General features: G+C 59.3%; 61 protein-coding genes and 1 pseudogene (2 of these 62 only partly in view). 54 read left to right on the top strand and 8 right to left on the bottom strand.

Going from position 1 to position 53,710, the window contains the following annotated elements; genetic code table 11:
- A protein-coding gene (locus tag AC3ISI_RS18040; protein ID WP_489333162.1) for a LexA family transcriptional regulator crosses the window boundary here: on the bottom strand, nt 1-815 show its 5' portion. It extends 70 nt beyond the left edge of the window; only the first 815 of its 885 coding nucleotides appear in the window; it begins with the start codon at nt 813-815; its stop codon lies beyond the left edge, outside the window.
- A gap of 65 nt (nt 816-880) precedes the next feature.
- Between AC3ISI_RS18040 and AC3ISI_RS18035 the strand changes: the two genes are divergently transcribed.
- From AC3ISI_RS18035 to AC3ISI_RS17975, 13 genes are all read left to right on the top strand, one after another.
- A complete protein-coding gene (locus AC3ISI_RS18035) occupies nt 881-1,114 on the top strand; it encodes a Cro/CI family transcriptional regulator (RefSeq protein ID WP_489333161.1) in 234 nt (77 codons plus the stop codon).
- Between the two features lie 94 nt (nt 1,115-1,208).
- Nucleotides 1,209-1,811, top strand: a complete 603-nt coding sequence (locus AC3ISI_RS18030; RefSeq protein WP_489333160.1) for a hypothetical protein — start codon at nt 1,209-1,211, stop codon at nt 1,809-1,811.
- 70 nt (nt 1,812-1,881) lie between these two features.
- Nucleotides 1,882-2,064 (top strand): hypothetical protein, encoded by a 183-nt coding sequence (locus AC3ISI_RS18025; protein ID WP_489333159.1) that lies wholly within the window; start codon nt 1,882-1,884, stop codon nt 2,062-2,064.
- 11 nt (nt 2,065-2,075) lie between these two features.
- Nucleotides 2,076-2,858, top strand: coding sequence for a helix-turn-helix domain-containing protein (locus AC3ISI_RS18020; RefSeq protein ID WP_489337746.1), 783 nt, complete (start codon nt 2,076-2,078; stop codon nt 2,856-2,858).
- The gene (locus AC3ISI_RS18015; protein ID WP_489333158.1) at nt 2,855-3,550 is read left to right on the top strand and encodes a replication protein P; all 696 of its coding nucleotides are present in this window, start codon (nt 2,855-2,857) and stop codon (nt 3,548-3,550) included. The genes AC3ISI_RS18020 and AC3ISI_RS18015 overlap by 4 nt, the downstream gene beginning before the upstream one ends.
- Nucleotides 3,547-3,765, top strand: coding sequence for a DUF3310 domain-containing protein (locus tag AC3ISI_RS18010; protein WP_489333157.1), 219 nt, complete (start codon nt 3,547-3,549; stop codon nt 3,763-3,765). The genes AC3ISI_RS18015 and AC3ISI_RS18010 overlap by 4 nt, the downstream gene beginning before the upstream one ends.
- Complete coding sequence (locus tag AC3ISI_RS18005; protein WP_489333156.1) at nt 3,762-4,133, top strand: Ref family recombination enhancement nuclease; 372 nt, start codon at nt 3,762-3,764, stop codon at nt 4,131-4,133. Before AC3ISI_RS18010 ends, AC3ISI_RS18005 begins: the two co-directional genes overlap by 4 nt.
- The gene (locus AC3ISI_RS18000) at nt 4,133-5,461 is read left to right on the top strand and encodes a tyrosine-type recombinase/integrase (RefSeq protein WP_489333155.1); all 1,329 of its coding nucleotides are present in this window, start codon (nt 4,133-4,135) and stop codon (nt 5,459-5,461) included. The genes AC3ISI_RS18005 and AC3ISI_RS18000 overlap by 1 nt, the downstream gene beginning before the upstream one ends.
- Entirely contained in the window at nt 5,454-5,774 is a 321-nt protein-coding gene (locus AC3ISI_RS17995) for a hypothetical protein (RefSeq protein WP_489333154.1), read from the top strand. Before AC3ISI_RS18000 ends, AC3ISI_RS17995 begins: the two co-directional genes overlap by 8 nt.
- A 3-nt stretch (nt 5,775-5,777) precedes the next feature.
- A complete protein-coding gene (locus tag AC3ISI_RS17990; RefSeq protein ID WP_489333153.1) occupies nt 5,778-6,131 on the top strand; it encodes an antiterminator Q family protein in 354 nt (117 codons plus the stop codon).
- An 81-nt stretch (nt 6,132-6,212) separates the two neighbouring features.
- The gene (locus AC3ISI_RS17985; protein ID WP_489333152.1) at nt 6,213-6,773 is read left to right on the top strand and encodes an OB-fold protein; all 561 of its coding nucleotides are present in this window, start codon (nt 6,213-6,215) and stop codon (nt 6,771-6,773) included.
- Nucleotides 6,774-7,006: 233 nt separating this feature from the next.
- Nucleotides 7,007-7,342, top strand: coding sequence for a phage holin, lambda family (locus tag AC3ISI_RS17980; RefSeq protein ID WP_123431805.1), 336 nt, complete (start codon nt 7,007-7,009; stop codon nt 7,340-7,342).
- Nucleotides 7,343-7,470: 128 nt separating this feature from the next.
- On the top strand, nt 7,471-7,917 hold the full coding sequence (locus tag AC3ISI_RS17975; protein WP_489333151.1) for a DUF1737 domain-containing protein: 447 nt from the start codon (nt 7,471-7,473) through the stop codon (nt 7,915-7,917).
- A gap of 52 nt (nt 7,918-7,969) precedes the next feature.
- Here AC3ISI_RS17975 and AC3ISI_RS17970 read toward each other — a convergent pair whose 3' ends face one another.
- Nucleotides 7,970-8,230: a hypothetical protein gene (locus tag AC3ISI_RS17970; protein ID WP_489333150.1), complete on the bottom strand. Its 261-nt coding sequence runs from the start codon at nt 8,228-8,230 to the stop codon at nt 7,970-7,972.
- 244 nt (nt 8,231-8,474) lie between these two features.
- Between AC3ISI_RS17970 and AC3ISI_RS17965 the strand changes: the two genes are divergently transcribed.
- The 28 genes from AC3ISI_RS17965 to AC3ISI_RS17830 all read left to right on the top strand — a co-directional run bounded on the left by AC3ISI_RS17965 (nt 8,475) and on the right by AC3ISI_RS17830 (nt 31,956).
- Nucleotides 8,475-8,813, top strand: coding sequence for a hypothetical protein (locus tag AC3ISI_RS17965; protein WP_489333149.1), 339 nt, complete (start codon nt 8,475-8,477; stop codon nt 8,811-8,813).
- A gap of 410 nt (nt 8,814-9,223) precedes the next feature.
- Nucleotides 9,224-9,823, top strand: a complete 600-nt coding sequence (locus AC3ISI_RS17960; protein WP_489333148.1) for a terminase small subunit — start codon at nt 9,224-9,226, stop codon at nt 9,821-9,823.
- A 3-nt stretch (nt 9,824-9,826) separates the two neighbouring features.
- Nucleotides 9,827-11,833: a phage terminase large subunit family protein gene (locus AC3ISI_RS17955; RefSeq protein WP_489333147.1), complete on the top strand. Its 2,007-nt coding sequence runs from the start codon at nt 9,827-9,829 to the stop codon at nt 11,831-11,833.
- Nucleotides 11,834-11,886: 53 nt separating this feature from the next.
- Nucleotides 11,887-12,093 (top strand): phage head-tail joining protein, encoded by a 207-nt coding sequence (locus AC3ISI_RS17950; RefSeq protein WP_027923826.1) that lies wholly within the window; start codon nt 11,887-11,889, stop codon nt 12,091-12,093.
- On the top strand, nt 12,093-13,577 hold the full coding sequence (locus AC3ISI_RS17945; RefSeq protein ID WP_489333146.1) for a phage portal protein: 1,485 nt from the start codon (nt 12,093-12,095) through the stop codon (nt 13,575-13,577). The genes AC3ISI_RS17950 and AC3ISI_RS17945 overlap by 1 nt, the downstream gene beginning before the upstream one ends.
- Nucleotides 13,574-14,716 carry a head maturation protease, ClpP-related gene (locus tag AC3ISI_RS17940; protein WP_489333145.1) on the top strand — a complete coding sequence of 381 codons (1,143 nt, stop codon included), beginning with the start codon at nt 13,574-13,576 and terminating at the stop codon, nt 14,714-14,716. The genes AC3ISI_RS17945 and AC3ISI_RS17940 overlap by 4 nt, the downstream gene beginning before the upstream one ends.
- Complete coding sequence (locus AC3ISI_RS17935) at nt 14,713-15,057, top strand: head decoration protein (RefSeq protein WP_489333144.1); 345 nt, start codon at nt 14,713-14,715, stop codon at nt 15,055-15,057. The genes AC3ISI_RS17940 and AC3ISI_RS17935 overlap by 4 nt, the downstream gene beginning before the upstream one ends.
- Before the next feature lie 73 nt (nt 15,058-15,130).
- Nucleotides 15,131-16,126: a major capsid protein gene (locus AC3ISI_RS17930; protein ID WP_489333143.1), complete on the top strand. Its 996-nt coding sequence runs from the start codon at nt 15,131-15,133 to the stop codon at nt 16,124-16,126.
- Between the two features lie 2 nt (nt 16,127-16,128).
- On the top strand, nt 16,129-16,443 hold the full coding sequence (locus AC3ISI_RS17925; protein ID WP_489333142.1) for a head-tail joining protein: 315 nt from the start codon (nt 16,129-16,131) through the stop codon (nt 16,441-16,443).
- Nucleotides 16,440-17,072, top strand: coding sequence for a phage tail protein (locus tag AC3ISI_RS17920; RefSeq protein ID WP_489333141.1), 633 nt, complete (start codon nt 16,440-16,442; stop codon nt 17,070-17,072). Before AC3ISI_RS17925 ends, AC3ISI_RS17920 begins: the two co-directional genes overlap by 4 nt.
- On the top strand, nt 17,065-17,628 hold the full coding sequence (locus AC3ISI_RS17915) for a hypothetical protein (RefSeq protein ID WP_489333140.1): 564 nt from the start codon (nt 17,065-17,067) through the stop codon (nt 17,626-17,628). Before AC3ISI_RS17920 ends, AC3ISI_RS17915 begins: the two co-directional genes overlap by 8 nt.
- A complete protein-coding gene (locus AC3ISI_RS17910; protein ID WP_489333139.1) occupies nt 17,595-18,155 on the top strand; it encodes a phage baseplate assembly protein V in 561 nt (186 codons plus the stop codon). Before AC3ISI_RS17915 ends, AC3ISI_RS17910 begins: the two co-directional genes overlap by 34 nt.
- An 8-nt stretch (nt 18,156-18,163) precedes the next feature.
- Nucleotides 18,164-18,469: a hypothetical protein gene (locus AC3ISI_RS17905; RefSeq protein WP_489333138.1), complete on the top strand. Its 306-nt coding sequence runs from the start codon at nt 18,164-18,166 to the stop codon at nt 18,467-18,469.
- Nucleotides 18,470-18,532: 63 nt separating this feature from the next.
- Complete coding sequence (locus AC3ISI_RS17900) at nt 18,533-18,754, top strand: hypothetical protein (protein WP_489333137.1); 222 nt, start codon at nt 18,533-18,535, stop codon at nt 18,752-18,754.
- Between the two features lie 13 nt (nt 18,755-18,767).
- On the top strand, nt 18,768-19,094 hold the full coding sequence (locus AC3ISI_RS17895) for a GPW/gp25 family protein (RefSeq protein WP_489337745.1): 327 nt from the start codon (nt 18,768-18,770) through the stop codon (nt 19,092-19,094).
- A complete protein-coding gene (locus tag AC3ISI_RS17890) occupies nt 19,091-19,969 on the top strand; it encodes a baseplate assembly protein (protein ID WP_489333136.1) in 879 nt (292 codons plus the stop codon). The genes AC3ISI_RS17895 and AC3ISI_RS17890 overlap by 4 nt, the downstream gene beginning before the upstream one ends.
- 1 nt (nt 19,970) lies before the next feature.
- Complete coding sequence (locus tag AC3ISI_RS17885) at nt 19,971-20,582, top strand: phage tail protein I (RefSeq protein WP_489333135.1); 612 nt, start codon at nt 19,971-19,973, stop codon at nt 20,580-20,582.
- On the top strand, nt 20,575-23,136 hold the full coding sequence (locus AC3ISI_RS17880) for a phage tail-collar fiber domain-containing protein (RefSeq protein ID WP_489333134.1): 2,562 nt from the start codon (nt 20,575-20,577) through the stop codon (nt 23,134-23,136). The genes AC3ISI_RS17885 and AC3ISI_RS17880 overlap by 8 nt, the downstream gene beginning before the upstream one ends.
- A complete protein-coding gene (locus AC3ISI_RS17875) occupies nt 23,136-23,558 on the top strand; it encodes a tail fiber assembly protein (protein ID WP_489333133.1) in 423 nt (140 codons plus the stop codon). Before AC3ISI_RS17880 ends, AC3ISI_RS17875 begins: the two co-directional genes overlap by 1 nt.
- Before the next feature lie 406 nt (nt 23,559-23,964).
- Nucleotides 23,965-25,128, top strand: a complete 1,164-nt coding sequence (locus AC3ISI_RS17870; protein WP_489333132.1) for a phage tail sheath subtilisin-like domain-containing protein — start codon at nt 23,965-23,967, stop codon at nt 25,126-25,128.
- A 12-nt stretch (nt 25,129-25,140) separates the two neighbouring features.
- Nucleotides 25,141-25,506, top strand: a complete 366-nt coding sequence (locus AC3ISI_RS17865) for a hypothetical protein (RefSeq protein ID WP_489333131.1) — start codon at nt 25,141-25,143, stop codon at nt 25,504-25,506.
- Nucleotides 25,503-26,006: a phage major tail tube protein gene (locus AC3ISI_RS17860; protein ID WP_223512645.1), complete on the top strand. Its 504-nt coding sequence runs from the start codon at nt 25,503-25,505 to the stop codon at nt 26,004-26,006. Before AC3ISI_RS17865 ends, AC3ISI_RS17860 begins: the two co-directional genes overlap by 4 nt.
- Before the next feature lie 11 nt (nt 26,007-26,017).
- On the top strand, nt 26,018-26,326 hold the full coding sequence (locus AC3ISI_RS17855) for a phage tail assembly protein (protein WP_489333129.1): 309 nt from the start codon (nt 26,018-26,020) through the stop codon (nt 26,324-26,326).
- Nucleotides 26,327-26,468: 142 nt separating this feature from the next.
- Nucleotides 26,469-28,823 (top strand): phage tail tape measure protein, encoded by a 2,355-nt coding sequence (locus AC3ISI_RS17850; RefSeq protein WP_489333128.1) that lies wholly within the window; start codon nt 26,469-26,471, stop codon nt 28,821-28,823.
- Between the two features lie 9 nt (nt 28,824-28,832).
- Nucleotides 28,833-29,690 (top strand): phage tail protein, encoded by an 858-nt coding sequence (locus tag AC3ISI_RS17845; protein ID WP_489333127.1) that lies wholly within the window; start codon nt 28,833-28,835, stop codon nt 29,688-29,690.
- Nucleotides 29,665-29,871 carry a tail protein X gene (locus tag AC3ISI_RS17840; protein WP_489333126.1) on the top strand — a complete coding sequence of 69 codons (207 nt, stop codon included), beginning with the start codon at nt 29,665-29,667 and terminating at the stop codon, nt 29,869-29,871. Before AC3ISI_RS17845 ends, AC3ISI_RS17840 begins: the two co-directional genes overlap by 26 nt.
- 52 nt (nt 29,872-29,923) lie before the next feature.
- Nucleotides 29,924-30,958: a phage late control D family protein gene (locus AC3ISI_RS17835; RefSeq protein WP_489333125.1), complete on the top strand. Its 1,035-nt coding sequence runs from the start codon at nt 29,924-29,926 to the stop codon at nt 30,956-30,958.
- Between the two features lie 203 nt (nt 30,959-31,161).
- Nucleotides 31,162-31,956 carry a DNA adenine methylase gene (locus AC3ISI_RS17830; protein WP_489333124.1) on the top strand — a complete coding sequence of 265 codons (795 nt, stop codon included), beginning with the start codon at nt 31,162-31,164 and terminating at the stop codon, nt 31,954-31,956.
- 63 nt (nt 31,957-32,019) lie between these two features.
- Here AC3ISI_RS17830 and AC3ISI_RS17825 read toward each other — a convergent pair whose 3' ends face one another.
- Nucleotides 32,020-33,057: an AraC family transcriptional regulator gene (locus AC3ISI_RS17825; protein WP_489333123.1), complete on the bottom strand. Its 1,038-nt coding sequence runs from the start codon at nt 33,055-33,057 to the stop codon at nt 32,020-32,022.
- Nucleotides 33,058-33,224: 167 nt separating this feature from the next.
- On the opposite strand from AC3ISI_RS17825, the gene AC3ISI_RS17820 reads away from it, so the two are divergent.
- Genes AC3ISI_RS17820 through AC3ISI_RS17810 form a run of 3 tightly spaced genes read left to right on the top strand, consistent with a single transcriptional unit; the run spans nt 33,225 to nt 35,703 of the window.
- Nucleotides 33,225-34,553 (top strand): MFS transporter, encoded by a 1,329-nt coding sequence (locus AC3ISI_RS17820; protein WP_489333122.1) that lies wholly within the window; start codon nt 33,225-33,227, stop codon nt 34,551-34,553.
- Entirely contained in the window at nt 34,550-34,696 is a 147-nt protein-coding gene (locus AC3ISI_RS17815; RefSeq protein ID WP_477796457.1) for a hypothetical protein, read from the top strand. The genes AC3ISI_RS17820 and AC3ISI_RS17815 overlap by 4 nt, the downstream gene beginning before the upstream one ends.
- Complete coding sequence (locus AC3ISI_RS17810; protein WP_489333121.1) at nt 34,693-35,703, top strand: YeiH family protein; 1,011 nt, start codon at nt 34,693-34,695, stop codon at nt 35,701-35,703. The genes AC3ISI_RS17815 and AC3ISI_RS17810 overlap by 4 nt, the downstream gene beginning before the upstream one ends.
- Nucleotides 35,704-35,866: 163 nt before the next feature.
- Here the strand turns inward: AC3ISI_RS17810 and AC3ISI_RS17805 are convergent, their stop codons facing one another.
- The gene (locus AC3ISI_RS17805; protein ID WP_489333120.1) at nt 35,867-36,880 is read right to left on the bottom strand and encodes an AraC family transcriptional regulator; all 1,014 of its coding nucleotides are present in this window, start codon (nt 36,878-36,880) and stop codon (nt 35,867-35,869) included.
- A 360-nt stretch (nt 36,881-37,240) separates the two neighbouring features.
- Here AC3ISI_RS17805 and AC3ISI_RS17800 point away from each other — a divergent pair, with 360 nt between their 5' ends.
- Nucleotides 37,241-38,314 carry an alpha/beta hydrolase gene (locus tag AC3ISI_RS17800; protein ID WP_489333119.1) on the top strand — a complete coding sequence of 358 codons (1,074 nt, stop codon included), beginning with the start codon at nt 37,241-37,243 and terminating at the stop codon, nt 38,312-38,314.
- Nucleotides 38,315-38,420: 106 nt separating this feature from the next.
- Here AC3ISI_RS17800 and AC3ISI_RS17795 read toward each other — a convergent pair whose 3' ends face one another.
- The 4 genes from AC3ISI_RS17795 to AC3ISI_RS17780 all read right to left on the bottom strand — a co-directional run bounded on the left by AC3ISI_RS17795 (nt 38,421) and on the right by AC3ISI_RS17780 (nt 42,528).
- Nucleotides 38,421-40,070, bottom strand: a complete 1,650-nt coding sequence (locus AC3ISI_RS17795) for a 3-(methylthio)propionyl-CoA ligase (RefSeq protein ID WP_489333118.1) — start codon at nt 40,068-40,070, stop codon at nt 38,421-38,423.
- Between the two features lie 184 nt (nt 40,071-40,254).
- Nucleotides 40,255-40,734: a 2,4'-dihydroxyacetophenone dioxygenase family protein gene (locus AC3ISI_RS17790; RefSeq protein WP_477794600.1), complete on the bottom strand. Its 480-nt coding sequence runs from the start codon at nt 40,732-40,734 to the stop codon at nt 40,255-40,257.
- Nucleotides 40,735-40,840: 106 nt separating this feature from the next.
- Nucleotides 40,841-41,713, bottom strand: coding sequence for a TauD/TfdA dioxygenase family protein (locus tag AC3ISI_RS17785; RefSeq protein WP_489337744.1), 873 nt, complete (start codon nt 41,711-41,713; stop codon nt 40,841-40,843).
- A gap of 605 nt (nt 41,714-42,318) precedes the next feature.
- On the bottom strand, nt 42,319-42,528 hold the full coding sequence (locus tag AC3ISI_RS17780; protein WP_489333117.1) for a hypothetical protein: 210 nt from the start codon (nt 42,526-42,528) through the stop codon (nt 42,319-42,321).
- A 1,181-nt stretch (nt 42,529-43,709) separates the two neighbouring features.
- Between AC3ISI_RS17780 and istA the strand changes: the two genes are divergently transcribed.
- The 9 genes and pseudogenes from istA to AC3ISI_RS17735 form a co-directional block, all read left to right on the top strand.
- Entirely contained in the window at nt 43,710-45,224 is a 1,515-nt protein-coding gene (gene istA, locus AC3ISI_RS17775; RefSeq protein ID WP_489333116.1) for an IS21 family transposase, read from the top strand.
- 20 nt (nt 45,225-45,244) lie between these two features.
- On the top strand, nt 45,245-46,000 hold the full coding sequence (gene istB / locus AC3ISI_RS17770) for an IS21-like element ISPre4 family helper ATPase IstB (RefSeq protein WP_489333115.1): 756 nt from the start codon (nt 45,245-45,247) through the stop codon (nt 45,998-46,000).
- A 121-nt stretch (nt 46,001-46,121) separates the two neighbouring features.
- On the top strand, nt 46,122-46,784 hold the full coding sequence (locus AC3ISI_RS17765; RefSeq protein ID WP_489333114.1) for an inovirus Gp2 family protein: 663 nt from the start codon (nt 46,122-46,124) through the stop codon (nt 46,782-46,784).
- Nucleotides 46,785-47,067: 283 nt separating this feature from the next.
- The gene (locus AC3ISI_RS17760; RefSeq protein ID WP_489333113.1) at nt 47,068-47,655 is read left to right on the top strand and encodes a YagK/YfjJ domain-containing protein; all 588 of its coding nucleotides are present in this window, start codon (nt 47,068-47,070) and stop codon (nt 47,653-47,655) included.
- A 702-nt stretch (nt 47,656-48,357) separates the two neighbouring features.
- Nucleotides 48,358-49,575: an MFS transporter gene (locus tag AC3ISI_RS17755; protein WP_489333112.1), complete on the top strand. Its 1,218-nt coding sequence runs from the start codon at nt 48,358-48,360 to the stop codon at nt 49,573-49,575.
- A gap of 52 nt (nt 49,576-49,627) precedes the next feature.
- Nucleotides 49,628-51,097, top strand: coding sequence for a carbohydrate porin (locus AC3ISI_RS17750; protein WP_489333111.1), 1,470 nt, complete (start codon nt 49,628-49,630; stop codon nt 51,095-51,097).
- A 33-nt stretch (nt 51,098-51,130) separates the two neighbouring features.
- The gene (locus AC3ISI_RS17745; RefSeq protein WP_489333110.1) at nt 51,131-52,021 is read left to right on the top strand and encodes an SDR family oxidoreductase; all 891 of its coding nucleotides are present in this window, start codon (nt 51,131-51,133) and stop codon (nt 52,019-52,021) included.
- Between the two features lie 303 nt (nt 52,022-52,324).
- Nucleotides 52,325-53,395: pseudogene (locus tag AC3ISI_RS17740) on the top strand (HAMP domain-containing protein); the annotation flags it as partial.
- Nucleotides 53,390-53,710, top strand: partial view of a methyl-accepting chemotaxis protein gene (locus AC3ISI_RS17735; RefSeq protein WP_489337743.1) — the start only. The gene runs 549 nt beyond the window's last position; only the first 321 of its 870 coding nucleotides appear in the window; it begins with the start codon at nt 53,390-53,392; the stop codon falls past the right edge of the window. The pseudogene AC3ISI_RS17740 and the gene AC3ISI_RS17735, both read left to right, overlap by 6 nt.

Below are 53,710 nucleotides of genomic sequence, written 5' to 3'. Positions count from 1 at the left end.
TGGTTTTCGTAATGCCTGTTGTCCGAGATCATCCGTAAATGATCTTCATCGACCTGCTGCAATCGCTTGATGTAGAGAAGGCTGTGCCAGGTGAGCACGTAAACCCCGTCGCCAATGAATTCGTTAATTCCGCGATCAACGATCACTGGGTCTTTATCATTGATCGTGCCTTCCATGCTCTGACCCCAGCCGGTGATCATAGCCAGCGCAGCAGTAGATGTGTAGGTCACTCCCTTCTCGCGCAGCACATCCTCCCGAACGATCAGGTTACGAATCGCCTCGTTGTAATCGGCTGGAACTTGCCCGTGCCCCATCGCGCCGCGCACGTCGTACTGCGGAATTAAAATCTCATCTGGTCGTGCTCGCAGTCCGGAGAAATCAGCCTCGATTACGTTGCTTGTTTTCACCTCATTCGCGGTTTCCGCAACGGCTCCGGCGATCCTCTGCTGTGCTTCCTCCGGCAAATTCTTCCCGTACTTAGCTAGCATCTGATTAACGATATCTGCGGATGACTTTGACGGCTCATTTGCAGTTTTCGCAACCGGAACCCTAGTCATCGCCGCTATCTCTTCTGCCAATCGAGAGCTGAACGCCTCAACCGGCTCATTGAGCATCCGCGCAAGTACCGAGGCGAACTGCGCATTCAAAGGGTTGATTCCTTTGAAATAAAGGTTCACCGCAGCAGGCGTCATGCCGGCCGCGTCCGCGATTTTCTTTTGGCTCAGCTTCAGCTCGTTCTTCTTCGCGAGGAAGAGGGCGTGCGCGGCTTCGCACTCAGCCATGCGGTCTGGCGGCAGGATTCGTTTTTTAGTCATCGGGCGAATTTATACCAATGGTTAAAAATTAGAAGAAACCATCGGTATTGATTAAAAATTAACAGATGGTTAATATCGACCTCATCAACAGCAGAGGCATGACCATGAATGAGACTCCCCTCGACAAGTTCGTGGCTGACAAAGGGCAGTCCGAAGCCGCAAGGCTTCTTCGGGTTACTGCGCCAGCCATTTACAAAGCCTTAACCGCGAAACGGGATATCCGAGTGCTTGAGCTTCCAGATGGAAGCTTCCAGGCGAAAGAGCAGCGTCCGTTCCCATCCCAAAAATCAGCCGCATAACCAATTTCAACAATCCGGAACACCCGTATGTACATGGACCCCAATTCCCCTGTCACCTGATCCGTTGAATCAAGAATACGAACGAGAGAGCCTCATGGAAACGTCGAATTTGCGACACGAAACACGCGATGCGGTCTTGGTTGCTATGGCGCGAGACATGATCGCTCGTACGAGCTTGAGCCAGGACGGCTTTGCAGAGCAGCTCAACCATCAACTCTTTGATCGTGCTCCAGAGCGTTGTAAAGAGAAGGGCTTTCCTGATCTGCAAGGGATGACCAAGACCGCAGACATACAGGCATATGGCCGCGCCTACAAAGCGTGGAGCAAACGTGTTGAGCGCTGGCTCGACGACAGCGGAGACCGTATCGAAATCCCTTCGTGGATTGAAGAGTCGTGGGTTGCGGCACTCGACCAACCTTGGCGCGACCGTGCACTAATCGAGCTATCGAGTCGTTACGGCCTTCTTGCTGTTAAGCAGATCGGCTCGGGCATCGATGACGCCCTCCAGGTTTTTGCTGGCATCTCGATGAGCTTCGGTCATGTCGCCGGGCTGGGCGGGAAGGTTTTCGCGGACGGCGTGTTTGACCATAAAGACAAGGGCTACGCCGAGTCCTTCGAATCCTTCTGCCGCTCGCTTGCCGCTCATGCCGTTGCCATGGCTGACCGCGCGGCGCTGGTGGGCTCGAAGATTCACTAAATCCCAGGCACAAAAAAGCCGGGCTGCAACCCGGCTTCTTCAACAACATGTAAAACAATGTGGCGTCATTATGAACACGATCGCTAACCCCGGCAATACCTACCATGTCGCGACACTTTTCGAGCAATCGCAAATCTTGTCACGTCACACGATGTCGTCACGCGAGATCGCCGAGCGTGCTGCCTTCGATCCAATGGTCACGCCCAAAGTCCTTGCTCGCTTGGCTGAAATTAATATCGGAGCCTCGCTGTGAGTGTTCAAGCAATGTCCTGGGCGCTCTCTTTGCCCATCCAATCCCTCAAAGACCCCAGCGCCCGGCATGTGCTGTTGTGCTTGGCCAACTACGCCGGCTCCAACGGTGCCGGTGCCTTCCCATCCGCTTCGACCCTGGCTCAAGACACCGGCCTGTCTGAACGCACTGTCCGTTACAAGCTGAACGATCTGGAGAAGTCCGGACTTATCCAGAAGGGCAATCAAGCCATTGCCGCCGTGCACATCGACCGTCATGACCGCCGCCCAGTCGTTTACGACCTTCAATTATTGCGGGGTGCAAATTCTGCACCCCGTACAAAACGGGGTGCAGATGACGCCACGGGGTGCAACTCACAACAGAACGGGGTGCAGCCTACGACCGAACGGGGTGCAGCCACTGCACCCAATACATCAATTAACCATCAAGTAACCGAAGAGCAGCAGCAGCGCGAGATTTCCGAAGTCATCCCCGAGCAGGATCGTCAGGCCCTCGCCGCCGATGATCGCCAACGCTTCGCCATGTTCGCCACCTGGGCACCGAGTGATAAGGCGTTGGCTGATCAACTCGCCATCGCCGGCTTGCCTGACGACTCGGTCACTGACGAACTTCTCGCAGGGTTCAAGGGGTTCTTCGTCGCTAAGCCTTCGACCGTCGACAGCGCTGCGGGCTGGTGCTTCCGTCTGGTCGCCTGGGTCAAGCGTGAGCGCGTCAAGGCGGCAGGATCCGCATCACCTGCCGCTTCGGACGAGTACGACGACGAGAACACCGAATGGATGAATGGAGGTGCGAAATGAGAGCAGTTTCCACGGTAGCGGCACAGGCAGTGACCAAGGTTCGCCACGGCGAATTCATTGACGCGAGCACCGAAGTTTCGGTGAAGGCCCAGCAAGATCAGGCCCATGAAACCGGCAAGGTGATCAACCAGCTGTTCCGCCAGTTGCGCTCGATCCGCACTGCATGGCGTCAGGCTTGGCCGGATGCGAAGGCCTACAAGGAATCGAAAGCCACCTGGTTACAAGCGTTCATCGAAAACGGCATCTGCACCCAGGAGCAGATCGATATCGGTCTGATCCGCTGCCGCGCCGAACCTTCCGACTTCATCCCGAGCGTAGGCAAGTTCATTCAAGGTTGCGTGCCTACGCCGGAAATGCTCAACCCACCGCTGCCGAACGTGGAGACGGCTTACAAGCAGGCCCTGCGTAACTGCCATCCAACGATGCACGGCATCGCGAAGTGGTTTCACCCGGCCGTCTACCACGCGACCGCTGCCGCCGGGTTTAACAGCCTGCCACTGCTCAGCCGCGAGCTTGGTCTGATCAGTTTCGAAAAGCGGTATCTGGAGCAGGTTCGCAAGGTCTGGATGGGGGAGCAGCTCGGCCCAGTGCCGGTTGCTGAATTGGCAGCACCGCAAGCTCAACGAACCCCAGATGTTGGCAATAAGGCCATAGCTGAATTGCGCGCGCGTCGCGCTGGAGCATCCGCATGAGTGCATTGAACACCCAAGTCGCTGGCGGTCATTACAAATCGTTGAAAATCCAGCCCATCGAATACATTCACGCGAACAGCATTCCCTTTGCCGAAGGCAGCGTCATCAAGTACGTGACGCGGTGGCGCGACAAGGGTGGTCTCGCGGACTTGGAGAAGGCCAAGCACTGCATTGAGTTGCTGATCGAGCTTGAACAGGCGAGGGCGCCGGGATGAAGGGTCGCTCGGTCACTGCCCAGCAGAAGCGCTGGCACAACACTCTGGTCACCACTGTCGGTTGCGTGGCTTGCCGCGTCTCGATGGATATTCACAACGACCATTGCAGCATCCACCACGTTGACGGCCGCACCAAGCCGCACGCGCATTGGTACGTATTGCCGTTGTGCGCTGGCCACCACCAGCACGGCTACGGCGGCGACGGGTTTCCCGGTTTCGCCGTGCACGGGCAGAAGGTCGCTTTCGAGCAGGCGTATGGCCGTCAGGCTGATCTGGTTCAGGTGTGCGCCAAGGTTGTCGCCGAGTCGGGCTCCGATGTACCGGCGGCGTTCATGGCTTGGCTCGACGGTTCCGAGGTGGAGGCCTGATGAGCAGCGCCGCCGTTAAGATCACCGACGCCGAAATCAAGCGCCAGGCCGCCGGCGACGTCCGGGATCTGCGCGACATCGAGAATCGTGGCCTGTACCTGCGTTTTAATCAGGATCGATCTCGGGCGTCCTGGTATCTGGTCACCAAGCGTAAGTGGAACCGCATCGGCAGCTTCCCCGGCCTCAGCGCCAAGCAGGTCGTGGCCGCTTTGCCATCCATTCGGCTGCGCCTCGATGCCGGCGCTGGTTCAAGCCTATCGAAGTGGATCACTACCGGCGAATTGCTGAACTGGTACGCCGAGCGCATGGCCCGTGACCGCAACCTGTCGGACAAGCGCAAGGGAACCGGGGCGTCGCTGATCAAGTGCCACTTGGTCCCATGCCTGGGCGACCTGCCGTTGACCTGTATCGACCGGGCGGCTCTCGACGCCATGCTCATGTGGCCGGCGCAAGAAGTAATCACCATTGACTATCTGCGCTCGGCGTTCCAGTTGCTGGCGTTGGCGTTCCGTCAGGCCTTTACGCTGGGTTTGATCACGCTCAACCCCATGGCAGTCATGAAGTTCCGCGACTTCTCCAGCGCGAAGGTCGGTGTCAGGCCGTCCAGGCTTCGGGGTACGGACTTGCCGTTCCTGCTGGACCTGTTCGCCATGTACTTAGATACCTCGCCCACTCTCCGTCAGTTGAGACCAGCAGATCTCGAACCTGCCAACGGCCTACTGGCTCTGCTGATGCTCTGCCATGGCACCCGCATCGGCGAAACCCGTCAGGCGCGCTGGTCGCACATCAGCCTCGCTGAGCGCGAGTGGTTCATTCCGGCTGAACACACCAAGACCGGCGTAGAGCATCTACTGCCGCTGACCGATCAGGTGTGCAAGGTGCTGATCAGCTATCGCGAGACCCAGCGGGCCAAAGGGTATGAAGGTCAGTTCCTGTTTCCGTCCCGTAAAGGCAAGGCGTTGAGTGAGGGGCAGGCGTGCGCCGTGTTCACCGAGTTGGGGCAGGGCGAGTGGACCAGTCACGACCTGCGCAAGGTGGCCCGTACCGGCTGGGCAGACATCGGCATCGACCATCTGATTGGTGAACTGCTGATCAACCACGCGATGGGCCACAACGTGAAGGTGTACATCCAGTCGGACGTGATGGGTCGCAAGCGCAATGCCCTGGAGCAGTGGCACGCCCATCTAGACCAGAAGGGCTTTGCCCTGATTCACGGGTTGACCGGCGTTAGATTGGGAGATTCTGGTAATCAGCTACAGCCCACGGAAGACGTGGCTTTGAGTGCTATTCCAAAAACAATCATAGGCGAGGATTTAAATCATGAATAAAGGGCAGGGGCTTGGCTTTAAGAGAGAGCGGATCGAGCTGGAACCCTGTCCGGTCTGCAAGGGCAAAGCGGTGGTCCGGGGTGTTTCTTATGAGTTGATTTGCACCGTTTGCAACGGCTCAGGTTGGGTCGTTTCGGGTAGCAGGTTAGTGCTTTCTTCGGACGAGTTAGTGACTCAGTTGAGCTTCAAATTGCAGCAGGCTCAGCGCGAAATTGAAGTACTGAAGCGGGGCCTTTCGACATCTGGCCCGGCTGCGTACTACCAACAGAACAACCGTCGCGGTGCCGGCGGATCGAATTTCACCGGGGATTGATTTATGGCCAGAACAAAGAAGTTCACCGAGCGCACCGTGGAAGACCTGCTGGAGCACTGGGGGCGTTGGGTGGTGCTGGGCTCCGGCGTGTCGTGCTGCGCATCTCGCGAAAACACCATCGCTGATCCAATGATCACCGATGACGACGCGCTGATGATCGATGGCTTGATGGGCCGCCTGCTCAAGCGGTACCCGGAGTGTGGAAATGTGCTGATGAAGTACTACACCGCGCGGGACAAGGCGCTGGTCGACGTCGGCAAGAAGCTCGGATTCGGTGAGGAGAAGACCCGGCAGCTCTGGAAGTCCGGTGTCGCCTGGATCGACGGCGCTTTGGATTTTCGTCGCGAGGCTGCGTGATCTAGCAGATATCGAATAGTGACAATTTGGAGGTGGCACATTCAGAATGCCGGCCCCCGCCTGATTGCCACGGAGAGCTCTATGAATGTTGTGACTGCGCCTGTAAAACGCCAAGTTGGATTTCTTCTTGGGGTCGGAATCGTATTTATTCCGATGATCTTTAGTTGGTTCCTCCTGCGCAAAGGACACTCTGTTCTTTCGCGCATTATTGGGTTTACATGGCTCATCTTGAGCGTTTTGGTCTTTCTGGGATCTTCGTCGACTCCAACTACTGCCCGAACTGCTCCTGCTCAGCAGGCATCCTCTACGTCGACAGCTCCGGCTGAGCCGCTGAAAAGCTACACAGCGCAGCAGGTTGCTTCGATGTACGAGGAAAACACTGTCGCGGCAGACATGCAGTTCAAGGATAAAAGAGTCAAGGTGAGCGGTCGCATTACCGACATCAATACGGACTTCAAGGGCAACCCTTATCTGGTGCTTGCTGGCACGAATCAGTTCCTTGGACCTCAATTTGCATTCGACAAGTCCAACATGGCCGCTATGGCTGCCCTTAAGAAGGGCAACACGGTAAACGTGATTTGCACGGGCCGTGGCGACATCGCCAAAATACCTATGTTCAAGGACTGCGAGATGTCTCAATAAACTTTATGGGGTACCGTTGACAACCCCGGTCCTGATCTATAGTTTTCGCATTACTTTGCGGTTTTTCCGCGAGCAAAGCCCAACCTAGAGTTGGGCTTTTTGCTTTCTAGCTTTCTTCAAGCCTCGGCATTTGCCGGGGCTTTTTCGTTTTCGGCTCCACCACACCCATCGCTCCAAGCTGGGAGTGCTGCTGGAGCCGGACCTATTGCGCTCCCCAAAAGGGAGGAATTCGGATGACAAACATGCCCGACAAACCAGACACCTGGCTGCTCGTTCTCGCGTGGTTGGGGCAGCACGCGTCGACGATCTACGCCGGAGCATTGTCATTCGTGGTCGGTGCTTTGCGCATCATTTATGGTGGTGGCACGCGGCGGCAGGCGCTGCTTGAAGCTTCGCTTTGTACGCTGATCACCATTGGCTTGATTCCACTACTGGAGTACTTCGGCTTACCGCAAAACTTCGCCACGGCCGCTGGTGTGTTCATCGGTTTCCTAGGCGTGAAGAAGATCGCCGATCTGGCTGATCGGTTCGCCGACTTCAAATTTCCTAAATCGGATTCGGCGCCATGAAGCGCTGTTCTTGGGTGCTGCCTCTTGTGCTCCTGCTGGCCTATGCCACCACGGGCCACATCCATTGTGGTGAGTCGCCTGCATGTCAGCCGCTCGCCGCTCAATCATTCAATCGTGAGGTTTAGAGCATGGCCTACACCCAATACGAAACCGTCGTCGCCAACACTCCCGAGGAGCTGACGGCCAAGCTGGCAGAGTCCATTGCCGATGGCTGGCAACCGTACGGTAGCCCTGTCTCCATCACTGAAGGCTTTCAAGTGCTTCAGGCTGTAGTGAAGGGGACGAACAACGCAGCCGGCACGCCAGGCAACATCACCTCGGACAGCATCACAGATGCCTCGGAGGTCGGTAAGGCCGTGCTGGTGAGTGTCGACGCTGCGGCTGCGCGTGCCGCAATTGGCAGTGGGACTTCGGATTTCTCGGGTAGCTACAACGACCTGACCGACACACCGGCCATTTCCGTCGAGGGTGATGCTGCGATGCTGGAAGCCGGTACCGACCTTGTCGCGCATACCTGGTCAGCCAAACTGATTCATGACGAGATTGCGCGCCAGATTGCTGCGATATCTGCATAAGATTTGGTTGAGGCATCTCCCGATCTTCCCATCGGGAAATACCTGTTGTGAGTTAGTCAAGAATTTCGATTTCGTGAACGGTCACCTTGAGTCTGGCAGCATAATAACCACGTGCTTCTATTGCTATGAGCACCTCGTATGTGTGAAGGCCTGTAGGTAAGTTTTCGAGGTCGGTATCAATACGACGCCAATGATTCAGATCATTCAGAAACTCAGCATCTGCGGCCGTGATCTTTGTAATGTCTTTATTGTGATTAACGATCAGATATTTTTCATGCGATTGATCACGGTAGATGTCTACTAGCATTTCCATGTCCTCATCGTGAAGGTAGTGGGTTGAGATGCTCTAAACATCCTTGTTATCACGGTTGATTCGTTTTTTATATCCGGTTTATGCGTCTAGGACGGGCGTTCTAGGCATGCCGGCAGATGGGGGCGCTGGTTCAAATACACCAAAGCTCCAGTAGATGAGGTGCCAAACCTCAGTCTCTGGCTTTGCCAAAACTCTCTAGGCTCGCCATTTCGGTGGGCCTTTTTTGTTTCAAAGAGGTGAGTAAATGAGCAAATCCACGTTCGCTGTATACCTACCTGATCGTTATGCCCCAGTTTGCGTTGAAGCTGACAGCTTCGTGCAATACGGGGGCGAATTGGTTTTGCACAAAGACGAGCAAATGGTCGGCCGTAGTTCTGACCGTGGCTTTTTGGTTCGTTCTGATCTGGTGCGGGAGCACACCCTGTGCGATGGTCTGATGCCAGGTCAGCCAGCAGAGTTGGTCGCTCCCGTCGACGCTACAGACTGCAAACTCAACTCAGCTGTCTGGCCCTTCACAGCCGGGCTAGCGCTTGGGCTCCTTGTTGGTGTCGGCGCTGCGGCCGCTATGCTGGCGCGGCTGTGAAGCGACGCTATTCGGCAGAGGCCGGGGACCCTGGCAACTTCCAAGGAACACGGGGCATAAGACTCGCGCAAACGCGTTAGCGGCAGCCCTCCCAACTTAGTTAACTGGTTAACTCAGCCGGTTAACTCGGCTGAAAGCCTTACGGGCTGTGGCTTACAGAGCAGTTAACTAACGAATTAATCTGGTTAACTCGGTTAACCCTAGATTCGCCTGTTGGCCAAGCGGGCCGTGGCTTTCAGACCGGTTAACTAAGGCAGTTAACCCAGAGTTAACTAAGCGGCTGACTGTAAGGCCATGGATTTGGCTGAAAGCCAGACAGGCCGTGGCTTTCAGGTGGTTAACCCAGGAGTTAACCGACTAATTTACTCGGTTAACTCTCGGCTCGGCTGGGTTAACCGTAAGGCATGGACATGACAACGTTAACCAAAGCGGAGTTCGCCACACGTCAAGGCTGGTCGAAACCCTATGTGTCGAAGTTGGCCAAGAGCGGACGCCTGGTTCTGATGGCGGACGGCATGGTGGATGTCGAGGCAACGGACCGGCTCTTGTTCAGCACTGCCGATCCGAGCAAAGCCAACGTGGCAGCGCGGCATGAGCGCGAACGAACTCAGCGCAAGCCGGAAGGGCAAATCCCAGCACCACCCATGGAGCACGAACCTCCACCCACGGTTTCACGTCAGCCGCCATTGCCCATCGAGGGCATCCCAGACTTTCAGGAGTCTCGTGCCTACCGCGAGTTCTATGAGTCACGCATGAGCGAGAGCGAGTTTCACAAAAATCGCGGCGCCCATGTCGAGTTGGAGGCTGTGAAAACGGCGGCGTATACGACGGGGCGGATGCTGCGCGATCTGTTGCTGGGCATGCCGCCACAGTTGGCGCCCGAACTGGCCGCCATGAGTGATCACTGGCAAATCGAGAAGCACCTCACTGCCGCCTTGCGCCGCGTGCTAGACGATGCTGAACGAATGGCCTCGACGGACCTTATTCATTCTTTGACGACAGCGAGTTAACCCATGGCAGCGGAAATGCCCGACGGTGCAGCGGTGTACCGAGAGGCGTATTTCCGTGGATTGCGGCCAGAGCCGGACGTCTGGATTGATCAGTGGGCTGACGAGTTCATGCGCATTCCGCGGGATGCCGGGGCCGCCGAACCTGGGCAGTACCGCACAGCGCGTACACCCTATGCTCGTGAGCCCATGCGTTGCCTGTCACCGGCCCATCCGTGCAAGCGCGTGGTGACCATGGTGGCCTCGCAGTTGATGAAAACCCAGATTGCCTTGAACTGGATTGGCGGCCTGATCCACATGGCACCGTCGAACATTCTCACGCTGTTGCCCAGCTTGGGGTTGGCCAAGCGGGTCTCGTCGCGCATCGGCAAGACCATCAAAGCCACCCCGGTGTTGCGCGAACGGGTGGCAGCAAACCGAGCACGTGATGCGCGCAACACCATGGACACCAAGGAGTTCGAAGGCGGCTCGTTGTACATCACCACCGCCGGCTCGGCGGCAAACCTGTCGGAGCTGTCGGCCCGCTACATCTATGGTGATGAAGTGGATCGCTGGGTGGTGGACGTGGGAGAGGAGGGCGACCCGATTGAGCTGGCTGAAACCCGGGGCAGTACCTTTGGCCGTAACGCCAAGTTCTACTTTTCCAGTTCGCCGACGATCCGGGGCGCCTCGCGCATCGCGGATCTGTTCGAAACCAGCGACCAGCGTTATTACTACGTACCGTGCCCGAATTGCGGGCACATGCAGGTCCTCGAGTGGGAACGCCTGCATTACTCGGCGGATTGCCAACTGGCGCACTATGAGTGCGCCGGGCCTGACTGTGATGTGTTGATCGAAGAGCATCACAAAGGCGAGATGTTGGCTGAGGGTGAGTGGCGCGCGCATGCCCAGGGCGATGGCGAAACCGTCGGCTTCAACCTTAATGCGTTGTACTCGCCGCCCGGCTGGACGGGCTGGGCCTCGCTGGCAAAGCAGTTCGAGAAGGCGAAGACAGCCATGTCCCGCGGCGATCTTGAGCCTATGCAGGTGTTCTACAACACCCGTCTGGCCAAGGTTTGGGACAGCGCCCAAGAGCAAACGAAAGCTGATGTGCTGATGGCGCGGGCACGCCTGGAAACTTATGGTCTGGGCTCGATGCCGTTCGCCGTGTTGATGCTAACGGCCTCGATCGACGTTCAAGCCAACCGGCTGGAGTTCATGGTGGTTGGGTGGGGCGCCGGCATGGAACGCTGGATCATTGACTATCAGGTGATCTGGGGCGACCCCTCCGACGAACGCACCTGGTCGGTGCTCGACGACAAACTCAAGGCGCGTTACCCGCATCCGTGTGGTGCGGAGCTGACGATCCGAGCAGCGGGCATCGACTCCGGCGGCAATCACACCGACGAGGTGTACCAGTTCTGCCGGCTGCGGCGCTGGCGCAACATTTTCGCCGTCAAGGGCGCGAGTAAGCCGGGTCGTCCGGTCATTGCGCAGCGGCCATCGATGATGGATGTCACCTGGAAAGGCCTGACCGAGCGCAAGGGCGTGGAGCTTTGGTTCATCGGCACCGACACCGCCAAGGACTGGATTTACAACCGCTATCCGGTGGAGGACGGTCCCGGTGCGCTGCACTTTGCCAACGACCTGCCGGATGACTTTTTTGCCCAGTGCGTCGCCGAGCGCAAGGTGACCCGCTACGTCAAAGGCTACAAAAAAATCGAGTGGGTCAAGGGCAAGGCGGAGCGCAACGAGGCGCTCGACTTGATGGTGTACAGCCTGGCGATGGCACATTACCTGGGACTGAACCGCTACAAGGAACACGACTGGGAGCGGGTGAAAAATGCTCTGTTTCAGGCGGTGCCACTGGGCGAGAAAGCCGTCACGGTCGAACGTGTCAGCGCTCCGGTAACACCGCGGCAGCAACCGGCTGATCCCGTACCACAAGCGGCGAAGCCGGCAGCGGCACCGCTGCCCGTAGCACGTCCCCCCCAACGTCGAAGCTCCAGCAGCGGCTACCTCAAGCGACGCTGAGGGGACGCGCGCTGTAGCACTTCCCGTTGTCTTTTTACTTTAGAGCGATCTCCATGGCCTTTACCCAACAGCAACTCGATGCGGTCGAGAAGGCAATCGCGCGCGGCGAAAAAATCGTGCGCTACGCGGATCGAAACGTTGAGTACCGCGACATCGACGAACTGCTCAGGGCACGCGACGAAATTCGTAGCTCACTGATCGCGGCGGCCGGTCCTCGGTCGCGCATCGTGCGGCTTTATCATGGAGGCAAGGGACTGTAATGGCTCATCACTTTCCCACCTTGGGCCGCAGTGGTTTCCTGATCCCCTCAAACATCAAGGCCAGTTATGAAGGGGCCGCCGAAGGGCGTCGGTCCGCGAGTTGGGATGCGCCCGACGCCGGCTTCAACAGCATTGCCATTCCGGCGTTACGCAACCTGCGTTCGCGCTCCCGCGCGGCGGTGCGCAACGACCCGTACGCCTTCAACGTCATTGATAAACGGGTCAGCAACCTGATCGGCACGGGCATCACGCCACGGCCGAAAACCCAGGACGATGAACTCCGGCACCTGCTGCAGGAACTCTGGGCCGATTGGGCCGAAGAGTCCGACGCCGATGGTCTGACCGACTTCTATGGGCAGCAGGCACTGATTGCGCGGACGGTGGAAACAGCCGGCGAGTGTTTTGTCCGCCTGCGTCCGCGCAGCCTCGATGAAGGTCTGGTGGTGCCGTTGCAACTTCAGGTGCTGGCCCCGGAATTTGTGCCGCACGACAAGTTCGAGGTCGCGCGCAACGGCAATGTTATCCGCGCCGGGATCGAGTTCACTCCGGACAGCCGTCGGGTGGCGTACTGGATGTACCGCTCGCATCCCGGCGACGCCTCGTCATTGAACAGTGGTTACAACCAACTGGTACGGGTGCCGGCCAGCCAGGTGCTGCACATCTTTGAACCGGTCGAGCCGGGTCAGTTGCGCGGCTTGCCGCGGTTGTCGCCGGTGCTCAAACGCCTGCGCAGCCTGGACAACTACGACGATGCGGTGCTGTTCCGCCAGGAAGTGGCCAACCTGTTTGCCGGCTTTATCAAAAAGCCGTCACCGGATGACATCCAGACCCCGGTAGACCCAGTCACCGGTGCGCCGCTGAATCTCGCCTCGGATGGCTTCACGCCCATGGTGGCGTTGGAGCCCGGGACCATGCAGGAGTTGTTGCCGGGGGAGGAGGTTGAGTTTTCCACGCCGCCGGATGCCGGCAATAACTATTCGGACTTCATGCGTCAGCAATTGATGGCGGCAGCGGCCGGCGCCGGGATGCCGTACGAGATCCTCACTGGCGACATGCGCGACGTGAATGACCGAGCGCTGCGGGTGGTGCTCACCGAGTTCCGACGTCGACTGGAGCAGCTGCAATTTGGTGTGTATGTGCACCAGTTGTGCCGCCCGGTGCGAGCCGCCTGGATGGACATGGCGGTGCTCAGCGGTGCTGTGTTGTTGCCGGATTACGCCCAGCGCCGTCGCGAGTACCTGCGTACGCGCTGGGTGCCACAAGGCTGGGCCTATATCCATCCGGTTCAGGATGTTCAGTCACGCACGATGGAAGTTAACGCAGGATTTGCCTCGCGCAGCGAGATGGTCCTGCGCACCGGTTATGACGCGGAAACGGTGGACGAAGAAAACGCCGCCGATGCCGAACGAGCTCGCGGCAAGGGCCTCAACTACAGCACGCTCGTCGACCTCCTTCAGGCGCTCGACGACAAGGAGCAAACATGAGCAAGAACACGCCTGCGAGCATTTACAACAAGGCCGGCCAGCGGGTGCCGGTGCAGGATAAAACCTGGTACGCCGTGCACGCCAGCGGCGAAGCCGCTGAGCGAGTCATTGAAGTCTTTGTGTATGGCGAGATCGGTACCTGGGGCATTACCGCCAGTCAGTTTATGCAGGATCTGCGCGCCGTGGATGACGGGGTGTCGCCGGTGATCGCGGCGTTTAACAGCATCGGCGGCGACCTGTTTGACGGGTTGGCTATGCACAACACGTTGTCACGGTTGGGCGAGCGTTGCACGGCACGTATCGATGCCTTGGCCGCGAGCGCGGCCAGTGTCGCGGTGTGCGGTGCCCACAAGGTGGTGATCGCGTCCAACGCGATGTTGATGATTCACAACCCGTGGACCTACGCGGCGGGCGATGCCGACAGCTTTCGCAAGGTGGCCGATGTTCTCGACCAAACCATGGAGGCGATCATTGCGGCCTACAAGGCCAAAGCCCCGGACATCGATGAGGTGGAGTTGCGGGGTTTAGTGGCCGCTGAAACCTGGCTGACCGCCAATGAAGCGGTGGCCCTCGGATTGGCCGATGAGGTCGGCGATGGCGTTACGGTCAAGGCCTGCCTCGGGCAGGGCACTGTGCTTCAGCGTTACCAACACACCCCGGCTGAATTGCTGGCCCAACTCGATGAGGCGCCCGAGCCGACTCCGGAGCCACACGATCCACCCGCGCCCGTGTTCGACTCAGCCAAGCTGGCCCTGATGATTACTCAGGGCTGCACTCAAGCCGGGATCATTAACCTGATCGAACCTCTGATTCAATCCTCCGGACTCAAGGACGAAGTCACCGTTCAGGCGGCACTGACCCGGGCCAAGGCGGTGCATGACCTGTGCGTCGCGGCACGGCTGCCTGAGTTCAGCGCCGAATATGTCGCGGCAGGGCTAGATGCCCCCGCCGTACGGGCGCGGCTGTTCGACAAGATTGTCAGCAGCGGCAACGGTTTTGAAATAGACAACAGCTTGCCCCTCAATCACGACCCGGCACCGAAGGTGCTGGCGAAACAACCGGATCCTCCGTCGATCTGGGCAGCCCGTCAGGCGGCCCACGTGGGGCCATCCAAATCTGCAAAAGGAGCACGAGCATGACCGTAAAGTACGAAACGCTGCACGCTGGCGAGTTTCTGCTCTCCGAAGGGGCCGGGAAGATCTCTCGTGAATCCATTTTGGTGGCTGCAGGCGCCGCCTTGAGTGCCGGCCAGGTGCTGGGGCTGGTCACCGCGACCAATGAGTTTGCGCCCTACGATCCCGCCGCCACCGATGGCACTGAAGTGGCGGCCTGCATTCTGTACGGGCCGCTGGGCGAATCGACTGAGGAACGTCGGGCCAGTGCCGTGGTGCGGTTGGCCGAGGTCAGCGAGGTGCACCTGACCGGGCTTGATGCTGATGCCGAGGCTACGTTGGCAGCCCAGTTTGTGATCACCCGCTAAATTCTTTCGCACCTTTACCCCCTTTACCTAACCCCGCCTTGTGCGGGGTTTTGTCTTTCCGGAGAGTCCTTTCATGGCCGATATTGGCATTTTTACCGACGACGTTTTTTCCGTGTCCTCGCTGACTGCGGCGATCAATGAGCAGGAATACCTGCCGGGCCGCATCAGCAGCCTGGGCCTGTTTCGTGAAGAGGGCATCACCACCCTGACCGTGCAGATCGAAAAGGACGGCAACACCCTGGCACTGGTGCCGGCGGGTGAGCGTGGCACCTCGGGGCTGGTCGTGGGCGCCAGCAAGCGTCAGATGATCCCGTTCAATACCGTGCACCTGCCGCAACGCTTCGCCATCAAAGCCGACGAAATTCAGGGCATTCGTGCCTTTGGTACGACGACCGAACTGCAGGCTGTGCAGGGCGTAGTGAATACGCGCCTGAGCAAAGCCAAGCGTCAGCTCGACGCCACCCATGAATTCCAACGCATGGGCGCGCTGAACGGCTTGGTACTGGACGCAGACGGCTCGACGGTCCTGCTGAACATCTATCAGGCGTTTGGTGTGCAGCAACAAAACCTGTCCATGGGCCTGAATGACTCGGCCACCAAGATTCGGGTCAAGTGCGCCGAAGCATTGGACATGCAGGATGACGAACTCGGCAGTGTCACCAGCTCCGGGGCGCGAGCGTTCTGCGGCAAGAACTTCTGGAACAAGCTGATCACGCACAAATCGGTTGAAGAAACCTATCTCAATACGATCCAGGCAGCCGAGTTGCGCGGTGATGCGCGGGACAGCTTCGAGCTCGGCGGCATTGTCTGGGAGCGCTACCGCGGGCGCATCGCCGGCGTGACCTTTATCCATGACGATCAAGCCTTGTTGATTCCTGAAGGCGTGCCGGATCTGTACATCTCCTGCTTTGCTCCGGCGGACTACATGGAGACCGCCAACACCCAAGGCCTGCCGTATTACAGCAAGCTGGAGCCCATGCCGTTCAATAAGGGCATGGCCGGTGAGGCTCAGTCCAACCCGCTGCACCTGTGCACCCGTCCTCGGGCGCAGATCCTGCTGACGCTCTGACCATGGCCTTTCGAGACCTGGTCGCGGAAATCGACAGCGTGGTGTTCGACACCCTGGCCGATGTCGGCTACATCGAGGGTCGCCGCGTGCTGGGCATGTTCTCGGCGCCCTGGTTGCAGCCCAAAATCGGACGCTTGAACACTGGCCTGCGCGAGCCGTGTTTTCACATTCGGGTGGCCGATGCGGCGGGCGTGGAAAAAACGCAGACGGTACAGATCGAGTTGCCTGCCCTGGACGGTGGTGGCGAGTACACCCTGATTCACCTTGAACCGGCGGGTGATGGTCTGGTGGGCTTGGTTCTGAGGTTAAAAGCATGAGTGCCGTGCCGGTTTCGCTGCAGCTCTTGGCCAAGGATATGCAGGCCTTCGACAGTCTGGCCAAGGTGGTGCCCAAAGCGGTCGCGGCGGCGCAACGGCGGGCGATCAACAAGACCTTGGGCTGGCTGGCCACGCACATGGCGCGCGATGTCAGCAAGCAGGAGCGGATTGCCGTGCGGGCGGTACGGCAGCGTCTGCGTAGCTATCCCATTAAAAGCCAGGGGCAATTGGGCAAGCTCTGGTTCGGCACCAACCCTATGGACGCCAGCCGGATAGGCAATCCCCGTCAGGGGAAGGCCGGTGTCTCGGTGGCGGGGCGGCGTTACCAGGGCGCGTTTTATAAACGCGTGTATGGCAACAAGGCCGATATCTGGATTCGCACTTCCAGCAAGCACTTCAACCCGGATGACTATCCCGGCAGCAGCGCGTCCACCGGCGGCCCCAGCTCGGGCTGGATCGCGGAAAACGACAATCGTTTTCCACTGGCCAAGGCCAAGGTTTCGCTCGAGGACGCGGAAGAGCCTTTTTACACCTGGGCCAACAAAGCGGATGAACGCCTGCTGGTGGTGTTTAAGCAGGAAATGAACTTTGAACTGCATAAGTACCTGAAGGGGAGTGCCCGTGTCTGATCCTGCCTTTTCGCTGGATGCGCTGTACGCCGCCATCGAGGAACACCTGCGCCAAGCGCTGCCGACGGTGCGCTTTGTCGCGACCTGCCCCGACATTCAGGACCGGGTGGCATTGCCGGCGGTGTTTCTGGAACCGGTTGAATTTGAACCCGGGCAAGACATCGGTACCGGTGAAACGGTGCTGGTCCAGCGCTTTGAAGCGCGAGTCATTGTCGCGCCCGAGTTGGCTCGTCATCAGCAACTGGGTGCGCAACTGGCGGCGCAAATAGCGATCCTCCTGCGGGGGCAGACCTGGGGCCTGGACAGCGTCGAACAGGCGCAGTTCGTGGCCTCGCGTCAGGACTGGACCAAGCCGGAGCTGGATGGTTACACCGTGTGGATGGTGGAGTGGACCCAGCAGATCTACCTCGGCGAAGTCGAGTGGCTATGGCCGGTCGAGCCGCCCGGCACGCTGTACCTGAACGTCGATGGCTGCACCGGTACCGGCAATGAAGACCACTATTTTCAACCGGAGGATCTGGCATGGGATACGCCAGCGCCGAACACGACCGGATGATTGCCGCGATGCTGATGCCCTGCGTGGTGGTCGGCATCGATCTGTTGGCCGGCCGGGTGCGGGTCAAGGCCGGTACCTGGGTCAGTGCCTGGGTGCGTTGGCACAGCCTGGCGGCGGGCAAGGCTCGCCATTGGCGCGCACCGAGCCTGAATGAGCAGGGCGCGCTGTTCAGCCCGAGCGGTGATCCGGCCATGGGCACCTTTATCCCGGGGCTGTATGGCAACGCTGGCACGCCACCGGACAACCGCGATCACGTCGAGGCCTGGTACTTCGACGATGGCGGCTCACTGGTCTACGACTGGGAAGCCGGCAGCTACAGCATCGCGTTACCTGACGGCAGCCGCGCGACCATCACGGTCGGGGGCTCGCAGTTTGAAGTGACGCCGGAGCAAATCCGGGTGATGGCTAGCCAGATCACCCTGGTGGGTGAGGTGAGCATCGACGGTGGGCTGAACGTATCCGGCGACATCAACAGTGAGGGGATGATCATTGATACCGGCGGCAATACCCCAAACCATCAACATTGAGAAAAGTTATGACCGATAAGAGCGAAGCTGTAGCACAAGAAATGTCAGAGTGCGGGATCGTTCCGCTGATCAGGGGGCAAATTGACCGGACCTACGATGCCGCACGAATGCTACAGGCCTGGGAGAAAATTCTGAGTGGTCCCACGTCACCGAAGGTTATTGCTCGTGCGTTGGTCATGGTGTTGAGCAGTGGCGACTATGTGCGACGAGTTGAGCCTGTTGCACCGGTCGTGAACGTTTATCTATCCGGATCTGGCAATTCGACCGAGTTGGCGACCGAGCTGGTTGAAGCCATTCGCTCTACATCGCGTTGAAGTTTGCCGGCTCTTTCACTACAGCCCGCCGCGTGCGGGCTTTTTCATGCCTGGAGAAAAACCATGATAAGCAAAACCAAGGAAGTCTCAGCCGCCAGTGAGGCGCCCGCGCCGGCCACGCTGAGCTTCTTTCGCGACACGCTGTACACCTCGCGGGTACTGGTCCTGCTGGAGGCCGGGCGCACCTTGAAAGTGGAAAAGGGGCAGGTCGCGGTGGCCTCGGATGACACGGTGGCGCTCGAGTATTTGCAGGGTCGCAAGGATTTTGTTGCGGTCGAGGGCTGATCGAATGATCGGGATGATCGGACTGGACCGCCGCACCGGCCAACTCATTTCCGGCCTCGATCACCTGCGCCAGTCCATTGAGGACATCTTGTCCACGCCGCTGGGCAGCCGGCGCATGCGCCCGGAGTACGGCAGCAAGCTGCGGCGCTTTGTCGACCTGCCGGTGAATGACGGCTGGAAAAGTGCCGTTCAGGCGGAAGTGGCCAGCACGCTCGGGCGTTGGGAGCCACGCCTGAAACTGGGCCGCGTGCGCGCGGTGGCCTTCCTCGACGGGCGTATCACCTTTGAGCTGACCGGGCAGTACCTGGGCAGCGACGTGACTTTGGAGGTGTCCGCATGACCATGGAACTGGCGGCCCTGCCGCCGCCGCAAGTGCTGGAAGACCTCGACTTTGAGGAGGTGTACCAGGAGAAACTGGAAGCCTTCCGCCTGAGCATGGGCGACAACTGGAGCGCGGAGCTGGAAAGCGATCCGGTGCTCAAGCTGATCGAGCAGGCCGCGTATGGCGCCTTGCAGAACCGGGCGCGGGTCAACGACGCGGGCAAGGCCTTGCTGTTGGCCCACGCCGAGCGGGCCGACCTCGATCACCTGGCGGCGAACGTCAACCTGCAACGCCTGGTGATTCAGGCGGGAGATCCGAGCACGGTGCCGCCGACGCCACAGGTGCTTGAGGAAGACGATGCCCTGCGCGAGCGGGTGCAGCTGTCGTATGAAGGGCTGACCACCGCCGGGCCGCGCAACAGCTACATCCTGCATGCGCGCAACGCCTCGGGTCTGGTGGCCGATGCCACGGCGGAAAGTCCGTCACCGGCCGTGGTGGTGGTCACCGTGCTCAGCCTGGAAGGCAGTGGCGCGGCCTCGCCGGAACTGCTGGAAGAAGTCCGCCTGCACCTCAATGACGAGGACGTGCGGCCGGTGGCGGATCGGCTCACGGTGCAGAGTGCCGTGGTCATCGACTACCGCATTGAAGCAGTGCTGTATCCGCAGGCACCGGGACCCGAAAACGAAGCCTACCTGGCCGAAAGCCAGAAACGCCTGAGCGAGTGGATCAACCCACGCCGCCGCTTGGGTCTGGAAGTCGCGCGCTCGGGCATCGATGCGCAATTGCACATTCCCGGCATCGCCCGGGTCGAGCTGCTGGGCTGGACCGATCTCAAACCGAGTAAGGCCGAGGCGGCGTATTGCACCGGCTACAGCGTGACGCTGGGGGCCTGACATGAGTACTCAGTTACCGCTCAACAGCACGCCGCTGGAGCTGGCCGTGGAAGCGGCCAATTACGAAAACACGCTGATCCCGCTGCGCAGTTTGTACAACGCCGACACCTGCCCGGAACACCTGTTGCCGTACCTGGCGTCGGCCTGGTCGGTGGACCGCTGGAACAATAACTGGACCCAGGAAGCCAAGCGCACGGCGATCCGTTCGGCGTACGACGTGCATGCACGCAAAGGCACCATCGGCTCGCTGCGGCGGGTGGTCGAGCCTTTGGGCTATCTGATCGACGTCGTGGAATGGTTCGACACCGTGCCGGAAGGCGCGCCCGGTACCTTCGCTCTGGAGGTGGGCCTGAATGACGCCGGCATCACCGAGGAACTGTACGAGGAACTGGCGTGGCTGATCGACGACGCCCGCCCGGTCAGCCGACACATGACCAACCTGGCGCTCAGTCTGCAGACCGAGGGGGTCCTGGGCATTGCCGTGTGCGTGCAAGAAGGCGAGGAGATCGACGTGTACCCACCGGCCCCGCAAGACATCGACGTGACCGGTTCTTTTGGCCCGGCGCTCTGCGTCGATGAAACCGATACTTTGGACGTTTATCCCTATGATTGATAAGACCAGTCAGTTTTTTGCCATCCTCACAGCGGTCGGTGAAGCCAAGCATGCCAATGCCATCGCCATGGGCCTGGACTGGATGTTCACCGAGATGGGCTTGGGCGATGCCAACGGCACCGACCCGATTCCCGATCGCCTGCAAACCCAGTTGATCAACGAATGGCGCCGGGCGCCGATCAACCAGATCCGCGTCGATCCGGCCAATCCCAACACCGTGATCACCGAGCAGATCATTCCGCCGGAAGTCGGCGGTGAATGGATTCGCGAGATCGGCCTGTACGATGTCGACGGCGACCTGGTGGCGGTGGCCAATTGCGCGCCGAGTTATAAACCGTTGCTCGACCAAGGCAGTGGCAAGACTCAAGTGGTGCGGATGAACTTCATCGTCAGCAGCTCGGCAAACATCGTGCTGAAGATCGACCCGGCGGTGGTCTTGGCCACCCGTGAATACGTCGACACCGCGATCAGCGAAGCGCTGGCCAAGCTCGATCACAAACAGTCAGCGCGGGTGGCGGCCACGGCCGCCATCACCCTGAGCAATGTGCAGACCATCGATGACGTGGCCGTGGTCGTCGGTGACCGCGTGCTGGTGGCCGCACAGGCAGAAGCCCAGGACAACGGCCTGTATGTGGTCAGCGCCGACGGCTGGACGCGGGCCGCTGATGCCGACCACAGCCTGGAAGTGACCCCGGGGTTGTTTATCCACGTCGAGCAGGGCACGACCAACGGCGACAGCCTCTGGCAGTTGGTCACCGACGCGCCGATCACCCTCGACACCACCGGCTTGCAGTTTGAAATGATCGCGGGTGGCAGCGGGGTCGGTGTGGGCACGTTTCGCAGTGTCACCGTCGATGCCCTTGGGCTTGTAATCGCGGGCACCAACCCGACCACCCTGGACGGCTACGGCATCACCGATGCCCTGGCGGCGAACGAAAACCTCGCCGATGTCGAGGATGTGGCTGAGGCTCGCGACAACCTTGGGCTGGGAACCGCCGCGACCTCTGATGTGCAGACCGATCTGGATGACGTTACGGTGAATGCGTTGATGAAGGTGGGGGCCTTCGGGTTGGGCGGTGCGGGCATCAGTCTGGAGGATGGTACTGACCTCGATACCGTTCGCACGGCCGGGTTCTATCGCATCGAAGGCACGCCAACTCATGGTCCGGCAGGGCTCGCCAATTCGGTCATGATCGTCGGTGTCGGTCGGGACGTTCTGTTGCAGCTGATCATTCAGTGCAACTCCGGCGTGATGTTCACCCGTGGCTCCAATGCTTCCGGTTGGTCCGCCTGGAAAACCCAGTGGGACAGTGGCTCACTGGTTAAACAGTCGAGCACCTGGGACGCCACGGCGGGGCGCGTGCTGCTCAACGGTGCATTTGGTGTCGGGGGAGTAGCCCCCAATTTACCAGGCGATGACTTCAACGCCGCGCAGGTTGGTGGCACCTATACCTATACGGCCGACACCCTGAACCGTCCGAACATCTCCGGCAGTGATCATGGGCTGGTGGTCCACGTCGAACGATCGTTTGGCAACCTGGCCTATCAAGAGGCGCGGGTGGCGAACAGCGCGAGCGTCTATCGTTTCCGCACCGGGGACTATGCCACCGGCACCTGGGGCGACTGGCAGAGCCTGTGGGATTCCAGCAATCTGGTTAAACAAACCTCTCTCCAAGATGACACCCCAGGCCGTGTATTGCTCGCGGGGGCATATGGCTGGGGCCAGGGTGGCATCTTTGTTGCGGATGGAACCGACATTGATACCATTGTTAATGCGGGGGTTTACCGGGTAAATACGGGGCCGAATGTTATATCCGCGTATTCAACGTTGTTGGTGATGGAAGGGGCGGATGTCGTCACTCAACTAATGATCGCAAATAACACTGGCACTCTCTATACGCGCGCCCTTATTTCCGGCAATGCGTGGAGCGCATGGGTTACCAGTTGGGATACTGGCAACTTTAATCCTGGGGCGTATCAACCTGCCCTCGGATTTACTCCCGTTCAACAAGGCGGGGGATCGGGTCAGGAAACCAACAAAATCTACATTGGCTATCGATCGGACTCGAGCCAAATAAGAATACAGGTTGATGCGTGGGATCACGGGGCGATATGGACCGAAACCAATTTTAATCCGGCGCATTATCAACCTGCATTAGGTTTTCCTCCCGTGCAACAAGGCGGGGGCGGCGGACAAGGCTCAAACAAGATCTATATTGGCTGGGGCAGTGAGGGTCAATTACGCGCTACAGTGGATTCGACAGATTTAGGTGCAATATGGACCGACTCCGTTGGTACAGATAAAGTGCGCTGGGCTAACGCTAATTTGGGATTAGGCGACGTGGGCACCTATGGGCTGTTTATTGTTGTCGTAAACATAGGCTCTGGCATATTGGGGCCGGGAACTCTAGTAGCGGGCGGCAATATGGGCTATTCAAACGCCGGAGGCGCGAACTTTGGCACCCCTTCGGGCACTTGGATGGTGTTGGGAGGTTCTGCAAATGATTCCACAGGCAATATCTATTCAACAACTGTTTGTAAGAGGGTTGCCTGATGAATTACACCGATGTGTTGACCCCGCAATGGGCTGATGCAGCCCACACAGCCATCAACCTGGTGCTGGTCACCGAAGAGCTGGGCGCTATTCCCTTCACCGCCACACCCGACGACTCGACCAGTTACGGCCCGGAGATCTATGCGGGTGTAGTCGCGGGTGAGTATGGCGAGATCGCTGCGTATGAGCCGCCCTCGGACGCGGCCTTGTTGCCGGCGGCACGGGCTCAGCATCAACGGCTGATGCACGAAGCTGGCCTGGCGGTGGCGCCGCTGCAGGATGCGGTCGATCTGGGCGTGGCCACTGCCGAGCAGGTCGAGGGCTTGAATGCCTGGAAGTTTTACCGCATCGAACTCAGCGAAGTGCCGCAGCAAGCGGGTTGGCCACGGACGATGGAGTGGCCGGTCAAACCGGATCAGTAGCGCAAAAAAAAACCGCTAGGCCTCTGTACGGGGCGCTAGCGGCAAAAATAACAGTGTGATGAGTTACAAGAAACACATGAAGGGGCGCGAGATGCTGCCTGGCTCCCTGACCGTGGCCGGTCTAGCATCCTGCGTATCAAGCAGCACTCTTGTGCCCCGCGCGGAGTCTAGGGGTAGGTGAGACGAGTGGCGACGCGGCAACTGTAATAGCTTGTTTCTGCTTCCTGTAATTGGGTTGGAGTAGGTGCGACCGAACGCATCTTTTCTCTAACTCCACGACACCGTTGCTACGTTGAACCGTTTGCCAGCGCGGCCGCGCTGTCCTGTCTGCACCCCTGACGCATCACACAGAACATTCCCACTGCCTCGCACCTGCGGGGCTTTTTCGTTTCTGGAGTATCACTCTATGAGTTTTTTTCACGGCGTCACCGTGACCCTGGTGGACACCGGGGCACGGCATATCGCCACCCCGTCCGCGTCAATCATCGGCTTGTGCAACACCTTCACCGTGGGGCCGCCGGCCACGGCCGCCGCCAACGAATTGCTGCTGATCACCCGCGAAAGCGAAGCGGTGGCTGCCTGGGGGCCGGACGCCGCGATCACCCAGGACTGCAAGGCTATTTTCAAGCGGGCCAAGGCGGTGATTGTCGCCGTCGGTGTGCCGCTGCTGGACGACCCGGCGGAGCAGCTTTCCGCGATCATCGGCGGGGTTTGGGCCGACGGCACCCGGACCGGCATGCAGGCGTTGCTCAACGGCAAAAGCAAGTTCAACGCCCAACCACGGTTGTTGGTGACTCCGGGGTACTCGTCGACGCTGGCAGTGGCCACCGAACTGGTGGCACTGGGCGACAAGATGCGGGCCATGGCCATCCTCGACGGTCCGAACACCACCGACGAAGCGGCGATCGCCTATGCCGAAAACTTCGGCAGCAAACACGCCTACATGGTCGATCCGGGTGTGCAGTTCTGGGACACCGGGGCCAGTGCCACCGTCAACGCACCGGCTTCAGCCTGGACTGCTGGCTTGTTTGCCTGGACCGATGCCACCTACGGTTTCTGGGCCTCGCCATCGAACAAGGAATTTGTCGGCATCACCGGCACCACGCGCCCGATCGAATTTCTCGACGGCGATCCGTCCTGCCGGGCCAACGTGCTGAACAACGCCAACATCACCACGATCATTCGCGATGACGGCTACCGCTTGTGGGGCAACCGCACGCTGTCCAGCGATGCGAAATGGAAGTTCGTCACCCGCGTGCGCACGCTGGATATCGTCATGGACGCCATCCTGTACGCGCACAAATGGGCCGTCGACCGCTCGATCACCGCGACCTATGTCAAGGACGTGACCGAAGGCCTGCAAGCGTTCATGCGCGACCTGAAGAACCAAGGCGCGATCATCAACTTCGAGGTGTATGCCGACGAAGAGCTGAATACGTCCAGCGAACTCAGCGACGGCAAGGTGTACTGGAACATTCGGTTCACCGACGTACCGCCGGCCGAAAACCCGAACTTCCGCGTGGAGGTGACCGATCAGTGGATCACTGAAGTGCTGGACACCGCCGCCTAAGGAGGCCGCTGCATGATTTTTCCCAAAGTGACCCTCAAGACCGACGATTGCACACATGTGCGCCTGCTGGAAATCGTCAAGGACGCCATCCTCCATGCGCATAAATGCGCCTTCGATTGCGCCACCGACACCTACATCAAGGACGTGACTGCTGGCCTGCAGGCATTCATCCGCGACCTGAAGAGCCAGGTCGCGAGCATCAATGTCGAGGTGTATGCCGACGAAGCGCTGAACACCGCCAGCGCACTTAGTGCCGGCAAGACCTACTGGAGCATTCGTTTCCCTGACCTGCTGCCGACTGAACAATCCATCTGCTGCATGGAGGTGACCACTCAGTGGGTCCCGCAAGTGCTGTCGCCTGAGGAGGCCGCTTTATGATTCCGGAAGTGCTCTACAACACCAACCTGTTCGTCGACGGTATCAGCCTGCAAGGCGATGTACCGAGCCTGACCCTGCCCAAGCTGACCCTCAAAACTGACGAGTACCGCGCGGGCGGCATGGACGCGGCGGTCGAACTCGACATGGGGATGGAAAAGCTGGAGGCCAGCTTCATCACCAACGGCGTGCGTCGCGAGGTGCTGAAGTTCTTCGGCCAGGCCGATCTGACCGGATTCAACGCGTCATTCCGCGGTGCCTTCAAGGGCGAGAAAGGTTCGGTCAAGGCAGTGGTCGCCACCCTGCGTGGCGGGCTCAAGGAAGTCGATCCGGGGGACTGGAAGCCGGGCGAAAAAGGCGAGTTCAAGTACGCCGTCGCGGTGACCTATTACAAGCTGGAAATCGACGGCAGCGTGATGTTTGAAATCGATCCCCTCAACTCGATCCGTGTCATTGACGGCGTCGACCAACTGGCCGCCGTGCGGTCTGCCCTGGGCATGTAAGGAGCATCACCATGAGCAACGCAAAAGACAACGTCCTGCCCAAGTGGCTGCAACTGGGCGATGGCATTGCCAACGTCATGTTATCCAAACCGAGCGAGGCCAACGGCATCAAGGTGGACAAGCTGACCCTGCGTGAGCCGACGGTGCGCGAAATGCGCGCCGCCACCCTGCAGGGCGGTACCAATCAAGAAGAGCAGGAGATGGTCTTGTTCTGCAGCCTGGCGAGCATCGGCCGTGGCGATCTGGAGGGGCTGCTGATGCGTGATTACCGTCGTCTGCAGACCGCTTATTTTCGTCTGGGAGCAGACGACGGGGTTTAACCCCCGACTGCAAAAGGCCCTGGCCAAACGCTTGGCCGTCGAGCTGAATTTTTCGGCGGCCGAGATTCAGGGGCTGTCGTTTTCCGAGATGGTCTGGTGGCTCACGGACTGAGCCTAATCCCCGCTCCCACAGGTAACCTCCATGGCGAACAAACTCTCGCTCGGTCTGGTGATTGGCGGCGCCGTCGATTCTTCACTCGGCGCCGCCTTCAAGAACGTCAGCGGCGAAATGAAAAAGCTCGAGGCGCAAACCACCCGCGCCAAGGGCTTGCAGAAAGTCATCGGCGAGACCATGCGTCTGCGCGATGAATGGAAAAAAGCCCATGACAGTGGGGCGGCCAATGCCGACGCCTTGCTCAGAAAGCTGGAGACCAACACCAGCAGCCTACGCAAGCAGGGTGTTGAAGTCGGGCGCTTGCGTCAGGAGTACCTGGCGCTGGGCAAGGTGGTGCGCAGTGCCGAGTTCAAGGCCAAAGGCATGGGCCAAGTGCAGGAGGGGCAGGAAAGCCTGCGCAGTGGATTCGGCACCGCGGTGGCCGGTACCACGCTGGCCGCCGTGCCAACCAAAATTAGTGCTGACTTCCAGGCGATCATTCGCGACATTGCGATCAAGTCCGGTACCGCCAATACCCAGCAGGAAGTGAACACCGCCCGGGACATCGTTCAGACCTCAAAGGACACCGGCATGGCCAACACCCAAGTGGCCGAGCTGGTGAACCAGCTGGTCGGTGGCGGCATGGAGCTGACCGAAGCGCTGAAATATGCCCCGGTGGCTGCCAAGTTTGCGGTCGGGCAGGGGGCGTCGGGCGCGGATACGGCGAAGATGATTCTGGCGATGCAGAACAACGCCAAGATCACCGACCCGCAGAAAATGGAACAGGCCTTGGCGTCGGTCGCCTTGCTGGGCCAGCAAGGCAGTTTCGAGGCGGCCGACATGGCCAAGTGGTTTCCGGAGCTGTTGGCGCAGATGGCCAGCACTGGCATCACCGGGCAGGAGGCGGTCACACAACTGGGGGCGATGCTGCAGGTGCAGATCAAGAGCGCCGGGAGTGCGGATGAAGCGGCGAACAACCTGAAAAACTGGGTCGCGAAAATCGGTTCGGAGGAAACGGTCAAAGGTTACGCCGATGCCGGGATTGATTATCAGGGCTCGATGAACGCCGCCATTGGCAAGGGCTTGTCGACCTTCGAGGCCAGCTTCGAACTGGCGCGCCGGTATGTGGAAAAGACCGATCCGAAAAAGGCCAAGCAGCTGAATCAGGGGCTGACCCAGATCAGCCAGGAGACGGACCCGGCCAAGGCGCAAGCGATGGCCGATGCCTTGGCCGCCACGTTGCGTACCGGCGATCTGTTTGCCGACATGCAGGTCAAGACGGCCCTGATGGCGTACACCCAGAACAAAAAATTCTACGCGGACCTAAAAAAAGGCGCCTCGGACCCCAACGGCCCGCGCAAGGACATTCTCGACAAAAACCTGAACGAACGTCGCGAGAGCTCGTCGCAACGTTGGGCCGAAACCGGTCAGGCGTTCAACGATTCGCTGCGTGCCATCGGTGATGCCCTGCGTCCGGCGACGGATGCGCTGGCCACCGGCATCGGCGCGGCTTCTCGTGGCTTGACCGCCTTGTCCGAGGAAACGCCCAAGGCGGTGCTGGGCCTGGCGGCACTCACTGCCGGAGCGCTTGTCCTGGGCAAAGCCTGGGCCGCGCTGAAGATCGGTCGGGGGCTGGCCAACATCGCGCGCGGTTCGGCCGGCGACCGGTCCAACATCGTCCAGCGGGTTTTCGTGACCAACGCGAATGACGGCGATGACGACGGGCTGGATCTCGGCAACGAAGGGAAGGGCGGAAAGGGCGGAAAGGGCAAAGGCCCTGCAAGTCGGCCGTCCCGTGGCGTGAAAGCGGGCGGGGTGGTGGCGGTGGCCGATGCCGGCTTCCAGGTGGTGGACACTTACCTCAACGCCACCACCCGCGATGAAAAGGCCGAAGGTTACGGCGGGGCGGCGGGTAGCCTGGCCGGTGGCTTGGCGGGTGCAGCGGCCGGCGCGGCCATCGGTTCGGTCTTCCCGCTGATTGGGACCGCGATTGGCGGAGTGATCGGCGGCATGCTCGGCGCGTGGGGCGGCGGTGACGTGGGCGCGACCATGGGCAAGGCCTTGTTTGGCGGGCCGGACACGCCTGCCAAAGCGCCGATCGGCATCTTGCCCATGCCCGCCGGCCAGGGCGTTGGCGCAGTCGTACGCTCGATGGAAAACGCCCCCGTCGCGCCGGTGACGGCAGCGGCGTTGATGGCGACCACGGCGCCAAAGACGCCCGAATGGCCGAAGGTCGATCAGCAATTCACCTTCGCCCCGGCCCCGGTCATTACCGTGCAAGGCGATGTGAAAGACCCGGCGCAGTTGGCCCAAGCGTTGATGCCGTACCTGAGCCGTCAGTTCGAGGACTTTGCCCGGGAGGCGCGTGCCCGCCAGTTGTTTGATGCGCCCCACGTGGGCTAAGGAAATGCTATGACGGATGAAAAGACCTACCTGCAACACTTGCAGGGTGGCCTCAAGGACATGGTCGATGCCGGCGAGGCCGGACGCACTGACCTGGAGTCGATGACCGGGCCCATGAATGGCGCGCTCAATGAAATCAGCGGGGCGGCCGATGCGCTGGAAGGCTTGCCGTTTATCAGCGAGGACCTCAGCGACAAGACCCGGCGTCTGCAAAGTGCAATCAACTCGGCGCAGGCGAAGATCGGCAAGGTCGCCAGTTTTTATAACCAGACCCAGCGTGCGCTCGCGCAGTTTGAGGAGCACTTTTCCGCGCTGACTGAGCAGATTGGCCGCTTTGGCGCGGCGTTCAACAAGGTCGCCGGCAAAGCCAATGCCGTGCTGGGCAACATCTTCCCCACCGAATGGTTTGCCGGCGACATGACGCCAATATCCGACGCGGTGAAGCCGTTCCCGCACCTGCTGATTATCTATCCGCTCAAGGCCAATGAGCGGCCGTATTACTTCAACCTGGACACCGCCGCCTTCGATGAACTGCGGCGCCAGACCACGTTTCGCTGGGCCGCGCAGGAACGTCTGACCCGGCGTCCGGCGCAACAGGCTGTGGGCCTGGGTGAGGAGAAAATCACGATCAAGGGCGCGATCTACCCAAGCTACAAAGGCGGCTTGAAGCAACTGGATACGCTGCGCAGCATCGGTTCAAAGTTGCTACCGCTGAACCTGACCACGGGTTATGGCGAGGTATTGGGCAACTGGTGTTTGACCACTATTGACGAAGAGCAAAGCGCCTTGCTGCCTGGCGCCATTCCGCGCAAGCAAGGCTTTTCATTGGAGTTTGTCCGTTATGGCGATGACTTGCAGAACAGCTGACGGGGATCTGCTCGACACCCTGTGCCACCAGTATTACGGCCACCTGAACCGCAGCGTCGAGGCGGTGCTGGCGGCCAATCAGGGCCTGGCCGATGAGCCGCAACCGTTCCGGGTCGGCGTGCTGATCACGCTGCCAGACCTGGTGGTGGAGACGGACAGCGTCATTTCGTTGTGGGATTGATCCCGTTACCCAGCCCGCCGCGTGCGGGCTTTTTCCTGTCTGGGATACCGCTATGCAACCGCTTTTTCGTATCGTCGCCGACGGCGCCGACATCACCACCTTGATCAATGACCGGCTGGTCTCGCTGCAGCTGTCCGACCGGCCCGGCATGGCTTCTGACTCGTTTGAATTGCGCATCGATGACCGCGATGGGGCGGTGTCGCTGCCCATCCGTGGCGCAAGCATCGAGATCTACCTGGGGTATGCCGGCGCCGACTTGACCCGCATGGGCCGCTACACCGTGGATGAGGTGGCGGTCTCCGGTCCGCCGGACACGCTGGTGATCAGCGGCAAGGCCAGCGACATGCGCGGCAGCGGTAAAACCACGCGCAGCGGCAGTTGGGAGGACGTCAGCTTGGCGCAGATCGTTGGCGACGTGGCCGTACGCAACGGGTGGCAGCCGTCGTGCCCGGTCGACACCCGGGTGCCGCGCATGGATCAGCTCAATGAGTCGGACTTCAACTTCATCACCCGTCTGGCCAAAAAACACGACTGCACCGCCAAGGTGGCCGACGGCAAGCTGCTGGTCCTGCCGCGCCAAGGCGGTCAGAGTGCGAGTGGCAAGGCCTTGGGTGTGATCACCTTGCAACGCAATGACGTGACCCGCTGGCAGTTTCGCTTGAGCGACCGCAGCGCCCATCAAGGGGTCAGCACCCAGTACCAGGACCCGGTCAGCGGAGAATTGTTGGTCTCGCACCTGGACAATCCCAACGTGCCCGAGGGCCTGCCGCCGGTGCACACCGATCGCCATCTCTACCCGGATAAAAGCTCTGCTGACGAAGCGGCCAAGGCGCGCCTGGCCGCGTTCAACCGATCCACCGCCTCGGTGCGCCTCGACCTGCCGGGCCGGACCGACCTGTTTGCCGAAATCATGATCAAGGCGCAAGGCTTCAAACGCGGGCTGGATGGCGAGTACCTGGTGGAGTCGGTCGATCACACCTTCACCCCGTCCGGATGGACGGTGTCGGTAGAGTGCAATGGTGGCAAGGAGGGCAAGGCCAAGGCCTCCGGCAAGCCGCAGAAAGTCGTGCTTGAAGTGCCGGATTGATTGCCTGGGGCGCGAGAGTCGTGCCCGGGCAAAGAAGTTTGAGTCTCAAAGTAAAAGGAGCGGCCAGTCTGGATGCGTCAACATCCCGCCTGGCCACCGTCCCCGCAGATTGTCCCTGCAAGTCCCGCCAAGGCTCCTGCTCTGTGCACAAAGCGGAGCGAGCCTAGCACCTGTTTATTTATACAGTAAAGGTCTTGCTATCCATGTCTACCCCTATCATCCCTTGGATGGGCGGCAAACGCCGTCTGGCCGATCGCCTTATCCCGCTGTTTCCACCGCATGAATGCTACGTCGAAGTTTTTGCCGGCGGTGCCGCGCTGTACTTCATGCGACCGCAGGCGGCGCCTGTTGAAGTGCTCAACGACATCAACGGCGACCTGGTCACGCTGTACCGCGTGGTGCAGAACCACCTCGAAGAGTTTGTGCGCCAGTTCAAATGGGCGCTGAGCTCGCGACAGGTATTCGAGTGGCAGAAAATGACCCGCCCGGAAACCCTCACGGACATCCAGCGCGCTGCCCGATTTTTCTACCTGCAGCACCATGCTTTTGCCGGCAAGGTCACCGGGCAGACCTTCGGTACCGCCACCACTGGCCCGGCCATCAACCTGCTGCGCATCGAGGAAAATCTCTCGGCGGCCTGGCAGCGCCTATCGGGCACCTACGTGGAAAATTTGCCCTGGCTCGACTGCGCCGAACGCTACGACCGTGCCCATACGTTCCACTACATGGACCCGCCGTATTGGCAGACCGCCGGGTATGGGGTGGATTTTCCGTTTGAGAATTACGAGCGTATGGCCGACTTCATGCGCCGCTGCAAGGGCAGGGTGATGGTCAGCATCAACGACCACCCCGACATCCGCCGGGTGTTCGAGGGCTTTCACTTTGAGACGCTGGATATTCGTTACACCACGACCAATCAGCGCCAGGGCAAGGCCGAGGTCAGCGGTGAGTTGGTGATCATGAACTGGGAACCTGCGGCGTTAGGAGGGCTGTTTTAAGGTGTTTGGTTGTAGTCCTGACTGAAGCGGACAGGTCCCTGACTATGGTAATTATTTTTCTGTTTATTGAAGCGAAAGGGGCACGGGTTTCGCCTTGCTCTCTCGGTAGGACGCGGCCCAATCCGAGGGGGTCTTACCAAACTGGATGCGGAACCAGCGGGAAAAGTCACCGGCAGAGGAAAAGCCGAGCAGTTCGGCGACCTCATACAATCGGCGTTTGCTGTTGGCCAGGTATTCTTCGGCGAGTTCAGCACGCACGGCATTGATGACCGTTGTGACACTCTGCCCCTCGACCGCCAAGTGTCGGTTCAGCGTGCGTCGATGCACGCCCAAATGTCGGGCAACCTCATCAACAGAACACAGTCCACTCGGCAGCAGCATCCTGACGATCTGGCGTACCCGCTGTGCCGGCTCATCGCGCAGATTAGCCAGTTGCATGTCCAGCGCTCGTTTTACTTCGCGATGCAGCGTGGGGTCCGCCGTAGGAATTGGTATGTCCAGATCGCGCGCGCGGCAAACGATGGCATTGAACTCCTGGGAAAACTCGACAGCTGTTCCTAACACACGGTGATGGACTTCCAGGCTGGCAGGGCTTTGGTGAGTAAAGCTGACCCTTACCGGCCGGAAGGTATTACCGCTCAGAATGCTCAATGTGCGCAAAATAATACCGGTCGCCTGTTCAATCGCCTGGCGCCAGACGCCGTGATGGCCCTGCATGTTCACGCCCAGATGCAGCAGGACCAGATCCCCGACATCCTCCAGCCGCAGCTCCACGCCAGCGTTATGCAGCCGGGCGTAGCGAGTGCAAGACAACAAGGCTACTCGTAGTGTGGGTTCTTCGCGGATAAGTACCGCGACCATGCCAAAGTTGGATAGGCGTCTCGACTCGGCAAGCAACAAGCCAAAGGCTTCTTGGCCGGACAGGCGCGCTGACTCCTCCAGCAGCCCTCCAACCGAGTCGCTGCTGATCATGATATTTGGATCGGCAAGGATACTTACCGGTAGCTTTGCTAGTCGCAACATATGAAATGGATCCAGCCCCACGGAGCGGGCCACTGGCTCATAGTTGGTGAGACTGGCACTTCGCGTCAGGGTATACATACTTTCCCTCGTGTCCCAAATTCGCAAGATTGTGTCCTGCGGAGCTTAGTGCAGGATGCCCCGTCAGAGCTACCTTCAGATCACTGAAAATAGTGGAGATAGATAAGGCGCTGACGCCGTATTGGCCACCCGCTAGATAACAACAATAAAACCTATGAGGAGGCTGCATGGCCTTTCACCCAATTACCGCGGACGATGACGACTGCGGTTGTGTCAACGTTGCGCGAAAATATGCCTGGGTTGTCTTCGCTCTGACCTTCGGTCTGCTGATTTCCGATTACATGTCGCGCCAGGTGCTCAACGCGGTGTTCCCGTTGCTCAAGAGCGAGTGGGCACTGAGTGACGGCCTGCTCGGCCTGCTCAGTGGCATCGTCGCCCTGATGGTCGGCCTGCTGACATTCCCGCTGTCGTTGATGGCCGACCGCTTCGGCCGGGTCAAGAGCCTGGCGCTGATGGCGCTATTGTGGAGCCTGGCCACGCTGGGCTGCGCCCTGGCGCAGGACTACCAGCAGATGTTCATCGCGCGCTTCATGGTCGGCGTCGGCGAAGCCGCCTATGGCAGCGTGGGCATCGCGGTGGTGATTTCGGTGTTCCCCAAACATATGCGCGCCACCCTGACCAGCGCGTTCATGGCCGGCGGTTTGTTCGGCGCTGTGCTGGGCATGGCCTTGGGCGGCGCCATTGCGGCGAAACTGGGCTGGCGCTGGTCGTTCGCCGGCATGGCTCTGTTCGGCCTGTGCCTGGCGGTGCTGTACCCGATCATCGTCAAGGAAGCGCGCATTGCGCCGCAACGGGCGGCGCAGGCCCTGAACAAGGTGGCGCAGGCCCCGCGCCCGTTGCGCACCCTGTGGTCCAGCCGTTCGGTGGTGGCGACCTATGTCGGCAGTGGTTTGCAGTTGTTCGTCGGCGGCACGGTCATGGTGTGGATTCCCAGCTACCTCAACCGCTACTACGACATGCCGACGGACAAGGCCGGCGGCATTGCGGCGCTCATCGTGCTATGCAGCGGTGTGGGGATGATTCTGTGCGGCATGCTCAGCGATCGTCTGTGTCGTCATTCGCCGGAACGCAAGGTCAGCCTGGCCATCGCCTTCTGCCTGGGCAGTTGCCTGCTGTTGTCGGCGGCGTTCGCACTGCAGGCGGGGCCTGTGCAATTGCTGTTGATCTGCCTGGGCATGTTGATTGCCACAGGTACCACCGGCCCTAGCGGGGCGATGGTCGCCAACCTGACCCATTACTCGGTGCACGGCACGGCGTTTGCCACGCTGACTCTGGCCAACAACCTGCTGGGCCTGGCCCCGGGGCCGTTCATTACCGGTCGGGTGTCCGACCTGATCGGCCTGCATGCGGCGTTTCAACTGGTACCCCTGGTCAGCCTCGCTGCAGCGGCGGTGTTCTTTTATGCCAAGTTTCATTACCACAAAGATATTGCCCGTTTAACGGGAGAGAGCGTCGCGGCCCCCATCAGTGGCGTCGCGTTGGAGGTGAAGTTGTGAGTTGTCGTTTAAGTATTGATGTGTTTTTCGATTGCCCCTGCTACCTGACCGGTAAACGTCAGCTGGCGCAAGGTGCGCAACGTCCTGAAGCGCTGCCGGGCCGCATGCGCGAGACGCTGATTGGCGAGGAGTGCGTGCCATGAGCGCCATTGCCCTGACCCGAGTCCATACCCGCACGCGCGAATTGGCACCGGGCTTTATCGTCAGCCTGATCGTGGCGGCTGCCGCTTCGTTTTTGTCCGAGCACTACGGCGCTCCGGTCATGCTGTTCGCCTTGCTGCTGGGCATGGCGCTGAACTTTCTTGCGGACGAGGGCCCGTGCAAGGCCGGTGTCGAGTTCACTGCTCGTACGGTTCTGCGCATTGGCGTGGCGTTACTGGGCATGCGTATCACCCTGGAACAAATGGCAGCTTTGGGCTGGAAGCCGATGGCGCTGGTGGTGATCCTGGTGGTGGTGACTATCGGCGTCTCGGTGATCGCCGCCAGGCTGCTCGGCTTCTCGCGCCTGTTCGGCATGCTCACCGGTGGCGCCACCGCCATCTGTGGCGCATCGGCCGCCTTGGCGCTGGCCGCGGCATTGCCTAACCACCCGCAGAAAGAGCGCGCGACCCTATTCACGGTGATCGGCGTGTCGGCCCTGTCGACTCTGGCGATGATTGTCTATCCAATGATTGCCAACTGGTTATCACTGTCGCCACAAGTCGCCGGGGTGTTCCTCGGCGCGACCATCCACGATGTCGCCCAAGTCGTGGGCGCCGGCTACGGCATGTCGACCGAGACCGGCGATACCGCCACTGTGGTCAAGTTGATGCGGGTCGCCATGCTGCTGCCGGTGATCGTCGCTGCGGCCATGATTACCCGCATGCAAGGTGCCGACCCGACAGGCAAACGCCCACCGCTGCTGCCATGGTTCGCCGTGGGATTTCTGCTTCTGGCCTGCATCAACAGCACCGGCTGGATCGCGCCGGCGGTGCAAGGTGGGGTCAATGAACTGTCGCGCTGGTGCCTGGTGATTTCCATCAGCGCCCTGGGCATGAAAACCCGGCTCAAGGAACTGGCGGCGGTGGGGATCAAACCGATCCTGCTGATGGTCGGGGAGACGGTGTTTCTCGTGGTGCTGGTGCTTCTGTTACTGCATTGGGGCGTCTGAAAACCGGCGTCACACAGGTTTATGGCAGGGCTTCACTGGGCTGGCTCCTCGTTACAGTGAAGCTCACCACCGGTGTCACAAGCACCGGCTTTCACGGCGACTGTACCAGCAGTCGCCGTTTTTTTTTCGTGTGGGTTGAAGGGGTTGGGGACAGCGCTCGCTGTCAAGAAGCTAGCGCTTGTTTCTGCGCGCGACGCCACGCCGCTGGCGGCATGCCGAACTGATTGATGAACCAGCGGGTGAAGGAGCTGGCCATGGAGAAGCCGAACATGTCGGCGATGCTGCTCAACGAGTGGTTCGGGTTCTCCAGATAACGCAACGCCAGGTCGCGGCGCACCTCGTTGATCAGGTCGTTGAAGGCACAACCGTCGTCTTGCAGGCGGCGTTGAAAGGTGCGCACGTTCATGCCCTGTGACAGCGCGATCTGCTCGATCGTGGCGCGTCCCATGGGCAACAGCAGGTAGATCGCCTTGCGCGCTTCGAACAGCAAAGAGGTACTTACATCACCTGACAGCAAATCGATGTAGTCCTGGGCATAACACGCCATGGCCGGGTCGGCATTGGCGTTGACCATGTCCAGGCTGGCATCGGAGCAGACGATGCCGTTGAACTCGCTGCCAAACTCCAGGTTGCAGCCGAACATACGCCGATGAGTTTGCAGGTCGTCGGGTGGCTGATGTATGAAGTTGACGCTGTACGGGCGCCACTGCGCGCCGAGCAGCGTCGAGCACAGGCCGAACAGCACGCCGATGACCAGCTCCGAGGCCTGACGACCGGGCAACAGCGACTCAGTGACCATCTCGGCGCGAATGATCACCATCCTGCCGGCTTCTTCAACGAAGATCGCCAGGGAGTCGTTCATCAGATGACGGTAGCGCTCCATAACCTGCAAAGCGCCACGCAGGGTGCGTTGCTGGCTGAGCAGTAGGCTGACCACGCCGAAATCCGAAAGCTGGCGCGACTCGGCCATACGCAGGCCGAGGGTCTGGCAACCGCTGGCGACGGAAGAGTCTTCCAGCAGGCGCACGGCGGTATCGATGGGTATACGGTTTTCCGGGACTTGCAACTGAGCCTGGCTCAGGCCGACGACGGTCATGACGTCGCGCGGGTTGAATCCCAGGTCTTGGGTGACTTCCAGGTATTTGGTCAAAACGGCGGCGCGAACAAGCTTGGGCATGTACAGGATCTCCTTCGGCCGATGGCGGCGTTGCTTTTTTCATCGAAGGTGTATTGCGCGGGAAGAGGGCGCTGGTGGACGTACTGACAGCGCCAGCGACCTTCAACCCTGCTCTGGCGTAATGCAGAGCAGGTAGCGCGGTCCCATTTTAGGTAACGCGAGTCCCGCGCCATGGGCATAGTGGGATAATTTCTTAGCATATTGGGACGCGGCGGGCGGGTAGGGAATGACGGCGGCATTCGCTGCGCTACCGGCGTTTGCCCTGTCCCAATTTCACAAGATTGTGTCCTGCTAAGCTCAGTGCAGGGCACCCTCTCAGAGCTACCTTCAGGCCCACAACTAATAAGATGGAGGTAGATAATGGATACGCGCACTTCAATGCGTATCGGTCAGCCGCTCACTGCAATGGCGCAGGTGGATGCCGACGATCCTGATGCATTCAACCACTGCTTTGCCGACGTCAACGGCATCCGCATGCACTACATCGACGAGGGCCAGGGGCCGCTCGTCATCCTGCTGCACGGCTTCCCCTACCTCTGGTACATGTGGCGGCGCCAGATCGTGGCATTGGCCGAGGCCGGCTATCGGGTTGTGGTGCCCGATCAACGCGGGTTCGGGCAATCGGACCGCCCCGACGCCATCGAAGCCTATGACATGAGCCAGTCCGTCGGCGACATGGTGGGTTTGATGGCGGCCCTGGGCGAAACCTCTGCGGTGATCATCGGCCACGACCTGGGCGCCTGGGTGGCTCAGGCGGCCGCCATGTTGCGCCCGGATCTGTTCAGTGGCCTGGTGATGCTCAATACCCCGGTACCGCCGCGGGGCAAGGTCAAGCCAACCGTGGGCTTGCAGGCCATGGCGAAAGGCCGGGTCTACCACCACCTGTATTTCCAGCAGCTCGACAAGCCGGATCGCGAGCTGGCCGCTGATCCGCGCAAGACCTTGAGCAGCGTCTTCTACTCGATCTCCGGCAGCGCCGTGGGAGCCGAACGCTGGCGTCTGTTTGTCGAGGCCGGTGAGCCGATTCTCAACGCCTTTACCGAGCCGAAGGGCGCGTTCCCGTCCTGGCTGAGCCCGCAGTCGCTCGACTACTACGTCGCCGAGTACACGCGCACGGGGTTTACCGGTGCCCTGAACTACTACCGCTGTCGCGACCGCAACTGGGAAATCACCGCGTATCTAGACGGCGCGAAGGTCAGCCAACCAAGCCTGTTCATCGGTGGTGCTGCCGACCCTTCCATGGAGCCGGTGGAAATCCGCAGCCTCTACGACCAGATGGACGCCTACCTGCCCGCTCTGCGCAAAAAGGTGCTGCTACCCGGTGTAGGCCATAGCGCCGCAGAGGAAAGCCCGGCTCAGGTCAACGAATTGCTGCTGGAGTTTCTCGAGCAGTTGATGTCTGGCGACCCGGCCTCTGAGCCAGCGGCTGGCTAAACCCCTTGATAGCGGTAATGCAAAGGCAGGGCGAACGCTACCGGCATCTGCCGTAACGTCCGCCCTGCCTTTGCACATGGACAGGGCTGGATTTTTTCCTTGTTACTCAGCTGGCAGCCTTGACCAGCAGATGATCGCCGAACTGCTCGCGCAGGCGGTTCTTTAACACCTTGCCCGTAGCACCCAGTGGAATCGTGTCGACGAAGACCACATCATCCGGCGTCCACCACTTGGCAATCTTGCCGTCATAAAAGGCCAGCAGATCTTCCCGGGTCAGGGCTGCCTGCGCTTTCCTGACGATGATCAGCAAGGGCCGTTCATCCCACTTCGCGTGTTTCGCGGCGATGCAGGCCGCCTGGGCGACTGAGGGATGGCTCAGAGCAATGTTCTCCAGATCGATCGAGCCGATCCACTCGCCACCCGACTTGATCACATCCTTGCTGCGATCGGTGATCTGCATGAAGCCATCGCCATCGATGGTCGCCACATCGCCGGTGGGGAACCAGGTCTGGCCGGCGTGTTCGAGCAGCGGTGAACAGTCGCTTTCATTTCTGAAATAGTCGCGTACCACCCAGGGGCCACGCACCATCAGGTCACCCGAGGTCGCGCCGTCCCAAGGCAGCTCCAGGCCGTCCGCGTCAACGATCTTCATGTCGACGCCAAACACCGCCCGGCCTTGCTTGGATTGCACGGCATAACGCTCTGCCGGAGACATTTCGAGGTGCCTGGCCTTCAGGGCGCCGACGGTTCCGATAGGGCTCAGCTCCGTCATCCCCCAGACGTGCAATACCGCAACGCCGTAGGTTTGCTGAAAGGTGTGCAGCATGGACGGGGGGCAGGTCGCGCCACCAATGATGCTGCGTTTCATGCTGGAGAATTGCCGGCCGGTTTTTTCCAGATGACCAAGCAGGCCTTGCCACACGGTAGGGACACCCGCGGACAGTGTCACCTGCTCGGCTTCGAGCAGTTCGAACAGCGATGCTCCATCCAGGGCCGGTCCGGGAAATACAAGTTTTGCCCCGACCATGCACGCGATGTAGGGAAGTCCCCAGGCGTTGATATGGAACATCGGCACAACGGGCAGGATCACGTCGTGCGCCGAACAATTCAGGGCGTCAGGGAGCGCGGCGGCATAGGTGTGCAGCACCGACGAGCGATGACTGTACAAAACCCCTTTCGGGTGGCCCGTCGTGCCGGAGGTGTAGCAGAGCGTACTGGCGGCATCCTCGTCGAAAACCGGCCAGGCGTAGTCAGGGGATCCCTGTTGAAGGAGGTCTTCATAGCACAGCAAGTTGTCGATGCCGGCATCCTTGGGCATGTGGACGTGATCGGTCATGGCGATGAACGCCTTGACCCCATTGCAGCGCCCGGCGATGGCCTTGATCAGTGGCAAGAAGGTCAAGTCGAAGAAGATGTACTGGTCTTCGGCGTGATTGGCGATGTAGGCGACCTGGTCTTCATGCAGGCGAGGGTTGATGGTATGCACAATGGCACCCATGCCGGCAACGCCGTAGTACAACTCCAGGTGCCGATAGCCATTCCATGCCAGCGTGCCGATCCGCTCGGAAGGCTTGACGCCCAGGCGGGTGAGTGCGCTGGCCAACTGGCGCGCGCGATGGTGGCAGTCTCGGAAGGTGTAGCGATGGATATCGCCCTCCACCCGACGGGATACGATCTGCGTATCACCGTGATGGCGGTCGGCATGTTCAATGAGTGAGGAAATCAACAGCTGCTTGTGCATCATCAGGCCATGCATGGCATCGCTCCGTTCGCTTGTCTGTGATCGGGGGAGCGAGCAGGCGGCCAGGCCCGGGTCAGATTCCGCGTCAAGACCGCGAACCGCAACAGCCTGTTTCCCTCCCCTGGATTTTTGCGATCAGGTTTATTTTCCCGGCTCCTCCTTGATTCGAGGGGTGCCGGGAGTTCTCCTGGAACTCAGATCAGTTGAATGCCGTGAGGTCTTTCGGCGCGATGTCATGCTGCTCGCAATAGGCGAGATAACGCTTCAACCCGGACTTCCAGTTTTCGAGCGCGACGATGTTGTCGTTCTCATCCAGAAACGCGAGATCGCCATTGACCTGAACCAGCGTGAGCACATATCCGTCTCCACTTCCGGTGCTGACGACTTCCGGCGTGTGAGTCGATCCAGCCGTCTCGTACACGATGCTGCCCGGGCCGGCGACCCAGTCATGCTCCTTGTATTTCCACTGGCCTTCAAAGGTGTAGACCATCACCGTCCCCGTGTGATGGTGTTTGGGCAGTTGCATGTCGATCGGCGCCTTCATCATGACGATCCATTCACCGCGGATCGGGTCAAGTTTGAAGTACTTCAGCAGGACGTTATCCGCATAAGGCGTAAACGGGATCCACGGCAGGGATTCGCCATCGATGACTGCGGTGTCGACGTGTTCGTAGAGCATAGGTATCTCCGTTGATTGTTGTTTTGATCGGGAATTTTTCGGCGGCCGGGATCGTCCGACCATCACGGATGGTCGGGTGCCTGGGCTGTCTGTCTGGCAGTCAGGGTCAGGTCAGCGGGGTTCCCGCCAGGGTCGCGCGCAGCATCTTCCGTGGCGCATTGCCGTAGTCAGCCACGGCGTAGTGCTGGACTTGCAGGTTGTCCCACATGGCAACGGTGTTGGTGCGCCACTTCAGGCGAACCTGGTATTCCGGGATGGCGGCCTGGGAGATCAGGTAGTTCATCAGGTGATGAGCCTCGGGCATGAAATCCTGGCCGTAGCGGATGTCCTCGAAGTTGAAGAAGTTCGAGAAATGGGTGGTGAATGCGGAATTGACGAACAGCACCTTCTCGCCGGTCTCGGGATGCACAAGCACTACCGGATGCTCGACGCCGGGGGTCTTCAGGGCCATCGCGTGACGTTCTTCGCGTGGCAACTGGGCGCCAAAGGTCTGCTCGGCACTGTGCTTGGCATACAAGCCATCGATTCGTTGCTTGATGCTTTCGGGCAGCTTTTCGTAGGCCATCACCATGTTGGAAAACAGCGTGTCTCCACCGGTCTCCGGACCCAGTTCGCAGCGCAATACCGCACCGCGGGGCGGCGCATGCTTGTAGGTGACATCGGCATGCCAGAGGTTTTCGCGACTAGCCTTTTCCACATAGCTCTTGGGCTTGCTCGGATCGAGATTGCGGTACAGCATCAGCAGCTTGTCCGCCTCAGGATGGCTCGGCGCCAAGGGATGGGCTTCCAGTTCGCTGAATTGCGCGGCGAAGTGCTGTTGCTCCATTGGAGTGATGTTCTGGTCGCGAAAGAACAACACTTTGTGCTTGAGCCACAGCTCCCGGATTTGCGCGATCAGTTCTGGATCTTGGGCAGCGTCGACAAGGCTGACGTTGCTGAGCTCGGCGCCGATGGCGGGTGTGCAAAGCTCTACCTTGATCGAATGCTGTCGCACCGACGACCGGATGATGGCCGGTGCCGAGGGAGCAGTGGGTGAAGGGGTGTTCTGGGCTTCGGCTATTTTTGTCATTATTCTCTCCAATTTGTACTCTGTGGCGGCGTGCTATGAAAATCACGTAGATGTAGCTGCCCTCTGTCAGGCGGGCACGGGCGCCGTTTCATCGGGCCATAGAGCCATAGTAGGTAAACGGGCTACGATGCCATGGGCATGGCGGGACAGATTATTCGCATATTGGGACGCTGAGCCGGGAACCATGACTGGGATGTGTGTAATGACCCTCCATCGCAACCTTGGCGGCAAAGCCGGCGATCGTGAGTCGGAATCTGAAACGTCAGGAGCGTCGACGGCGCGGTAGGCTCAGATAATGTGGCAGCTTAGAGTTACTGAGGCACATAAGCGGCCGGCGAATCTTCCTTTGCCGTATGCGAGATTGACTCAGCTGCTTTACATTGCCGATTGCGGAAATCGTGTTCTAACAAACTGGTCGCGCAACCAGCCGCAAAATCGAGTTGGTTGATACATGGATTTTGAAATTCGTAGAAACTTTCGAGTGTTTGCTTTTGGCGATTGCTGCCCTTGATTGCTCACTCCGGCGCCATGAGTACAGCGAGGCTCATTTTTATAAACTCTTCGTTCTCGTCGATCGTTTCCAGAGCACCGCGAACGTTGCCAGCTACCTCAGCGAATCCTCTTTGCTCGACCCAAAGCGTTAGCTCTATTATCGCGGCCTCGAGTGCAAGTTGGTTTTCGTTGATTTTGAACAGCAGGGAAGGGAGCAGGTCTGAGTTTGGCATCGCGAATCCTCCGTGGAGTTTTCAGCGTAGCAGTGGGGGTGAGGAGTGATGTGTGGTCGGCAGGACGCCGGAGGAGGGATATGCGCAAAACCACCGCTACAAGCCACGGTTTACCGTTTGCATAAGCACAAAAAAGCGGGTTTTTTGTTACCCTTGTAATTGATTATATTCGTTTAAAAACAATAAGTTAGGTTGCTACAGGCCCCAGCATGGGGTGCTAGGGGTCGAGTGTTCGAATCACTCCGTCCCGACCATATTTTTCAATGACTTAGCCCGGTTCCGAAAGGTCCGGGCTTTGTTGTTTCTGAGATCTGATCGTTTTGGTCACCGTTGGGTCACCGTTAGCGAAAAGCTGGTAACCCTCTGTATGCCAGCTCATCGCGCTGGAGTCAGCCAACGCTGATTAATCTTGGTGGTATTCCGCACCAAAATGAAACAGTGTACTGATGCCTCGTTAGCCCTAAGCGCCTTAGCCTTCAGCATCAGCCTAAGCGCCGGTCCATGTAACATGCGGTCCTCCGCTTTAATTACAAAGGACACAAGATGCCCTCGCTGAGCGTCAACTAAGTCTGTGGCCGACACTTCGGCTCACCCGATGACTCGAATCTTTGGTTTATTTCCAGAGCCTCTGAATCACTGCTGCCGTCCTATTCTTCCCGAGATCTCTGGCAGTTTGCCGTCCCACTCCCTTGCAGGAGTGGGGTGGTGGGTTTCGGTATTAGTATTATTTATATACCCATACATGGGCATGGGGTCATCTGGGTAGAGCTTGCATCTCTCATAGCCATCAACAACGAATAGACCTTACCCATCCATTCATCCAAGGCATCCATTTCATCACGCTCACCCTCAAGAAGGGTGAGCTCAGCCACTGGCTGAACAAAGCGCCTAGTAGCAGTTGCTGAGGTCTGCTGCACCTGCAGAACGAACTGTAAAAATTTACAGAATCCACTGAGTTGATGAACCTACTCACTCAGGGTGGGGATTCCATGACCATCCGGACACCCATTCCACCAACATCCGGACACTGATTCCACGCTGATCCGGACACTCATTCCACGAGCATTCGGACACCGATTCCACGGCTATCCGGACACTTTAAGGCAGGCAGCGACGCAGGGTTTTTCACTACCATCGACCTCTTTTCTCGAAGCAAAGAGGTCGCCGTGGAGCGTATATCCATGCGTAAAATCCGAGAGGTACTACGCCTTAAGTTCGACACCGGCCTGTCCGTGCGCAAGATCGCCAGAAGCTTATCCATTGGCCATTCGAGTGCAGGAGACTACCTTTGCCGGTTCGCTGCCAGTGGGCTTCAGTGGCCCATCGATATCTCTGATGCGGAGCTGAACCGACGCTTGTTTCCACCGGCAGTACCTGCGCCAAGTGATCAACGTCCGATGCCTGACTGGGCATGGGCGCACGCCGAGCTGCGCCGCCCCGGCGTGACTTTGGCTTTGCTCTGGCAGGAATACCGCCTCAGCCATCCGCAAGGTTTTCAATACAGCTGGTACTGCGAGCACTACCGCCTTTGGGCCGCCAAGATCGATGTGGTCATGCGTCAGGAGCACCGCGCGGGCGAAAAGCTGTTCGTCGATTACGCCGGCCAGACCGTGCCGATCATTGACGGGCGCACCGGCGAAATCCGCCAAGCGCAGGTCTTCGTCGCCGTGCTGGGCGCCTCCAGTTACACCTTTGCCGAGGCCACCTGGTCGCAGAAACTCCCCGACTGGCTGGGCTCGCACGCTCGATGTTTTGCTTTTTTCGGCGGTACATCACAGATCCTGGTGCCCGACAATCTGCGCAGCGGCGTCACCAAAGCCCACCGCTACGAACCGGACATCAACCCCAGCTACCGCGACTTGGCCGAGCACTACGGCGTTGCCGTGTTGCCCGCGCGCTCGCGTAAACCCAAGGACAAAGCCAAGGTCGAAGTGGGTGTGCAGGTGGTCGAGCGCTGGATCCTCGCGGCGCTGCGCAATCGCCAGTTTTTCTCCTTGGGCGAACTCAACACGGCCATCGGTGTGTTGCTCGAACGTCTTAACCAACGGCCCTTCAAAAAGCTGCCCGGCTCACGCCGCTCGGCCTTCGAGACCATCGACCAACCGGCGCTACAACCGCTGCCGGAGCACCCTTACGTCTACGCCGAATGGAAAAAAGTGCGCGTCCACATCGACTACCACGTCGAGGTCGACGGCCATTACTACTCGGTGCCGTACCAACTGGTGAAGCGCCAGCTCGAAGTGCGCCTGACCGCGCAGACCGTCGAGTGCTTCCACGCCAACCAACGCGTGGCCAGCCACCGGCGCTCGCCACACAAAGGCCGTCACACCACCCAGATCGAGCACATGCCCAAGAGTCACCGCGAACACGCCGAGTGGACACCGCAACGGCTGATCCGCTGGGCAGAGCAGACCGGGCCGAACACTGCCGGCGTCATCGCCTACATCCTCGAACGCCGAATCCATCCGCAGCACGGCTTCCGCGCCTGTCTGGGCATCCTGCGGCTGGGTAAACATCACGGCGAAGCGCGGCTGGAGGCCGCTTGCCAGCGTGCGCTGGCACTGGGCGCATGCAGTTACAAGAGCCTCGAATCGATCCTGCGCCAAGGCCTGGAAAAGCTACCGCTGGCCCAACAAAACCTGCCGCTGTTGCCCGATGAACACATCAACCTGCGTGGCCCAGGCTATTACCACTGACCTGAAAAAGGAGCATCGAAATGCTACCCAACCCGACTCTGGACAAGCTGCAAACCCTGCGGCTGCACGGCATGATCAAAGCGCTAGGCGAGCAACACGCGACGCCCGACATCAACGACCTCAGCTTCGATGAGCGCCTGGGCCTGATGGTCGACCGCGAGCTGACAGAGCGTGAAAACGCGCGCTTGACCACCCGCCTCAAAGCAGCCCGACTGCGTCACAACGCCTGCTTGGAGGACATCGACTACCGCAGCCCGCGTGGCCTGGACAAATCCCTGATCCTGCAACTGGGCAGCGGCCAATGGCTGCGCGATGGCCTGAACCTGATCATCGGCGGCCCGACTGGCGTAGGCAAAACGTGGCTCGCCTGTGCGCTGGCCCACAAGGCCTGCCGGGACGGCTACAGCGTGCGCTACCTGCGCCTGCCGCGTCTGATGGAAGAACTGGGCCTGGCGCACGGTGATGGTCGCTTCGCCAAACTGATGGCGGGCTATGCCAAGACTGACCTATTGATCTTGGACGACTGGGGTCTCGCGACGTTTACCGCGCCGCAACGGCGCGACATGTTGGAACTGCTGGACGACCGCTACGGGAACCGCTCAACACTGGTGACCAGCCAAATGCCGGTGGACAAATGGCATGCACTGATCGGCGATCCAACCTTGGGCGATGCGATCCTCGACCGGTTAGTGCACAACGCTTATCGGATCGAACTGAAGGGCGAATCGCTGCGCAGACGCGCGACGAAATTGACGGCAGAAGGGACTTCAGACTAACAATACAAACCTGCGTCGCTACGCTCCGACTGCCTGTCCGAATGAGCGTGGAACGAGTGTCCGGATGTTGGTGGGCTGAGTGTCCGGATGGCGTGGAATCCGCACTCAGTGGAACATTCCCATGACATACCAGCCCAAGCGTCACCCTGACAACAGCAATCTCCACCTGCACTACGAGAGCACCTTTCGAGGACTGCCTGTACTGACGTCCTATGCTCCTTTCATTACGGAATACCTCGAAGGCATTCATGAGACCACACGGTTAGCGCTGAGAGCTCACCGCCAGGTGTTCGCGGTACGGTTCGACCTACATTTCCCAGATGACGACTCTGTCCTTGCATCAGATAACACTGTCATTTCCAGATTTGTCGATTCGTTGACCTTCAGAATCCAATCGGCGCGAGAGCGCTCCAGGCGGTTGAACGGTACTGCTCATCAGACAGACGTCCGCTGGTGCTGGGCCAGGGAGGTTGGGCGAGAGGGTAGACCGCATTACCACTTCGTCTTACTGCTCAACAAGGATGCGTACCACACCGTGGGATACTTTGACTCAGCACGAGAGAATACATACGGCCGCATTCATGCTGCATGGGCCAGTGCGTTGAGAATGCCTATCGATGATACCAATGGTTTGGTGCATATCCCCGAGAACGCTGAATACCACCTCTCTCAGGATGATCCGGCGGAGTTGGATCAGTATTTCGTTCGAGTGAGCTACCTCTGCAAGGCGGCGACCAAGGTGTATGGCAATCGTTGTCGTGTGTTTGGTTGCAGCAGAGGATGAGCTACGGTGTTGAAGTCGGCATCGGGGTGATCCTTCGCCATGAATCCAAGCCGGCAGGGCATGAACCTTTCGCATGGGCACGTTCGGCGGGCAACTGCTTGAGTGCTATCGATCAAACGATGGCTATTTCCTTTCTGAGCGAATGTCCTATTTCCTGAGTGGCCGATTGCCACTCCAGTGGTGCCCTTTTACAAGGAGGGCACCATGGCATCAGTGATTGAAGTGACTCAGGATGTGGTTTACGAACTGTCAGGCGAGAAGGTAACAATCCCGGCAGATTCGATTGTTCATATGGGAGCTCTACTCCTGCATCACCATCGTCAGAGTCGATTTTCACTACCGTTCCGAGGCGCAGGCCAAGCTGCAAATCGAGCACGTATTCGATGCCCTGGATGAGCTGATTGCCGAGCACAGGCGCAACCCGCTCTTCGACCACCTCATCGGCCACATCTACTCAGTGGAACAGGGAGATCCTAATAATGGCAGGGGCTACCACATCCATGCTGCCTACTTCTTCAATGGCAACGAGGTGCGTGGAGACGTCTTCAAGGCCATTCAGCTCGGCGAGTTGTGTGAAGACGTCACGCATAGCCAGGGCTACATGTACAGCTGCAACCACGATAAGGAGCTGTACGGAGACAAGTGCGGTATCGGCTGTTGGCGCCGACTCCGAATTGTCCCAGTGGCCGAGATGTCACTGACCGAGTCTGTTCATCGCGAACCATTGCCTTTGCTGCATTTGTGCAGAATTGGAGGAGGGTCAAGCTTGCGTCAGCACGTGGGTCAATTTGGCGTCGGCGCCAACAGTAAAGGCTACCTCGTTGGTCGAGCGGTGTATTTACAAGCGCATTGCGCTCACCTTCCGTTGTGAGGTTGCGTCTGCCATGGAGAGCTTGTTCTCCATAAGACGTGCAGTCTCTATGGACTCTTCATCAGACGCCTTTCTAGTTTCTCTCCTGATCTCAAAGGATAAGAGGGCGCTCGCACTATTACTGGCGGCGTCTCTGACCATTCTTTCCAACTCGTTGGTGAGCCCAGCGCTTTCTGGAACTGAAGCAAGTTTCCCCGATCAGCCCCACGCGGTAATAGTCACTCGAATGCTGGTGACCGCACCGTCGTGGGTGGTCGCTATTTTTTCCTCCTTATGATCTGTCCATCCGTCCAATTATCTCAACCGGTGTTGATATAATTGGTGGGTGCACGTAGGCTCGTAAAAAAGCCAAATCGGGTTCCAAGTTTAAACAACAAAATAATCTCACCATGAGCGATAGCCCAAAACTGTTCGTGCCGTCCCAGCCGCTGCCGCCTGCGAGACCCAGCCTGCTGACTCGACAAGCTCCATGAGCTGGTCCCGACGTTGCGCGAGTGCGCATTTGCCGCCGAGCGTGTCAGACCGCTGGCTGCCTTTGAAGTGACCGGTATCTCCAATGTGAAACACGACGCTCCTGCTGCCCGAGAACATACCGGCTAGTGGGGGGCTCACCCGGCGCGCCACTTTTTACAAGGCACGCGGATCGGTCTGCAGCCTCAAGCTGCCAGTTCGTTTGCCAATACAATAATAAGGAAACAACACATGAAACGCTGGTCAGTACTCGTTGGATGCTTTCTCGGGATGAGCATCGCGTCGCCCGCCATTCTCCTGATTCCGCTGGGCCTGTTCATGAAGTCGGTGACCGGCGAGTTCGGTTGGTCCCGTACCGATTTCTCCATCATCATTTCCGCCGCGGCCATCTGTAATGCCCTAGTGATGCCACTGGCCGGCTTCCTTGTCGACCGTTTTGGCGCACGCCGGGTCGCGTTGGTCGGCACGGTGTTGGGGTGTGGCAGCTACATGTGCCTGTCGCTCACACACTCCTTCGGCGCTTTTGTCGCGATCACCGCGTTGAGTGTGGCCTTTGGCAATCTGGCGAGTTATCCGGCCTTCCTGTATTTGACCCAGCGCTGGTTCGACAAGCACCTGGGGCTTGCCTTTGCCATTACCTCCTCGGGCCTTGCGGTAGGCACTGGCGGATTTTCCTACCTTATTTCGCAAAACATCCTACTGCACGGATGGCGGGAGGCTTTTGTGGCGGCCGGGGCAATTGCTCTGGTCATTGGCCTGGTCAATCTCGCCGTGTTTGTCCGTGACAATAAGGGGCCGATGCCCGAGGCGGAACGCCGCGGTGCGAAAACGCAATCTGGTCAGGACGGTCTGACCCTGCGCAGTGCCATGGCGACGCGGGATTTCTGGCTGTATTCGATGGCCTTTGTACTGGTGCTGTTTGGTGCTGTCGGCGCAAGCTTTCACCTGCCGGCGATGCTGTCGGATTGGGGCGTATCCGCCGCTCAGATAGCCGGCATCGTTGCGGCGGGTTCTGTCGGCTCACTAGTGGGGCGACTGTTCGGCGGCGCCTTGCTGGATCATCTGCACACCCGCACCGTGGCTGGGATTTTTCTCGCCTGCCAACTTGTCGGCTTCCTTATGCTGATTGAGGGGCCGAACTGGGCGCTGCCCGCCAGCTTTCTGATCGGTGCCTCTCAGGGGGCCGAGATCGATATTCTGGGTTACCTGATTGCCCGCCGATTTGGTCGACTGGCTTACGCACGGATCTTTGGCAGCGCCTTTTCGGTCACCCTGCTGGGAGCAATTATCGGACCTATCGTATTGGGTATGGTCTTCGATAAAAGCGGCTCCTACAGCTTGGGCTTGATGCTCTTTCCGGCACTGCCGATTCTTGCGTTCGGCTTGTTGTGCATGTCCGCCAAGTCGCCGCAACAGGCGTGGATTTCTACTGCAGCCAAAGTCACATAGTGCGATCCAATCTCTTTAGCTTCTGAATACAAAAAAATAAAAAGGTAATCGTATGCGGCCCAACTCAATCGGGATGAACCGAATCCGTAAGCGCGCGCCCGAATTTATACGGGTTACGCTGGCGGCATCCCTGGCAATATGGGCAGCTCATTCTTTGAATGCTCGTGCTGAAACAACACCGACTCAGCAATATTTAGCTGGGCAGGTTGCCCCGGAGCTGAAACTGCCGGCTGCGTTGCTTGACGCGGCGGCCGGGGAAAAATCACTGCCCGAAAGTCAATTGCTTGGCCAAATTATCGAGCGTAAAAAGCAATTCGCGAAAATCGATGCTTTGGTTGAACACGGCCAACTGACCGAGTTGCCACCGCCGTCCGAAAGTATCCTCGGCGACGCCGGTGGACTGCGTAATGATCTTGCTGAGCACGGGATCGGCTTCAGCATCCTCAACATGTCCAATTTTACCAATAACTACCTGGATCACGACCGGCACAATCCGCAAGCCTATAGCGGCGAGCGTCCGACTTACTCGTCGAACCTGGTGGCAGGATTTACCTACGACCTGGGGCAAGTTGGCCTGAAAAATGGCCAATTTATCTTTGGAGTAGGAAGTTACTACTCCAGCTGGGATGAAGTGAATCCGTCATCGAAATTCAGTTACACGCGTATCGCTTACTACCAGAGCCTGTGGGATAAAACCGTCGAATTCAAGATCGGAGTGTTCCCCAACGACCTGGAGTTCGTCGGCCCGTTCACTGGCGGTACGCTAGCGGGTGGCACCCAAGGTCTGCAGGCCCTTATCCCGTACCAGGTCGGCTTGAGCCACGCGCCTGTATCCAGTCCTGCAGCCAATGTGACCTTGAACCTCGGCAACTTCTATAACAAATTCGGTGTTCAACGCAGCATCAGTCCCGACGGTATGGACGCGGAAATCGACCGCAATCTAGGGGAGCTTGATATGCACGTAGACCATGGTGGCGCACTGTACATTGATGAGCTCGGTTTTAAACGCAACGCTACGCCGGGCACTCCGTATGCGTGGTTGCGTGCCGGTTATATTTACAACACATCGGACTACAGCCAGTTTTTGAGCAGCGAGCGCAGCGACGACAACTACGCGGGTTATGTACTCGGCGACTACCAGTTCTACCAGTTCGAAAGCGCCATCGCCTCACGCGGCCTTTATGCCGGCTTTACCTGGATGTCGGCACCAGAAGATCGAAACCTGTTTGACCTGTATTACGGCTTGCGCGTGTTCACAAAAGGGCCATTTGACTCACGCCCGTTCGACATGTTGACGCTGGAATACGGGTTTACCAGCTACAGCGACGATGCCAACACCAAGCTCGATAAGCTCCATGTATCGAACGCCGACGATTCAAAGTCGACGACGCTTGCTTACAACATGCGCCTTGCCGCTGGCACCTATTTGCGTACCGGGCTCAGTTATGTCGAGCATCCGGCATTCAGTCCCGATGTCAAAGATGCACTTAATCTGCAAGTCGGCATCACTTTGTTCTTTTGATACTTGGTTGGTTTCTTCCAGGAGACGAATTCTTTGATACTCATCACTTCCGCTAATGGCAATCAGGGCAAGCGGCTGGTACCCAAGCTGCTCGCATCCGGCCATCAGGTGCGGGCCTGCGTTAGAACCGAAGCGTCGGCCGGGCAGCTTCGAGCGCTCGGCGCACAAGAAGTTCTGGTGGGCGATCTTGCCGATCCGGCCTTCATTGCCCGCGCCATGAAGGGCGTCACAAGCCTGTATCACATTGGCCCGACGCTCCATCAGGACGAGCGTGCGATGGGTTTCTCCATAATTGACGCAGCCAGGGAAGAGGGCGTTGGCCACTTCGTCTTCAGTTCAGTGCTCCACGCCATCGCCAGCGACTTGATCCAGCATGAGATCAAGCGCGATATTGAGGAGCACTTGCTGTCCTCCGGGCTCGAATACACCATTTTGCAGCCGGCCAACTACATGCTGGCTTCGCGCATGAAGGCGGTGTTCGAGGAAGGAGTTTTCCGCCTGGCGTGGTCGCTGGACAAACGACAGTCGATGGTGGACCTGGAAGACGTCACCGAGGTGGTTGCGCAGGTTCTCTCTGACCCACAGCGTCACGCCGGCGCCACCTATGAACTGGTCGGTCCCGGGCGCTTCACCGCGTATGACATCGGGACGGTCGCTTCGAAGGTGACAGGACGCGAGATTGCCGTCGAACGCTTCGATGTCGAGGTGTTCGTCCGGGAACGGTTCGAAAATTTGGATCCCGCTGCGCTCCAGCATATGTTGCGGATGAATCTCGCTATCGCAGCGCATTACAGCAACCATGACTTTGTCGGTAATTCCAACGTGCTGTCCTTCCTCCTTGGCCGTCCTGCGACCAGCTTCGAAGAGTTCGTCCGTAAGGAGTACGCAAACTTCAGGCAGAGCCTGAAAACTCTTACCGATTGAGGCGGTAAATACACTTCTGAACAGTCGAGCCGCTCGTGCAATGCGGCGGCTCGGCGGGAGAGTCAGGGGCTATTAGCATTTCAGCTAGCTCGCATCATTATTGGCCATTGGCCGACCCGCAGGCATACGGGATAGGCTCTAAACGCAAGCGGCGCAGAGCGTCGACAGTCTAAGAACAACAAGAAGAATTCATATGCCCAGCGCGCCATCGTGCTCCACGCCATATCCTTTTTGGTTCAGATTCGGCCGCCATGACCTCAATGCGACTTGCACTTTTCTGTCGTTGTGCAAAGGGTCGTCCCTATGATCGCACGCGTCCTGGGCAATCTGTCAGTCGGCACCAAGCTGACGCTGGGTTTCGGTCTGGTCCTGTTGTCGACACTGGGCGTTGCAGCGACCGGGTTTTATGCCCTCAACGTGCTCGAAGCTCGGGCCCAGAAGATGAATGACGTCGCCGCCGTTGAGTCGCTGCTGTTGCAGGCGCAAGTAGCGGTAAAGGCGTTCGGCCTGGACCTGGCTGAGGAGGAGGCGCGCAAGGTTTCCCGCGTCACCGGCGAGCTGGTCGCATTGCTGGAAAATTCCCGGGTGGAAACCGGGCAGGGCGGTGCCATGGAAGCCGCGAAAATTTATCTCGCCCAGTTCGAGCGGTACGCTCAAGCCCAGCGCGATGCCCGCGAGGCTCGCCTGCGCATGCAGCAGCTTGCCCAGGTGCTTGGCGAGCGATTCACTGTGGTGATGCTCGATCAGCTCGACGCCGTCAACCTATTGGCCACTCGGGCGCAACCGGCTAATTCGGTGCGCATGCTGCAGCTTGAACAAGCCTCGACGCTGCGTGACAAGCTGGCCAACCTGCGCGACAGCGAACTCTATTTCACGCTGCAAGGCAGCACTGAAGTGCGCAATGCCTGGGAGGCGCGGGTTATCGAGCTGCGCTCGTACATGGAAAACCTGGAGTTGCGCCTCGAAGGTGCGGAGCGCGAGTCTCTGGCCCAGGCGCGTGCGGCGCTGGATGAATACCACGCCGCGTTCAACGGTTACGCCGCAAGCCGTGATCAAACCAGCGACAGCCAGGCCGCGATGAATGTCGCTGCGTTCAAGGTCAGCGCACTGCTTGGCGAAGTGCGCGTCGCCCAAGTGCAAGCCTCGCAGGTGATGAGTCAGCGGGTATCGCGGCTGCTCGGGGGGATTGTGCTGTTAGCGCTTAGCTTCGGCATCGGCGCCAGCCTTTTGATTCGCCATTTGATCCTGCAGCCATTGCGTCAGGCGGTTGAGCTGACCCGGCGCGTGGCATCGGGCGATCTCAGCGCACAGATCGATGCCGCTGGACGCCGTGATGAGCTGGGGCAGTTGCTCGGCAGCGTCGGACTCATGCTCGCCAGTCTGCGTGGGCTGATCGGCCGGATTGGTCAGGGTGTCGAGCAGTTGAATCAGTCCGCCAACGGGCTGGTGCAGGTGACCGAACGTACTCGTCAGGGTGTCGACTCGCAGCGCGAGGAAACCGAATTGGCAGCCACCGCCATGCAACAGATGGCGGCTACCGCCCAGGACGTCGCGCGCAATACCAGTCAGACCCGTAATGCCGTCGAGCAGGCCAATAGCCAGGCGCGCAAAGGCGAGGAACTGGTACGCCAGGCGACGACAAAGATTGGTCACCTGGCACAGGAAATGTGCGGATGTTCCGAGTCCATG

The sequence above is a fragment of the Pseudomonas sp. GL_139_B genome (assembly GCF_057834475.1).
This window is presented reverse-complemented; position numbering and strand designations above follow the sequence as displayed.

Excerpts from the sequence above, each read along its gene's own strand:
- AC3ISI_RS18035 (WP_489333161.1), top strand. The coding sequence starts at position 881 with ATGGTTAATATCGACCTCATCAACAGCAGAGGCATGACCATGAATGAG.
- AC3ISI_RS18030 (WP_489333160.1), top strand. The coding sequence starts at position 1,209 with ATGGAAACGTCGAATTTGCGACACGAAACACGCGATGCGGTCTTGGTT.
- AC3ISI_RS18025 (WP_489333159.1), top strand. The coding sequence starts at position 1,882 with ATGAACACGATCGCTAACCCCGGCAATACCTACCATGTCGCGACACTT.
- AC3ISI_RS18020 (WP_489337746.1), top strand. The coding sequence starts at position 2,076 with ATGTCCTGGGCGCTCTCTTTGCCCATCCAATCCCTCAAAGACCCCAGC.
- AC3ISI_RS18015 (WP_489333158.1), top strand. The coding sequence starts at position 2,855 with ATGAGAGCAGTTTCCACGGTAGCGGCACAGGCAGTGACCAAGGTTCGC.
- AC3ISI_RS18010 (WP_489333157.1), top strand. The coding sequence starts at position 3,547 with ATGAGTGCATTGAACACCCAAGTCGCTGGCGGTCATTACAAATCGTTG.
- AC3ISI_RS18005 (WP_489333156.1), top strand. The coding sequence starts at position 3,762 with ATGAAGGGTCGCTCGGTCACTGCCCAGCAGAAGCGCTGGCACAACACT.
- AC3ISI_RS18000 (WP_489333155.1), top strand. The coding sequence starts at position 4,133 with ATGAGCAGCGCCGCCGTTAAGATCACCGACGCCGAAATCAAGCGCCAG.
- AC3ISI_RS17995 (WP_489333154.1), top strand. The coding sequence starts at position 5,454 with ATGAATAAAGGGCAGGGGCTTGGCTTTAAGAGAGAGCGGATCGAGCTG.
- AC3ISI_RS17990 (WP_489333153.1), top strand. The coding sequence starts at position 5,778 with ATGGCCAGAACAAAGAAGTTCACCGAGCGCACCGTGGAAGACCTGCTG.
- AC3ISI_RS17985 (WP_489333152.1), top strand. The coding sequence starts at position 6,213 with ATGAATGTTGTGACTGCGCCTGTAAAACGCCAAGTTGGATTTCTTCTT.
- AC3ISI_RS17980 (WP_123431805.1), top strand. The coding sequence starts at position 7,007 with ATGACAAACATGCCCGACAAACCAGACACCTGGCTGCTCGTTCTCGCG.
- AC3ISI_RS17975 (WP_489333151.1), top strand. The coding sequence starts at position 7,471 with ATGGCCTACACCCAATACGAAACCGTCGTCGCCAACACTCCCGAGGAG.
- AC3ISI_RS17970 (WP_489333150.1), bottom strand. The coding sequence starts at position 8,230 with ATGGAAATGCTAGTAGACATCTACCGTGATCAATCGCATGAAAAATAT.
- AC3ISI_RS17965 (WP_489333149.1), top strand. The coding sequence starts at position 8,475 with ATGAGCAAATCCACGTTCGCTGTATACCTACCTGATCGTTATGCCCCA.
- AC3ISI_RS17960 (WP_489333148.1), top strand. The coding sequence starts at position 9,224 with ATGACAACGTTAACCAAAGCGGAGTTCGCCACACGTCAAGGCTGGTCG.
- AC3ISI_RS17955 (WP_489333147.1), top strand. The coding sequence starts at position 9,827 with ATGGCAGCGGAAATGCCCGACGGTGCAGCGGTGTACCGAGAGGCGTAT.
- AC3ISI_RS17950 (WP_027923826.1), top strand. The coding sequence starts at position 11,887 with ATGGCCTTTACCCAACAGCAACTCGATGCGGTCGAGAAGGCAATCGCG.
- AC3ISI_RS17945 (WP_489333146.1), top strand. The coding sequence starts at position 12,093 with ATGGCTCATCACTTTCCCACCTTGGGCCGCAGTGGTTTCCTGATCCCC.
- AC3ISI_RS17940 (WP_489333145.1), top strand. The coding sequence starts at position 13,574 with ATGAGCAAGAACACGCCTGCGAGCATTTACAACAAGGCCGGCCAGCGG.
- AC3ISI_RS17935 (WP_489333144.1), top strand. The coding sequence starts at position 14,713 with ATGACCGTAAAGTACGAAACGCTGCACGCTGGCGAGTTTCTGCTCTCC.
- AC3ISI_RS17930 (WP_489333143.1), top strand. The coding sequence starts at position 15,131 with ATGGCCGATATTGGCATTTTTACCGACGACGTTTTTTCCGTGTCCTCG.
- AC3ISI_RS17925 (WP_489333142.1), top strand. The coding sequence starts at position 16,129 with ATGGCCTTTCGAGACCTGGTCGCGGAAATCGACAGCGTGGTGTTCGAC.
- AC3ISI_RS17920 (WP_489333141.1), top strand. The coding sequence starts at position 16,440 with ATGAGTGCCGTGCCGGTTTCGCTGCAGCTCTTGGCCAAGGATATGCAG.
- AC3ISI_RS17910 (WP_489333139.1), top strand. The coding sequence starts at position 17,595 with ATGGGATACGCCAGCGCCGAACACGACCGGATGATTGCCGCGATGCTG.
- AC3ISI_RS17905 (WP_489333138.1), top strand. The coding sequence starts at position 18,164 with ATGACCGATAAGAGCGAAGCTGTAGCACAAGAAATGTCAGAGTGCGGG.
- AC3ISI_RS17900 (WP_489333137.1), top strand. The coding sequence starts at position 18,533 with ATGATAAGCAAAACCAAGGAAGTCTCAGCCGCCAGTGAGGCGCCCGCG.
- AC3ISI_RS17895 (WP_489337745.1), top strand. The coding sequence starts at position 18,768 with ATGATCGGACTGGACCGCCGCACCGGCCAACTCATTTCCGGCCTCGAT.
- AC3ISI_RS17890 (WP_489333136.1), top strand. The coding sequence starts at position 19,091 with ATGACCATGGAACTGGCGGCCCTGCCGCCGCCGCAAGTGCTGGAAGAC.
- AC3ISI_RS17885 (WP_489333135.1), top strand. The coding sequence starts at position 19,971 with ATGAGTACTCAGTTACCGCTCAACAGCACGCCGCTGGAGCTGGCCGTG.
- AC3ISI_RS17880 (WP_489333134.1), top strand. The coding sequence starts at position 20,575 with ATGATTGATAAGACCAGTCAGTTTTTTGCCATCCTCACAGCGGTCGGT.
- AC3ISI_RS17875 (WP_489333133.1), top strand. The coding sequence starts at position 23,136 with ATGAATTACACCGATGTGTTGACCCCGCAATGGGCTGATGCAGCCCAC.
- AC3ISI_RS17870 (WP_489333132.1), top strand. The coding sequence starts at position 23,965 with ATGAGTTTTTTTCACGGCGTCACCGTGACCCTGGTGGACACCGGGGCA.
- AC3ISI_RS17865 (WP_489333131.1), top strand. The coding sequence starts at position 25,141 with ATGATTTTTCCCAAAGTGACCCTCAAGACCGACGATTGCACACATGTG.
- AC3ISI_RS17860 (WP_223512645.1), top strand. The coding sequence starts at position 25,503 with ATGATTCCGGAAGTGCTCTACAACACCAACCTGTTCGTCGACGGTATC.
- AC3ISI_RS17855 (WP_489333129.1), top strand. The coding sequence starts at position 26,018 with ATGAGCAACGCAAAAGACAACGTCCTGCCCAAGTGGCTGCAACTGGGC.
- AC3ISI_RS17850 (WP_489333128.1), top strand. The coding sequence starts at position 26,469 with ATGGCGAACAAACTCTCGCTCGGTCTGGTGATTGGCGGCGCCGTCGAT.
- AC3ISI_RS17845 (WP_489333127.1), top strand. The coding sequence starts at position 28,833 with ATGACGGATGAAAAGACCTACCTGCAACACTTGCAGGGTGGCCTCAAG.
- AC3ISI_RS17840 (WP_489333126.1), top strand. The coding sequence starts at position 29,665 with ATGGCGATGACTTGCAGAACAGCTGACGGGGATCTGCTCGACACCCTG.
- AC3ISI_RS17835 (WP_489333125.1), top strand. The coding sequence starts at position 29,924 with ATGCAACCGCTTTTTCGTATCGTCGCCGACGGCGCCGACATCACCACC.
- AC3ISI_RS17830 (WP_489333124.1), top strand. The coding sequence starts at position 31,162 with ATGTCTACCCCTATCATCCCTTGGATGGGCGGCAAACGCCGTCTGGCC.
- AC3ISI_RS17825 (WP_489333123.1), bottom strand. The coding sequence starts at position 33,057 with ATGTATACCCTGACGCGAAGTGCCAGTCTCACCAACTATGAGCCAGTG.
- AC3ISI_RS17820 (WP_489333122.1), top strand. The coding sequence starts at position 33,225 with ATGGCCTTTCACCCAATTACCGCGGACGATGACGACTGCGGTTGTGTC.
- AC3ISI_RS17810 (WP_489333121.1), top strand. The coding sequence starts at position 34,693 with ATGAGCGCCATTGCCCTGACCCGAGTCCATACCCGCACGCGCGAATTG.
- AC3ISI_RS17805 (WP_489333120.1), bottom strand. The coding sequence starts at position 36,880 with ATGCCCAAGCTTGTTCGCGCCGCCGTTTTGACCAAATACCTGGAAGTC.
- AC3ISI_RS17800 (WP_489333119.1), top strand. The coding sequence starts at position 37,241 with ATGGATACGCGCACTTCAATGCGTATCGGTCAGCCGCTCACTGCAATG.
- AC3ISI_RS17795 (WP_489333118.1), bottom strand. The coding sequence starts at position 40,070 with ATGCATGGCCTGATGATGCACAAGCAGCTGTTGATTTCCTCACTCATT.
- AC3ISI_RS17790 (WP_477794600.1), bottom strand. The coding sequence starts at position 40,734 with ATGCTCTACGAACACGTCGACACCGCAGTCATCGATGGCGAATCCCTG.
- AC3ISI_RS17780 (WP_489333117.1), bottom strand. The coding sequence starts at position 42,528 with ATGCCAAACTCAGACCTGCTCCCTTCCCTGCTGTTCAAAATCAACGAA.
- istA (WP_489333116.1), top strand. The coding sequence starts at position 43,710 with ATGCGTAAAATCCGAGAGGTACTACGCCTTAAGTTCGACACCGGCCTG.
- istB (WP_489333115.1), top strand. The coding sequence starts at position 45,245 with ATGCTACCCAACCCGACTCTGGACAAGCTGCAAACCCTGCGGCTGCAC.
- AC3ISI_RS17765 (WP_489333114.1), top strand. The coding sequence starts at position 46,122 with ATGACATACCAGCCCAAGCGTCACCCTGACAACAGCAATCTCCACCTG.
- AC3ISI_RS17755 (WP_489333112.1), top strand. The coding sequence starts at position 48,358 with ATGAAACGCTGGTCAGTACTCGTTGGATGCTTTCTCGGGATGAGCATC.
- AC3ISI_RS17750 (WP_489333111.1), top strand. The coding sequence starts at position 49,628 with ATGCGGCCCAACTCAATCGGGATGAACCGAATCCGTAAGCGCGCGCCC.